This window comes from Sabulicella rubraurantiaca, assembly GCF_017355885.1.
In the GTDB taxonomy this organism is placed as follows: domain Bacteria; phylum Pseudomonadota; class Alphaproteobacteria; order Acetobacterales; family Acetobacteraceae; genus Roseococcus; species Roseococcus rubraurantiacus.
Map to the genome: position 1 here is coordinate 1 of NZ_JAFEUU010000015.1, position 56,648 is coordinate 56,648.

Genomic DNA, 56,648 nt, shown 5'->3' on the forward strand with positions numbered 1-56,648 from the left:
GATGCGGCTTCAGGTCTACTCGCCCGAGGCGGCGTTCAGCCCGCAGTCAGCATGATGGCGGTTTCCCAGGGATCGCGCAGCACCCTGGTCTCACCCTCAGCCTCGACGCCCAGACTCGCTGCCCGCGAGCCCTTCGATGGCAGCGCGCCGTGCCATCGCGGAGCACCAGCTCTATGGCATCGAGGCCGGCCATGCCCTCCGTGCGCGGCCCGGCGTCGCGGCTGTTCCACGTGTTGGCGGCAAGCTGATGGTGGTAGCGGGCATGAAGGCTCCGATCGCTACGTCAAGCCGACGTAACCGAGGTCGCCCACGGTTCTAGCCGGACGGTTCACTTACGGAACTCTACTTAGGAACTCATCGGATGGACGTCGGCGGCCGGTCGACCGATCCATGAGTGAAAGGGCGGCAGCATATAACAGCTTGAAGGGACAGCGCGCATGAGCGAGGCCAGCAATGTCGGCGGCAATCGTCCGAGGATGGTGCGGGTAACCTACGTGTCGGCGGATGGCCAGCGCCGAACGGTCGACATGGGTGAGCAGGAATATCGCGAGCTGGCTCGTCAGCAGCGGTACAGCTCGCCGCTGGAGTCCCTGTTCGGCGGCCGCGGCAGCCTGTTCGACGAATTCTTCGGCGATGATCAACCCGGCGGCCCTCGCCTCGGCCGCCGCGACGAGGACCGCGACCATGGGGCGGGTCAGCCGATCCCGATCCGTTCAGGCCGCAGGCGCGGTGCTGCTGCCGCCGCCGGAGCGGAGCGCCTCAGCGAACACGCGCTCGAGCTGCTGCAGGACGCGGCCCGCACGGCGCACGAATGGGGCCGGCGCGAGGTGGACACCGAGCACCTGCTGCACGCGCTGGCCGGCGGCGATGTGGTTCGCACCGTGCTCGAGCAGGTCAAGGTCTCGGCCGAGGAACTGCGCCAGCAGCTCGAACGCGAGGCGCGGCGTCCAGACGGCGGCGCCGACAAGACGGAACCGTCGAAGGACACCGAGATTGGCGTCTCCCCGCGCGTAAAGGACTCGCTTGGCCGCGCCTTCGCCGCCTCTCGCGACCTCGGCCACTCCTATGTCGGGCCGGAGCACCTGTTGATCGGCCTCGCCGAGGAGGACGAGGGCCTCGCCGGCGCGGTGCTGCACCGCCTCGGCCTCACGCCGCAAGCGTTACGCCAGCAGATCGTCAAGGTGGTCGGCCGCGGTGCCGAGGAAGGACGCGTCGAGCGCCCGACCAACACACCGAACCTCGACAAATACTCGCGCGACCTGACCGCGTTGGCGCGGGACGGCAAGCTCGACCCGGTGATCGGCCGCGCCCGGGAGATCGAGACCACCATCGAGGTGCTGGCCCGGCGCAAGAAGAACAATCCGGTGCTGATCGGCGAGCCGGGCGTCGGCAAGACCGCCATCGTCGAGGGTCTCGCACAGCGCATCGTCGCCGGGGAGGTGCCGGAGGCACTGCGCGGCAAGCGGCTGGTCGAACTTTCTGTCAGTTCGATGGTGGCCGGCTCGAAGTACCGCGGCGAGTTCGAAGAGCGAGTTCAACAGATCATGCAGGAGGTTCGCGCCCAATCCGAGGAGCTGGTCCTGTTCATCGACGAGCTGCACACCATAGTCGGCGCCGGCTCCACGGGCGGCGAGGGTGGGCTCGACGTGGCGAACACCTTCAAGCCGGCGCTCTCGCGCGGCGAGCTGCACCTGATCGGCGCCACCACGCTCAACGAATATCAGAAGCACATCGAGAAGGACGCCGCGCTGGAGCGGCGCTTCCAGCCCGTGCTCGTGCCCGAGCCGACTGTCGAGCAGTCCATCATGATCCTGCGCGGCCTGCGCGACACGCTGGAGGCACACCACAAGGTGACGATCACGGAGGAGGCGATCGTCGCCGCGGCCGAACTCTCCGACCGCTACATCACCGGGCGCTTCCTACCCGACAAGGCAATCGACCTAGTGGACCAGGCCGCGGCACGGGTGAAGATGAGCGCCACCGCGCGGCCGCCCGAGGTGCAGGATCTGGAAGCGGAGATCAGCCAGCTCAAGCGCGAGCAGGACTACGCCACATCCCGTAAGCGCTTCGACCGCGTAAAAGAGCTCCAGGCGGACCACGAGGCGCGCACGAAGGAGATGGAAGAGGCGAATGAGCGCTGGCGGCGCGAGCGCGGCTCCGGCACTGCGGAGGTCCGCGTGGAGCACATCGCGCAGATCATCTCCAAGCTGACCGGTATCCCCGTTACCGAGCTGACCACGGAGGAGCGGGAGCGGCTGACGAAGCTCGAGGAGCGGATCCACCAGCGCTTGGTAGGGCAGGAGGAAGCCGTCAAGGCCGTGGCCGATGCCGTGCGGCTGGCCCGCGCCGGGCTGCGCGAAGGCAAGCGGCCGGTCGCGACCTTCATGTTCCTTGGCCCGACCGGTGTGGGCAAGACTGAGCTCGCCAAGGCGCTCGCCGAGGTGGTCTATGGCGGGGAGGATGCCATGATCCGCGTCGACATGAGCGAGTACATGGAGCGGCACACGGTGGCACGGCTTGTCGGCGCGCCGCCGGGCTATGTCGGCTACGAGGAAGGCGGGCAGCTGACCGAGCGGGTGCGTCGGCGGCCCTACGCCGTGGTGTTGCTTGACGAGATCGAGAAGGCTCACCCGGACGTGCACAACGTACTGCTACAGATCTTCGACGACGGGCGCCTGACCGACGGCAAGGGACGGGTGGTAGATTTCACCAACGCGATCCTGATCGCGACCTCTAACCTCGGATCCGACATCATCCAGCGGCACTTGCGTGAGAGGCAGGGCTCCGCCAGCGCGTCGGAGCAGGCGGGCCTCAAGGACGAGGTCATGGACGTGCTGCGCCACCACTTCCGGCCGGAATTCATCAACCGCATCGACGAGATCATCATCTTCCGTGCGTTGGACAAAGCTCAGATCCGCGACATCGTGCGCCTGCAGCTCGAGCGGGTGAAGCGCATCGCACATGGCCAGGGCGTGACGCTCGAGCTCGACGACCCGCTGGTCGAGCACTTCGCGGACGCCGGCTACCGGCCGGAGTTCGGAGCACGGGAGCTGCGCCGGCTCATCCGCTCCGAACTGGAGACGCGGCTGGCGCGGGCGATGCTGGCCAGCGAGGTGAAGGAGGGCGACACCGTGCGCGTCGGCTGGGACGCTGCCGACGGCAAGTTGGTTCTGACGCCGCAACCGCGGCCCGCTCCTGCTGAAGGCACAGCCGAGACCGCGAGCAAGCCGGAAGGTCAGGCTGGGTCGATGGCCGGGAACCAGCCTGGTGCGCGGCCGGCACGGCGGAAGCCGGCCGCGTAGCGGCGCCGGCCGTCGGGACAGGCCATGCACGGGCCGGCGCAGGGTAGTGCGACGACGGAGGCGCCCGATACGCGGCTGCCGCCAGCCTCGCTGCAACGCGACGGGAAGGCCACGTCCTCTGGTCTGAAGGGGACGCGTGACGCCTGGCAGGTGCTCACCGCATACGAGCGCTTCGAACAGGTGATCGCGCTCGTCCTCACCTTCCTGATAGCGGTGATTGTGGTAATTGCCGTCGTGCATCTGGTGTTCAGGATCCTGTCGCTCATTTTGCAAGGCCTCGTCGATCCGGCCGAGCAGCAGGTGTTTCAGGCTGTCTTCGGGATGGTGATGACGGTGCTGATCGCGCTTGAGTTCAACCATTCGATCCTGGGCGTGCTGCAACGCCGGCACGGCATCGTGCATCTGCGCACGGTGGTGCTGATCGCGCTGCTGGCGCTGGTGCGCAAGTTCATCATCATCGACGCCGCGCACGCGGCTCCCTCGACGTTGCTCGGCCTTGCCGCCTCGGTCCTCTCGCTCGGTGCCGTCTATTGGCTGGTGCGCGATCAGGACCGGCAAGCGGTCGTGACCGAGGACCCCCGTGGCCAGGGCGCGCCTACGCCGTGACAGGCCGCAAGGAACCCGAGGAGGCCCTGCGGGAGAGCGAGGCCCGCCTGCGCCTCGCCCTCGATGCGGCGCAGATGGGCAGCTTCGTCTGGGGGCCCGGAGAGGATTGCGCTCAGCCGGACGCGCGCACGCTCGCGCTCTTCGGGGCTACCCGGCCCGAGGAGTTGAGCCTTCGCGGCGTGCCGGACCTGCTGCACCCCGCGGATCGGGAGCCCCACGCGGCGCTCATCGAGCGGGCGCTCAACCCCGCAGGAGATGGCGCGCTGCGGTCGGAAGTACGGGTCGCCCTCCCGGACGGCACGTGGCGTTGGCTCGCCATCGCGGGACAGACCCGCTTCGACGCAAAGGGGCATGCGGTGAGCATGGCCGGCACGGTGCGGGACATCACCAGCCGCAAGGCGGCGGAGGAGGCTCTGCGCGAGAGCGAAGAGCACCTTCGGCACACCGTTGAACTGAACCCCCAGCTCGCCTGGACCGCCACGCCGGACGGCCTGCTGGACTACTCGCCGGAGCGCTGGCGGGACTGGACCGGGGGGGAGGGCATCGGGGAGGGCTGGAGCAACGCGGTCCACCCCGACGACCTCCCCGGAATGGCTGCATACTGGGCACACTTAGACCTGCGCCACGACGTCCCGGTCATCGGTTCGCAAGAACTGCCGCAGCACAAGGAGAGCAAAGAGCGGGGCCTGGGTGTAGTCCCGTCGTGAGAGGCGGTTGCCATACTGCTAGTGCCGGACCTTTCCTTCTGCCTTGCTCAACTTTGGACGCGACGTATACCGCTACGCGATCCCATCGCCGTTACTCGGCCCGCGCCCCTGACTGCTCAACCAAGTCACGCCATTTTCCCTCCTCTGCGCGCCAGAATGCACCAAAGGCCTCTGGTGAGGTGTCGGTCGTGGGAAGAAAACTCATTGGCCGGAGGCGAGCTGCAAGTTCTTCGTCTGCCATTACCCGAACAAGCGCCGCGTGCAGGATTCTAATCACCCCCGGCGGCGTACTGGCGGGGGCAACGACAGACCACCAGTTCAGCGCGTCGATGCCTGCTCCTGGCATCATCTCGCTCATTCCAGGGATCACTGCGAGTTCCGGAACATAGCTGATGCGGTCCGCGCTGCCGGCAACAAGCGCACGGAAGCGTCCTTCGCGAATGTGCGGAAGGAGAGCCGGGATTGCGTCGAACATCATGTCGATGTTGCCCGCGGCCAAGTCCTGGATCGCCAGCGATCCGCCCCGATAGGGCACGTGGGTGATGTCCACCTGTGCGGCACGCTTCAGCCGCTCGAGGAACAAGTGGCTTATCGTGCCGGTTCCCGAGGAGCCCATGGTCACGCGACCCGGGTTGGCGCGCGCGAAGGCAATCAGGTCATCGAAGCTGCGCCATGGCCGCTGCGCGTTCACCACCAGCAGGATGGTTCCGACGGCGACCCGGGTGACGGGCGCAAGATCGCGGATTGGGTCGACCGGCATCTGCGTGCGGTAGAGCCACTTGTTGGCCACAAGCACGTTGGCAGAAGTAAAGAGGAGGGTATGCCCGTCCTTTTCGGCCTGGGCCACCGCTGCGGCGCCGAGATTGCCACCGGCCCCCGGTCGGTTGTCCACCACCACGGGCTGGCCGAGGATGGGAGAGAGCCGCTCGGCGATCATGCGCGCGATGATGTCGTTCGCCCCACCTGGAGCGATTGGAACGATTAGCCGCACGGGACGCGTCGGGAAGGCCTGCTGCGCGCTGGACTGCTCAGCCAGAGCGACAGCGAGGCTGGTGAGGAGGATGAGGCGGCGGGGCTGCACCATCACAAACTCCCTTCCTTGGTTCGCGCCGATGATCTGGCCCCTGCTGCGGAAGTCAAGGCCATTCGCGCTCCATGGAGCGCAGAGCCAGGGTGGAGCGGCCCCCGGTGGAATTTGTGCGGTGCGAGGCGTCCAGGCGCTGAAACACCAATTGGGGTCCGCACACGACGGTAGAGCACAGAAGCCACCCGCGATAAGAGGCTCTCCTCGTCCTCCGTTAAATTCCAACCGAGATGTATTGAGATCGTCGGGTGCGTGTCCCCGCATCCCATTTCGCCGAACTGGTGAACAAAGAAAGCCCGTCTGCACCCGCAGGCGGGGCTTTTTGCGCTTTAGAGCCCCGCAGCCAGCATCGCCGAAAGAGCCCCCTGAAGCTCGATGCGGTCCGCCTGCACCTCCACGCGCTCAATCAAGGCGCGCAGCGCCTCATTGACCTCTGTGCCGCCCTCGCGAGCCATCGCCTCGCGAAGCGACGCCACATGCTGACGGTAGAGATCCGGCAGCCGGGGACGCAGGGCAGGGGCCTTGACCACTTCACCAGAGCTTTGGAGCTCGGCCTCCAGCCGCGGACGCGCACCGGCACCAGGATACCCGCCCGTTCCGAGTTCGGCAGCGTCCGCAGCGTGCGGCCGAGGCGACGCGCCACCAGGACCGAGAGGCCGAGCGTGGCCTGCGCGAGATCGACCCGACCCAGGCGGTCGTGGTCCAGCGAATCTTCCGGGACTATGCGGCGGGACTCTCGCTCAAGCGCATTGCGCACGCCCTCAACGAGGGGGTGCCGGGTCCGCGCAGCGGTGCTTGGTCGCCCTCGGCGAATCAACGGCGACCGCCGGCAGGGCACCGGCATCCTCAACAACGAGCTCTATGCCGGTCCGCTGGTCTGGAATCGGCAGCGCTGGCTCTCCACCCGGAGCGGTTCCCAGCCCTTGATGATGATCAGTTAACCAGCGCTGCACTGCGGACTTGTCGCTCCGGCAGCATCTGCTCGAGTGGCCAGTCCAACGCCAGTGACTATCGCCCGGCGGAAGCGTTGGATGGCCTTAGACGTCCGTAGATCCGACATTTCACTGGGCCATCCAATGCAGAAAGGTCTTGAGCCCACTTCACCGGCGGCTGTGCAGCAAAGGACGGGATTCGTCCGCGTCCGCGGGGCTCGCGAGCACAATCTTAAGAATATCGACCTTGAGATCCCACGAGATGCTCTGGTTGTTTTCACGGGTGTATCCGGTTCCGGGAAGTCTTCGCTGGCTTTCGGGACCCTATATGCTGAGGCGCAACGGCGATATCTCGAGTCCGTGTCACCCTATGCCAGGCGACTGTTCCACCAGATGCCTGTTCCGGATGTAGACGATGTCGATGGTCTGCCGCCCGCAGTCGCGCTGCAGCAGCAGCGCGGTTCACCGACCGCGCGCTCCTCAGTTGGTAGCGTCACCACCGTGTCCAACCTGCTGCGAATGCTTTACTCCCGGGCCGGCGACTATCCGCGCGGCCAAGCAATCCTCTATGCTGAGTCGTTCTCGCCCAATACGCCCGAGGGGGCCTGTCCCCAGTGCCACGGGCTCGGCCGGGTCTACGAAGTCACCGAGCGATCAATGGTGCCGGACGACACGCTGACCATTCGCGAGCGGGCGATAGCCGCTTGGCCGACCGCTTGGCATGGCCAGAACCTGCGTGACATCGCGATCACGCTTGGCTTCGACGTGGATCGGCCCTGGCGCGACCTGCCCAAGAAGGATCGGGACTGGCTTCTCTTCACCGATGAGCAGCCGACCGTTCCGGTCTATCCCGGATATACGCAGCAGGAGGTTCGCCGCGCGCTCAAACGCAAGGAAGAGCCAGCCTATCAAGGCACATTCACGAGCGCCAAGCGACATGTGCTGCACACATTCGCCAACACGCAGAGTCCACTGATGAAGCGGCGTGTGACCCAATACATGGTGAGCACCGAGTGCCCGCTCTGCCACGGCAAGCGCCTTCGGCCCGAGTCCCTGTCCGTCACTTTTGCGGGACTGGACATCGCCGACATCTCAAGTCTTCCGCTCTCCCGTCTCGCCGATGTCTTCCGGCCCTATGCAGACGGGACGGCCCCAAGGCCGGCAAAGATCGAGGCGGAGCACCCGGAAAAGCTAGTGGTCGCGCAGCGAATCGCGCAGGACCTTGTCGCTCGGCTCAGCGTCATGCTCGATCTCGGGCTCGGGTATCTCGCCGTCGATCGCGGGACCCCAACGCTTTCGCCCGGCGAACTTCAACGGTTGCGACTGGCCACCCAGGTCCGCTCCAATCTCTTCGGCGTCGTCTACGTGCTCGACGAACCGTCGGCTGGGCTCCACCCGACAGATACCGAGGCGCTGCTGCATGCGCTCGGGCAACTGAAGGCTTCCGGGAATTCGCAGTTCGTGGTCGAGCATAATCTCCATGTCATCCGTCATGCCGACTGGATCGTCGATGTCGGCCCTGGCGCAGGAGAGCAGGGCGGCCTGGTGATCTATAGTGGTCCCCCCGACGGGCTCAGTCAGGTTGAGGCCTCGCAGACCCGCCGTTTCCTGTTCGGCGGAAGCCCCCTTCCGCCTCGGGAAGTGCGCCCACCGAAAGGCTGGCTGCGCCTCGGCGGGGTCACACGCAACAACCTCCAAGACCTCAACGTCGCTTTCCCCTTGGGCGTGCTTACGACCGTGACGGGCGTATCCGGCTCAGGCAAGTCGAGCCTGGTCAGCCAGGCACTTGTCGAACTGGTTGCGGAGCATCTGGGTCACGATATCCGTGAGCCCGCAGAAGAGGGCGAGGAACTGGAACAAGCATCAATGGTCGCCAGCGAGGGCCGGATCGTCAGTGGCATCGAAGGGATCAAGCGCCTGGTGAGAGTCGATCAGAAGCCGATTGGGCGCACGCCGCGGTCGAACCTTGCAACCTATACCGGTCTTTTCGATCATATCCGCAAGCTGTTTGCCGCAACCAAGCAGGCCCGCACTCGTCGCTACGATGCAGGACGCTTCTCCTTCAATGTCGCCAAAGGTCGCTGTCCAACCTGCGAGGGTGAAGGCTTCGTGATGGTCGAATTGCTCTTCCTGCCGAGCGTCTACACTCCATGTCCAACTTGCCACGGCGCCCGGTACAATGCCGACACACTCAAGATCAAATACCGAGACAAATCCATCGCTGACGTGCTCGGCATGACAGTCGACGCGGCCTGGGACTTTTTCGCCAACGAGCCGCCTTTACAGCGGTCGCTCACGATCGTGCGCGAGGTAGGTCTTGGCTATCTGCGGCTGGGCCAACCCGCGACAGAATTGTCTGGGGGCGAGGCGCAGCGGATCAAGCTTGCAACCGAGCTTCAACGGATTCAGCGCGGCGAAACGCTCTACGTCCTCGACGAGCCGACGACCGGACTGCACCCCGCGGATGTTGAAAGGCTTGTGGTTCAGCTCCATGGGCTGGTCGAAGCCGGTAACACGGTCATCGTGGTTGAGCATAACATGCGCGTTGCCGCGAAAAGCGACTGGATCATGGATCTCGGTCCCGGAGCCGGCGACGAGGGCGGGCAGGTGGTTGCATCAGGGCCGCCCGGCGAAGTAGCAGAAGCATCAGGCAGCCGTACGGCCCCCTATTTGTCGCGAGCTTTCGTTTGATGCACTTCAAATCATCATGCACCTCGAACAAGGGATGACCCGAAGCGCGGCGTTTTCCCATTCTAACTTTGAGATTTGGCGCGGTCGTGCCTCACCAGGGATGCCCCCATGTTTGCGCGAGCCGGCAGCCTTTGTGCGCTGTCGAAGTCAGCCGCTCAATCTCACGCTGCGCCGGAATTCAGATGCGCACGTCAACCTGACGGCTTCAATCCGGCGGCGATAGCCATTGCCACAAGCTCGAACAGAGTCTTGGCGCCGAGCAGTTCCATCACATGCGCACGATGAATCTCGACCGTGCGCGGACTGATGCCCAAATTCTTGGCAATGCTCTTGTTGGTGCCGCCGCCGAGCAAGCCCTCCAGCACCTCGCGCTCACGGGTAGAGAATTGAGCAATCCGGGCCGACGTGACGTCGGCCGAGCGATCGCGCTCTTCGACAGCCCGAATATCTGCGATTGCTAACGCGATTGCTGAAAAAATCGCCTCTGGCTCGTAAGGTGCCTCTACCCAGTCCACCGCGCCTGCCTTCATGGCCTGCACCGCCGCCCGGACATCACCGCCGGAGGTGCCGATCACGATCACCGGAAGAGCGATGCGCCTGGCTTTGAGTTCCTTTGGGACTGTCAGTCCCCCCGACGCAGACCCAGATGAACGGGTATTGAGAATGACACAGCCGGCCACGAGAAGCGGGGCGACTTCAAGGAAGGAACTTGCCGACTTAAATTCCTTTGCGTCATAACCGGCGGTCCGAAGCGTCCGCGTTAGATCCTGGCGGGCGCTCTCGTCATCGTCGACCACGTAGATGGGCGAGCCAACGAACTCGGTTACGTCCTCGGCGATACCGCCCTGCTGCTGCACCTGCCCATTATCATCGCGGATTGGGAAAGACGTCTCGCGAATCCGCCGGATTATGCCGTCGGCATGCACAATCCTGTATTCATGGGTGATAACCTCCCCTTGCCGCACTCTCTCTTGCCCATGAATGACCCGCTCGCGATCGTCAAGATGGATGGAATTGAGCCAGCTACTTCGATCGCGGGCGGAGGGGGAGAATACTCCAGCTCCCCAGATGCGCTCATAGGCAGCGCTCAGGAGCTCAAACTTATCTGTCTCGAGGTCGAGGACCCAAAGCACGTCAGCCGAGTATTCGGCAAACCGCCGGAGTCGTTCCTCACTCTCTCGCAGGCGCTCCTCGGCTCGCTTCCGCTCGGTGACGTCCAATGCCGCGCCAACAAACCAAGCGGCCCGATCTCCTCGGAAGTATGTCTGACCGTGGGTCGAAACCCAACGCTCCACTCCATCGTCGGCTCCGATCACACGATACTCAAGATGGTAAACCCCGTCCCCCGCAGGGTCGGTACAACGCGCGATAGCGGCGTCGACACGGTCCCGATCCTCGGGATGGATACCAGCCCGGAAATCATTGAAGTCCACGTGGGCGCCCGGCGGTAGGCCCCACATGGCTTTCAAACGACTGTCCCAACTCAATGCATCCGTCGCCGGATTCCACGTATAAGTCGAGAGGCCAACGAGATTGACGGCCGCGGCCAGCTGCGCCTCCCTCTCGCGCAGGGCTAGTTCTGCGCGCTTTTGCTCGTCCACATCTTGGATGACGAGGATGGCAAGGGAAGTGGAGTCGCCTGCGTCCGGGATGGGAATACAGCTCGCGTTCATCCAGCGTTCCCCGCTCCCGGGGGCGCGGTGTACGAAGGCAACGTTCTGAACGGCCTGTCCTTTCAGAGCCCGCGAAACCAGATCCTTTGGTACGGTCAATATGGCGCCGGCTCCATCGTAGCCGGTCCACTCGGACCGCACGTCAAGGTCACGCGACGGCGCCAAGCCTCTCGGCAGGAAGGCATGTAGCGCCGGATTTCCAGCAATGACGTGTCCGTTTGCGTCGAACATGCCAGCGGCAAAAGGCAAATTCTCGATGAGCGTAACAATGCGGCCGCGTTCTGCCGCTAACTCTTGCAGCAGACGCTCTCGTTCTCGCTCGCCAGCGATCCTGGCAGTAGTCTCTTGGACGGTGCACAGCACGCCGCCGACCCCGCCGCTCTCATCGCGAATGGGGCTATACGAGAACGTGAACCAGGTCTGCTCAGGGGAGCCTCTGCGAGTCAGCGTCAAAGGGAAGTCTTCGAAGTAACTTGCTTCCCCCGCCATCGCTCGCGCTGCGATCGGAGCGATCTTGTCCCAGACTTCGGACCACACCTCCCGGAAGGGTCTGCCAAGCGCGTCAGGCTTCGTCCCAAGGATCGGGACGTAGGCATCGTTATAAAAACTGATCTGCTCGGGGCCCCAGACCAGATACGATGGGAACGCGGAATTCAGCATCACGCTGAGAGCGGTCCTCAGCGACTGCGGCCAATCGCTGCTGCGGCCTAGGGGCGACATCGACCAGTCCTGGGCCCGCACACGCGCGCCCATGTCGCCTCCGCCATTCAGGAAGACGGGCGGACCCATCTCAACCTCCTTGTTAGAGGTGAGAGTTAGCTGATCCTACGCGATCAACCGCCTTCTATCTGGGGACGCGGGCTCCCTCTTTGGAGGCCTGATGGCGGTCCACAGAGCTGTGCCCGAACTCGTTGGTGGGACGCCGAAGGCCAGGTGCGAACGACGTTGCCGAGTTGGCAGTCCCGGACAGCCGCAAGATCTCCGCTCCTCGGCGGGCCCCACATGTAGCGTCAGTATCATATCTGTTCCGAAGGTCATTGCGTGTCGCCGGTCAGCGACACGGGGGACGGCCATGTGGCGAGGCCCGAACGGCGGCATTTGCTACCAGCCTGTCGGCGTACGTGCGGATGATAGGTCATGCACAGCAACAGGCGCAGCACGAACTCTGCCGCGCGTCAGAGATGACGAACTTTCAGCGCACCGTCCCAACGGGCATTGAGATATTCGCAGACAAGTCGCCGATGGCAGTGATGCGGCTTATCCTCTGAGCATAGCAAGCATCCGCGCTGAAACATCTCCGGCTTGAAACTGTTCTCGATCCTTCGGCGCTCCATCAGCCGCATGAAGGAGTCTGCGTAGATCGTCCAGTCGCCCTTGTCGCGTTTGAACGCCTTCAGCATGTCGTCTGTGGGTGCGAGCAGCGGCTGATGCTCGTATTGCGCGTCGCAGATCTCCTTCAGGAAATAGGCAAGGTCGCTGGCCTTTGCGAATCCTGCAAGTTGCGAGGTGTTGTGCAGACGAACGTCGATCACCTTCTTGACGCCTGCGGCCTTCAGCCGGTCAAAGAACTTTGACGCCGTGGTCTTGGTAAAGCCGATCGTCGCTAAATCGATATCGGTCATTTCCGCCACTCCCCAGCGGTCAGATTCTGGACATTGTCCCGTCCTTCCGAAAACCGGACATTCGTGTCCCTGGCTCGATACGCAGCAGCGAGCCGCTTCGAAGGCAGCTCGAAAAGGCCAAGGTGGCGCTGGCTCGGCATTTCCATAGGCGCGTCCTCGAGCCGCCGGTCATTGACGGTCTGCCCGTTGTCTAGAATGTGGCGGACCATCGCGTCACGCTCGCAAAGGGCTCGGCCAACCAGAAGACAACGATGGAAGTGAAGCGTCGTATGGCCGGTGACCAGAACCTCGACAGTCGCATCTGCCAACTCCTGGCCTCCTTCACGCTACGACCGCTTGTCCGACATGATCTCCCTCGTTTCGCCTTTACGATGTTACCGACGAGGGTGCCGTCAAGCCAGCACTCTCGCCCGTCGGCAACATCACTTGAGAATGCCGCGTTACGACCCAATGGTTGAAGGAGATGCGCACGAAACGGCTTGAGCAGACATGCCCTTATGGGCGGTTGAGGCGGCCCGGGCTGTCCTGGACCTGCCGCGTCAGCCAGCCGGTGCTTGTATGGGCGCCGAGGTCAGCTTGGCGACTTCCGGAAAATTTGGGCGGAGGCAGCGAGGTGGAACTTGTGACAGGCACCGTCCGGCCTCCGTTACTGTGGGTAGCCAGGACCGAAGGTGCGCTTCAGGTGAGCAAACCGCTTCCCAACCTTCTTCCGCCGCTCCGGTGAGACTGCGTAGTCCTCGATCCTGGCAGTATCCTGCGCCAAGTCGCGCTCGCCCTCGTGGACGAAGCGTAGCAGCTTGCGGGAGGGCCACTTATGGTGGATTTGCCCCGATTATGGACCAACTCCACATGGAGACCCTGCCCGACGCTCAGGTAACATGCCGCTCATGCGGGAAGCGCCGCAGCAGGGCTTATGCCAATCTCGTAATTCAGGCCCGGGAGGCACCACGTGGCCCAGCAGGAGGGGTGTCTGCTGAAATTTCACTCGGGCCACTCGATGAGGGCTGGTTTGCGATAGTCCCGACGGGCTGGCTATTGCCGACAAGCTCGAGGAAAGCCTCTGGCGGCAACGGCCGACTGAAGAGGTAACCCTGGCCGAAAGGACAACCGATGCTGCACAACATCGCCCGTTCGGCTTCGGTCTCAATTCCCTCTGCGACGACGTCTGCGCCCAGCTCCTTTCCGATCTTCACAACCGTCTCGACGATGATGCGCTTCGTCGCACTTTCCTGCATCCCCTGAACGAAGCTGCGATCAATCTTGATCTCTGTGACGGGAAGCGTCTCAAGATAACGCAGGCTGGAGTAGCCTACTCCGAAGTCGTCAATCGAAAGTCCTACCCCTAGATCGCGGAGCGTACGAAGCGTCTGCTGCATTCGCACTGAGGGCTCGGCGATGAGGGTTTCGGTGAGCTCAAGCGTTAACCACTGCGGATTCGTGCCCGTTTCGTCAAGAATCCCAGCGATGAAGCGTGTCATGTCGCGATGAGAAAATTCCGCAGCCGAGACGTTTACGGAGATGCGCAGCGGCCTTGTGCAGTCGCGGTTTAGCCGCGACGCAAATGTGGCGGCCGCACGGACCCCCCCAAGCGCCAATATCAACGATCAACCCCGTGTCTTCAGCCAGTTCGACGAACCGGTCCGGCATCTGCAAGCCGAACAGCGGATGCTCCCAACGGACCAGGGCCTCAGCACCGGCCCAGTTGCCGGTCGCAAGCTCGACTTTGGGCTGGTAGTCGAAAACAAAGTCGCCGTTCGACACTGCCAACTGCAATTCGTTGACGAGCCGGATCCGCTTCTTCGACCGCTCTGCGCTATCGTTGTCGAAGCTCCGAGCCTCGCGCAGCGGAGTTGATCGCGACTCATGAAGCGCCGCACCAGCCCGGCGGAGCAGCATCAGAGGGTCGCTGCCCAGCTCGCCGATCACAAAGCCGATTGCAAAGCGGACACTGACGACGGCGCCCGGCAGCACGTAGCGCGGCGACAGGGCGGCGGCGACTTTCGCAACGGTCGCGTCGGCGTCCTCGTAGCGGGCAATGCGGTACACGATAGCAAAATCATTGCCGCCGACCCGCCCAACGGCCTCGGCAGACAGGCCGCGGAGCCGCTCTGCAACCTGCTTAAGCAGAGCGTCGCCCGAGTCGTGACCGAAGCCGCTGTTGATGTCATGAAAGCGTGCGATGTCGACCTTGATCACGAGCAGCCGAGCCAGCCCGTCGGCACTGAGCTGGGTAATTTGGTCGAGGAGAGCGTCTCGACTCAACACGCCGGTGAGGCGATCGAACCGAACCGCTTCTTCGAGACGCGCCGTCGTCTCTTTCAAGGCGGCCACGTCCTGCATCAACCCGACGTAATGGGTCGGCCCCGTGCCGGATGCAGATACGGGCGCGAGGTGCAGCGCGTTCCAGAAGAGGCGGCCGTCCTTGCGATAGTTTCGGATTCGAACGGAGGCTGCCTCACGTCGCAGGATTGCCTCTCGGAGTTCCTTGATCTGAGGTTGGAGCCGGTCGCTGCCCTGAAGGTAGCGGCAGTTCCTGCCGAGTGCGTCCGCCGGCCCGTAGCCCGTGATCGCCTCAAACGCCTCGTTGATGTAGACGAGCGGTTCGCCCTCCCGCAGTTCGGCGACGAGCACTCTGATGGGCGCAAGGTCAAGGATGCGTTCTGCTAGTCCGCTCGGCAGCGCGGTCGGACCCGCCGCTGCTCCCTCGCTTACGGCCGACGTGACATCACTATGAGCCACCTTGGCTACTCCCCTGCTACACTGAAAGATCGTAGACCGGACACAACTTCAGGTTTTAGCGGGATGAACTTGGACCCGATCGGCTTGGTTGGAACTAACCCTCGGCTCACAGACCCTGGACGCTCCTATGGAAGTTCTCTTTTCGACTGTAGATCTCTCCCCTTGAGATCGGTTCGATTACTGGCACAGCGTCGCTAATAAGACGCTTACTGGCCACAGCTCCCGGCCGGAGTGCAGACCAACATTCCAGGCAGAGTTACGGTTGGGGGCGCTTTCAGATATTGGACTTGTTCTCTTCAAGACCTCTCCGATGCTGGTCGAGCACTCGGAACGTCAGGCCGCTTGCTCCAACGACGACGAGATCTTTGTCTGCCGACAGGTCACAGGGACACTCGCGCTTGAGCAGGATGGGCGCGACGTGATCCTTGGGGCCGGCGATGTGACGCTGCTCGATCCTCGATTGCCTTATGTTGGAAAGTTTGCCGCAGGATCCCAGCTGCTCGTACTCAAGGTGCCGAGGCGTGCCTTGAAGGCTCGTATGGGGAGCATGCGAGGGGCGGTCCTCCATCCTGTCGGATCGTCGGGTGGCGAAGGCGGCCTAGCGTCCGCGTTCCTAGGAATGCTGCCGACTCATGCTGCGGCGCTTGGCCCGGCAGCGGCAGAGGCGGTCATGGTCAATGCGCTCGATCTCGTCGCTTTGGCGTTGGTGAACTCCATGGCCGGCCAACGAGGGGCCAGCTCGCACGCGCAGGCTCTGGTGTTCATGAATGTTCGCGCTGTGATCGAGGCGCGGCTAACCGATCCGAGTCTCGACGCTTCAACCGTTGCCGCTGCTGTCGGGGTCAGCGTGAGATACGCGAACGCCGCGCTGGCGCGAGAGGGAACGTCGATACGGCGGCTGATCCTCGCGCGGCGACTTGCGCGCTGCCGGAAGGCGCTAGCGGACGCGGCGCAGGCGGGCAGAACGGTGACCGAGATCGCTCACGCCTGGGGCTTCTCCGACATGACCCACTTTAGTCGTTCGTTCAAATGCGCCTATGGCGTCACGCCTAGCGATTACCGGCACCGCAGGGGAGAATTTGACTGTATCCAGTGATATTGGGCGCCGATGAAGTCGTTCTGCGCTCCTGATCGGAGCTGCTTGAGCTGCTAGCGCACTGCCCGCCAGTTTCGAGAGCGCTGTGCCCCGGCGGTGCGATGCTGTCGGACGGCAGGGCTAAACTTTCCTGGTTCTTAAGCAGTGAGGGCATACGGCGGCCTACCGATCATCTTCTGCAATTGGAACCCCGTGTCCTTGATCAACACTATGGGGTTTGAGCGAGCTTCCCCTGTTCATCAAAATTGTCTGGGCAAGCTCTGCATCGGCGCGCGGCTCCCAATCCCTGAGGCGAGGTTATGAGACGGTAAGCGGTGGGCGAGCAGTCCACCGCCGCTGAACACACTCGACTAGTGGCCCGGCCTGCGCCAACGCGTCTCCTTTCCCTCTATCCTCCCCGACCAAAGTCTATCGCGTGCCTATCGGCCGCGGCCTCCAGGCAGCCCGAGCGTCCGCACGAAGGGATGGATTCCCGCCTGGAGCAGGCTCCTTGGTGCGGGTCAGGATTCTTACTTAGGGATTTCCACGAGCGAACCCGCCAGTCGGTCGGGGAATTGTGCCTACCACCTGCCACATCCGAGATCGCCGGCAGGTCCCGTAGAAGCGCCGACAAGCTGGCGCATGGACAGGTCAAGGAGGCTGCCATGAAGGCGCTCGTCTGGCACGGCAAAGAAGACATCCGGTGTGACTCGGTCACTGACCCAAAGATCGAGGAGCCGCGCGATGCCATCGTCCGCGTCACCAGCTGTGCGATCTGCGGCTCGGACCTGCATCTCTTCCATAACTTCATCCCCGCGATGCTGCCCGGCGACATTGTCGGCCACGAGATGATGGGCGAAGTGGTCGAGGTCGGCTCAGGCGTCGAGGGCCGCCTGCGGAAAGGCGAGCGCATCGTCGTTCCCTTCACCATCATCTGCGGTGAGTGCGACCAATGTCGGCGTGGCAATTTCTCGGTCTGCGAGAAGACGAACCGCAAGAAGCACCTCGCCGACAAGGCGTTCGGCCATACCACGGCCGGGCTCTTCGGTTACACGCACCTGACCGGCGGCTACCCGGGCGGACAGGCCCAGTATGTCCGTGTGCCCTTTGCCGACGCGACCCACATCAAGGTACCGGACGGTCTCTCAGACGAGCAGGTGCTGTTCCTTGGCGACATCCTTCCCACTGGTTGGCAGGCCGCGGTCCAGTGCGACATCCAACCGGACGACACGGTGGCAGTCTGGGGCTGCGGCCCTGTCGGGCAAATGACGATCCGCAGCGCGATCCTGCTCGGTGCGAAGCAGGTTGTTGCAATCGACCGCCTGCCCGAGCGGCTGGGCATGGCCGAGGCGGCCGGGGCTATCACCATCAACTTCGACGAGGAGAGCGTCGTTGAGCGGCTGAACGAGCTGACCGGCGGCAAGGGGCCGGAGAAGTGCATCGATGCCGTCGGCCTTGAAAGCCACGTGTCACCCTTGCAGCCTGATACGGTCTACGACCGCGCCAAGCAGCTGCTGATGCTGGAGAGCGACCGGCCCCATGTGCTGCGGGAGATGATCTATGTCTGCCGGCCGGCCGGCGTGATCTCGATCCCCGGCGTCTACGGCGGGCTGATCGATAAGTTCCCGATGGGCCTCGCCATGAACAAGGGCCTGACCTTCCGCATGGGCCAGACCCACGTCAATCGCTGGACTGACGACCTGCTGCGCCGCATCGAGGATGGGCAGATCGACCCCTCCTTTGTCATCACGCACACGGCACGGCTTGAGGATGGGCCGGAGATGTACAAGCTGTTCCGCGACAAGCAGGACAACTGTGTCAAGGTCGTGCTGAAGCCCTGAGCCGGAGACGAAACCATGCTCTCTATCTCTAATATTGCCCGCTCCGAGGGAGACCCGAAGGTCCTCCGTTCGGGACCGAGTTCGCGCGGCGGCACGGACGAACTAGCCCGGGCGCTTGGCTGGTTCAGCATCGGCCTCGGCCTCGCCGAGTTGTTGGCGCCACGCCAGATCACCCGCGCGCTGGGTATGGAAGGCAAAGAAATGCTGGTGCGCGGCTACGGTCTGCGCGAGATCGGCCACGGCATCCTGTCGCTGTCGCCAGACAAGAAGGCGGGGCTCTGGAGCCGTGTGGGCGGGGACGCGCTTGACCTCGCCACCCTCGCTTCCGCCTATCGCCCCGACAACCCGAAGCGCGGGAATGTCGGGATCGCCCTCGCCGCGGTCGCTGGCATCACGCTGCTTGATTTAGTCGGAGCGCAAGGCGTGACCAGCCGTCATCGGCGGACGGGGGGCGACCATCGGCGCTACCGCGACCGCAGCGGCTTCCCACAGGGCTTGCAACGGGCACGTGGCGCAGCGCGTCAGGATTTTCGGGTGCCGCCTGACATGCAGGCCGCTCCGACGGCTGCGGCACTTTCCCCGAGCGGCGACCGCGCCGCTTCGACTGCCTGATTCGGATCGAGGGCGGAAGTCTCCGCTGTCCTCATCAATCGGCGGCCGCGCTGCGGCCGCGTACGGCCGCAGTCTCTCTGAACGCTGGCCGGTAGCAAGGTCGCGGAGTCTACTGGTGTCTTCTTCGTAGCTCGTCGGATCGCGACCGATATGTACTGGGACCCCCGGTTCCGCGTCTCTGCATCCACAGACACTTGCAAAACCCCCAACGCCACCACGCTGGGGGTTTTCGCTTGTTCCGCGCTTGCCGCAGCGCGCGGCGGCACCGCCGGGTCGCCCTCGGTCTCGAGCCAGACACCGTCTGGCGCCGCGAGACCGGGGAGGATCTTGATTCCGCGGATCAGGCTGCGCACCACCTGCAGCGCCTCGCCGGCCTCGGGGCTGCCGCCACCCACACCTGCTCCAGCTCCGCGACCTTGCGCCGATAGGCCTGGGCCGGCGCCGGATGGAGCAGGGCAGGGACTTCCGGCTGAGATTTCGCCAGCTCTACGAGGAGCGCCTCGATGGCAGTTCGCTCGTCCTCTAAAGCCTACATTCGGTCCTGCAACTGCGGGGATGGCGCGCCCTCCGCGGTGGCATCGACGAAGCCCTACAATGCCCAGTCGAAGAGAGGGTGTGCGCGGTCGAATGGCATCCGCTGCGGAACGAAGCCTCGCTGATGGCGTTCAGTCGCTGACGCTATGCCAGGCCAAGGACCTCAAGCCGATGGATAACCTCATGGTTCTCGCAGGCGACCCAGCCGCCTGGGCGGCGCTCGGGACGCTGATCGCCATGGAAGTGGTCCTCGGGATCGACAACCTGCTCTTCATCTCAATCCTGACCAACAAGCTGCCCGAACACCAAAGGTCACAGGCGCGCCTCATCGGTATCGGCGCCGCCCTGGGGCTGCGCCTCGTCCTGCTCAGCCTCGTCTTCATCATCGTGCAGCTGACCGAGCCGGTGGTGACCTTGTTCGGACAGGGCTTCTCCTGGCGCGACATCATCCTCATCGCGGGTGGGCTCTTCCTGGTCTGGAAGGCGACCAAGGAAATCCACCACAATGTGGACCCGCACCCGGGTCCCGACATGTTCGGCGACAAGGGCGGTGCCGGCACCATCGGTTATTCCGCAGCGATTGGGCAGATCCTCCTCCTGGACCTGGTTTTCTCTGTGGACAGCATCATCACGGCCGTCGGCATGACAGATTACGTCGAGATCATGGTGATCGCGGTGGTGGTGACGGTGATCGTCATGCTCGTGGCGGCGAACCCGCTCGGCAACTTCATCAGCCAGAACCCGACGGTGGTGATGCTGGCCCTCTCCTTCCTCCTGATGATCGGCATGACGCTGATTGCCGAGGGCTTCGGGGTGAAGGTGCCAAAGGGCTACATCTACGCTGCCATGGCCTTCTCGGCAGCGGTGGAGGCGCTGAACATGCTGTCGCGGCGCGCGAGGATGCGCGGAGTGAAGAGGGGGCACGGGCACCTGTCAAACGGTGAGCGCGGGACGCCATGACGTCCCTCCTTGCCGATCACTGTGCGCGCGGACCGGAGTTAGGAACTCTCTCGCAGGACAGCCACCTGATCAACCATGACACCGGGCGTGGTGCCCTCCTTCGCCGAGTGCTCCTAGTTGCGGAGGGCCGGAGTGAGGCCTGGTTGCGCGCATTCCTGCTGCGCCATCCAGCACTCTGCCTGCCGGCGAAACTGATCCGCCATTCGCCAAGCCGATCCCCATCGCCCGCGAACCGAGCACGCCGGCTGGCCAGATCGATGCGCTGTTCCTGACCCGCGACGGTGGTACCCCATGCGGTCGTGCACCAAGGCCACCGGGGCGCCGTTCGCCAAGGCGCCCACTAGTCGGTCCAGCTGCCGATGTGCGGTCTCGAGCTCCGTGCGCTGCTGCGCCCCCCGGCGCTGGCTGCGGCCGCCAGCCGGTTCCACTCCTCGGTGAAGGCCTCAACAAAGGCGGCGAAGAGATCGCGGTTCACCCAGGACTCACTTCGTCATTGCGATCCGGCCATGGCCCTGGCGATACTGCGGCCATGGTGCGGTTCGGGCCTGCACGAGGGAGGAGTTCACGATGGTGACGCTAAACGTCAACGGGCGAAGCGTGCAGGTGGATGCCGATCCGGACACCCCCCTGCTCTGGGCCATCCGCGACCATGTTGGGCTGACCGGCACGAAGTATGGCTGTGGCATCGCCCAGTGCGGCGCCTGCACCGTCCATATTGACGGGCAGGCCGTCCGCTCCTGTGCCCTCCCGCTCTCCGCGGTGGAGGAAAGCCAGAAGATCGTGACGATCGAGGGGCTTTCGCCCGACGGCAACCATCCGCTCCAGGTCGCCTGGCGTGCGCTGGACGTGCCGCAATGCGGGTTCTGCCAGTCCGGCATGCTGATGGCTGCCGCCGCGCTGCTGACCCAGAAGCCGCGCCCGACCGATGAGGAGATCAACGAGGCCGTCACGAATATCTGCCGCTGCGGCACCTATAGCCGGGTTCGCGCCGGCATCCGCCAAGCCGCCGAAGGCGGCATCTCGGGTTGAGGGAGAGGCACGCCATGACGACGCTGAACGCCTTGCGCCCCTCCCGCCGGGGGCTTCTGAAGGGCGCTGCGGGCGCGGTGCTGCTCGGGTTCCACCTGCCTTCGCGGCAGGCCGCGGCCCAGGGCGCGTCCGCCGCATCCCCGCCCGAGCTGAACGCCTGGGTGGTGGTTCACCCGGATGACCGCGTGGTGCTTCGCATGGCGAAGACCGAGATGGGTCAGGGTGTCCGGACGGGCCTCGCGCAAATGTTCGCGGAGGAGATGCACTGCGACTGGTCGAAGCTCTCGACCGAATACGTCACGCCGGGGCAGAGCCTCGCCCGGAGCCGGGTCTGGGGCAACTTCCTGACCGCAGGCAGCCAGGGCATCCGCTCGAGCCAGGAGATCGTGCGCAAGGGCGGTGCCGCGGCGCGGATGATGCTGATCCAGGCCGCCGCCACGCGCTGGGGCGTGCCCGCCGCCGAGTGCTCGGCAAAGGACAGCGTGATCACCCATGCGGGCAGCGGGCGCACGCTGCGCTACGCCGAGGTCGTGGCGGAGGCCGCGCGCCTCACGCCGCCGGCCGACGTGCTGCTGAAGGATCCGGGGCAGTGGACGGTGATCGGCAGGCCGATCGCGCGCCTGGACACGGCAGACAAGACCACCGGCAAGCAGGTCTATGGCCAGGACCTGCGGATGCCCGGCATGCTCGTCGCGGTGCCGCGGCGCTGCCCCGTCTTCGGTGGCACGGTGAGGTCCTTCGACGCGGCGGCAGTGTCCGGCCGGCCCGGCGTGCGCCACGTCCTGAAGGTGGGCGATTCCGCGGTCGCGGTGGTCGCCGACACCTTCTGGCAGGCCAAGACCGCGCTCGATGCTCTGCCGGTGGAGTGGGACACTGGCGAGAATAGCCGCGTCTCCTCCGAGACGATCTCCGCCATGCTGGATGAGGGGCTGACGGCGCGCGAGGCCTTCATCGGCAACCAGCAGGGCGATGCGCGGGCGGCCATCGCCGGCGCGACCCGTCGGATCGAGGCGACCTACTCCTACCCCTACCAGAACCACGCCCCGATGGAGCCGATGAACGCGACGGTGGTGTGGACTCCTGAGCGCTGCGATGTCTGGTGCCCGACCCAGAACGGCGAGGCCGCGCTGGCCGCCGCCGCGCAGGCGGCCGGCCTGCCGCAGACGGCTTGCGACATCCACCGCGTGGACCTCGGCGGCGGCTTCGGCCGGCGCACGGTGCATGACTGGTTGGCGGATGCGGTCCTGATCGCGCGGCAGGTGCCGGGCACGCCGATCAAGACCATGTGGACGCGCGAGGAGGACATGGTGCAGGGGCGCTACCACCCTGTCACCAAGTGCCGCCTCGTCGCGGGCCTCGATGCGGAGAACCGGATCGTCGGGCTGCACATGCGCATCTCCGGCCAGTCCATCCTGGCCACCGCCTTCCCGGGCGGCCTGCAGAACGGGCGCGACCCCGTGCAGTTCCAGGGGCTGAATCCCAGCGGCGCGGAAAGCGCCATCGGCTATACCTTCCCCAATCTGCTGATTGACCACGCGATGCGGAACCCGCACGTGCCCGCCCACTTCTGGCGGGGCGTGAACCACAACCAGAACGCCATCTACCTCGAATGCTTCCTCGACGAGGTGGCGCATGCGACCAACCAGGACCCACTGGCGCTGCGCCGGTCGCTAATGGCGAACCACCCGAAGCACTTGGCCGTGCTGAACGCAGTCGCGGAGCGGATCGGCTGGGGGACGCCGGCGCCGGCCGGCATCCATCGCGGCATCGCGCAGCAGATGGGCTTCGGCAGCTATGTCGCCGCCGCGGCCGAGGTCTCGGTCGACCGCGGGGAGCTGAAGGTGCATCGCATCGTCGCGGCAACGGATTGTGGCCACGCGGTCAACCCCCGCCAGATCGAGATGCAGGTGGAAGGCTCATTCGTCTACGGCCTCTCCGCCATGCTGTATGGCGCGTGCACGGTGAAGGACGGCGCGATCGAGCAGACGAACTTCGACACCTACAACGTGATGCGCCTGGGCGAGATGCCGAAGGTCGAGACCATCATCCTGCCGTCCGGAGGCTTCTGGGGCGGCGTGGGCGAGCCGACGATCATGGTTGCGGCGCCAGCGGTGCTGAACGCGGTCTTCGCCGCGACCGGCCGCCGCATCCGCGACATGCCACTGGGGGATCAGCTTCGACAACCGGGCTGAAATGCGAGGGGTCGCGCCCGTGCTGGCCCTGACCCTTCTCGCCGGCCTGGCGGTGGGACAGGTGGCGCCCTTTACGGTGACAGGGGACGCCATCGAGGCGCCGCTGGATGGGCTGCTGGGCGACCCGGTGCGGGGCGAGGCGGTGGTTCGGAATCGGGAGAATGCGAATTGCCTGATCTGCCATTCCATCCCCGGCACGGCCGAACGCTTCATGGGGGAGATCGGGCCACCGCTCGCGGGCGTGGGGTCACGCCTGAGCCCGGGGCAGATCCGGCTTCGCGTGGTGGACCCGACATTGTGGAACCCGCAGGCGGTCATGCCGGCTTATCACCGCACGGAAGGACTGGTGCGGGTGGACCCGCGATACCGCGGCCACCCGGTCCTGACAGCCCAGGAGGTGGAGGACGTGGTGGCCTATCTGAGCGCGCTGGAGGCCCCGAGGTGATGACGACGCTGTCCCGTCGTGCGGTGCTGGCGGTTCCCCTCGCGGCCGCCGCTGTCCCCGGCTCGGCGGCGGAGGACTTCGCTGCGGCGACGAGCGCCATCCTCGCCGGCCGCATCCCGGCAGAGGAAGGAATCACCTTGGAGATTCCGCCGCTGTCGGAGAACGGGAACTCGGTGGACCTCTCGGTCCGGGTGAACAGCCCCATGACGGCCGAGAACCACATCACCGCCATTCATATCCTGGCAGAGAAGAATCCTATTCCGCTTGTCGCCACCTTCTCGCTCACGCCGCGAGCCGGGCGGGCTGAGGTCGCCACCCGCATCCGCTTGGCCACCAGCCAGACGATCGTCGCGATCGCCGAGACGAGCCAGGGCGCGGTCCACCGAGCCGCGCGCGAGGTGATCGTCGTGCTCGGCGCTTGCGTGGAGACGGGATAGCCGTGCAGCCGGTTCCTATCACCGCGCGGATCACGCTTCCGCCTTCCGCACAGCGGGGAGAGGTGGTGACAGTGCGCGTCCTGGTTCGCCACCCGATGGAGCGCGCGGTGGACGCACCGGGGCTGACGCCGGTGCCGCGGAAGATCCTCCACACGTTGCGTGTCACCTATTCCGGGGAGGAGGTGTTTCGCATGGCGCTTTCTCCCGGCATCGCCGCGAACCCCTATCTGGAATTCACGACGATTGCCACGGATACGGGCGACCTCGTCTTCACCTGGGAGGAGGATGGAGGGACGATCTACCGGCGCGAGGCGCGCTTGGTCGTAACATGACTCGCGGCTGGCGGAAGCTGCTGCCGCTTCTCGCCCTTCTTCTCGGGGCCGCGGATGTCCGGCCGACGCAGGATTATCTCTCGCCCGAGATCCGCGCAGCGCAGGAGGATCCTTCGCGCCACCCCGGCTGGCTCTGGGTTGAAGAGGGTGAGGCATTGTGGGGCAGGGGGGAGCCGTCCTGCGCCGCCTGCCACGGAAACATTGCTGGCATGGCGGGGGTGGCCGCGCGCTATCCCTTGGTTGCCACGGATGGCGCGCTGCTGGACCTGGAGGGGCGGATCGAGCGATGCCGGACGCAGCACCAGGGGGAGTCCGCCTTTGGCCGGGAAAGCGAGCCACTGCTGGCCCTGGCGGCGGCCATAGCGCTGCAGTCCCGCGGAATGCCTGTCGCCGTGGCGACCGATGGACCGGCCGCCGCCTTCCTGGAGGAGGGGCGTCACTTCTACGAGACGCGGCAAGGGCAGTTGAACCTGTCCTGCGGCCAGTGCCACGACAACAATGCGGGTCGGCGACTACGGGGCGATGTGATCTCCAACGGCCTCGGCACCGGGTACCCGGCCTATCGGCTGGAGTGGAACACGATGGGCTCGCTGCACCGCCGTCTCAGGGCATGCTCGCTCGGGGTGAGGGCGGAACAGTTCCCCTTGGGCTCGCGGGAGTACCTCACGCTTGAACTGTTCCTCGCCAGCCGCGCGAACGGGCTCCCGGTCGAAGCGCCCGGGCTGCGGCGATGATCCGCGCGATCCTGCCTCTTGTTCTCCTCACCACCGCCGCTGCTGCGCAGCCCACGAGCAACGTGGCCGAGGGCTGCGTCGCTTGCCACGGCCCACGCGGCGCGGGATCCGGATCGGTGCCGCCCCTCGCCGGCCGGGACGCGGCGGAGCTTGCCGCCGCCATGGCCGCATTTCGCGCGAATGAGCGGCCAGCGACCATCATGAACCGGATCGCGAGGGGCTACACCGAAGCGGAAATTGCCGCTGCCATCGCCTATTTCTCAGAGCTGCGATGACCGTTCCTGTTCCCCGTCGCGCTCTCCTCAGCGCCAGCGCCAGCGCCAGCGTCGCAGCGCCGGCGCTGGTTCGCGCGCAGGGCGCGGCTCGGTTGCTGGTGATCGGGGGCGGCTTCGGTGGCGCGACAGCTGCATCCTACGCGCGACGCGAATACCCATGGCTCGACGTGACGCTGGTGGAGCAGCAGACGCGGTACATCACCTGCCCCTATTCCAACCGTGTCCTGGCAGGTGATCTTGCCCTCGCTGACATCACCCACGGATACGAAGGCCTGCGCGCCCGTGGCGTGCGGGTGATCCACGATCGCGCCCTCCACCACGACCCCGTGGCGCGCAGCGTGCGCCTCGGCGGCGGAGAAGCCCTCTCCTATGACCGCCTGATCCTCTCCCCCGGCATTACGCTGCGTCACAACGCGATCGAGGGCTATGACGAGGCCGCGGCGGAGCGGATGCCCCACGCCTGGATCGCTGCTGACGGTGCGCAGATCGCGCTCCTGCGGCGGCAGTTGGAAGCCATGCCGGATGGCGGCGTCGTCGGCCTCGTCATTCCGGCGAACCCCTATCGGTGTCCGCCCGGTCCCTATGAGCGGATCAGCTTGATCGCCAGCTATCTCTCCAGGCACAAGCCGCGTTCCAAAATTCTCGCCCTCGACGCGAAGGACACCTTTTCCAAGCAGGCGCTGTTCCAGGACGCTTGGCGAGCCCTCTATCCCGGCATGATCGAATGGATCTCCGCCACGAATGACGGGCGCGTGGTCCGAGTGGACCCCGGGGCCATGGTTCTGGAAACCGAGTTCGGCACCCGCCACCGGGTGGACGTGGCAAACGTCATACCGCCGCAGTCGGCCGCTTCCATCGTGACCGACGCCGGGCTAGCCGGGCGCACGGGCTGGGTGCCCGTCAACCCGCAGACGCTGGAGTCACGTACCGAGCCCGGCGTTCACGTGGTAGGAGACGCGATGTTCCCCGGCCCCATGCCGAAGTCCGGCTTCCTTGCCAACTCCGAGGCCAAGGCCGCGGTGGCTGCGGCCGCTGCCCTGCTGCGCGGAGAGGCGCCGCCAGAGCCGATCTTTGTCAACACCTGCTACTCGCATGTCGGGCCGGACTACGCGATCTCGGTGGCGAACATCTTCCGCGCGGACGCGGAAAGCCGCAGCTTCCAAGAGGTTCCGGGCTCGGGGGGCACCTCCCCCCGCGGCAACATACCGGAGCAGCGGCGGCTGGAGGCCCTGCATGCCGATGGCTGGTACGCCAGCATGACCCGTGACATCTTTGGCTGACAGGGCCCGCACTGGATCTGCACGATGAGCCGCGCTGGCAGGTGGTCCGAAAGCCTGCTCGCAATACCCGCGTCCGGTGACTGAAGGGCGCTATCTCGCTGCCGATTTTGACGTCGTTGCCGGATGCATCATCCGCCTGCCCGATAAACTCCGCGCTGGACCGCTGCATGCCGTTCGTGTCGCCGACATGTCCATTGCGCATCCCGAATTGCTCGCCTCGGAGAAGAGAACTATCGGGTCAGCTGTCTTTCGAAAATTGCACCGGGACACTGATCCCTGCGATCACGGCACTAACCGAACAGGGCAAGACTGTCGTCGGGCACCTGCTCCCGCCGCTCGGCCAAGCCGTAGTCGCGCATCACCGCCGCCACCCTCAGCCGGTAGCCGGCGAAGATCCCGTCGCGGCCCGCGGCTTGCGAGGCGCGGTGCCCGGCATGGCAGCGCCAACCCGCGACCGCCTCCTCGTTCTCCCAGAAGGAGAGGCTCAGCAGCTTCTGTGGGTTGGTCAGGCTGCGGAAACGCTCAACCGAGATAAATCCGGGCATCTTCTCCAGCGCTGGCCTCAGCCGGGCGGCGTGGTCCAGATACTCGTCGAAGCGTCCCTCAGCGGGTTCGACTTCGAAGATGACGGCGATCATGGCGCTTCCTCCCTCCATGCCCTCTGGTTGGTATCACCGTGGCTTCGCGAGCTGCCAGGTCAGGTGCGAGCGTATAGTGGGCCATTCGGGGGTGGTGACGCTGTAGACGCAGCTGTCGCGGAGCGTGCCGTCCTTCATGCATTGGTGATGGCGCCGCACGCCATCAAGCTTGGCGCCGAGGCGCTCGATGGCGCGGCAGCTCGCGTGGTTCATGAAATGCGTGCGGAACTCGACGGCGAGGCAGCCGAGCCGGTCGAAGGTGTGCGCCAGCAGCAGGAGCTTGGCTTCGGTGTTGAGCAGGGTGCGCTGGACGCGAGCGGCATACCAGGTCGAGCCGATCTCCACGCGCGGTCCGGCGGCGTCGATATTCATGTAGGTGGTCATGCCCACGGGCCGCCCGCCCGGGCCGTCAAGGACCGTGAAGGGAAGCATGGAGCGCGCTGCCTGGAGACCCAGGCGGCGGTCGATCTCGGCTTCCATCGCCTCCGGAGAGGGGATGGCCGTATACCACAGCCGCCAGAGTTCGCCGTCTCGCACGGCCTCCGCGAGAGCGTCGCGATGGTCCTGCGACAAGGGGACGAGTTCCACATGCTGCCCCGTGAGGGTGACGGGTTCGAGCGCCATCGATCTTGTTCCCTTCTCAACAAGAGCCCCGGTGTCAGCGGGAGGCGCAGGGGCTAGCCAAGCATGCGCGGACAAGACTTCCAGGGCATAAGCTCAGCCCTCGTTGAACGGGAAAGTCTGCTCCACCGGGACGCGGCGGAAGGGAAGGGTTGTCAGGTCGGCTGGTCCCCAATCCGGCGTATCCACGATGATGATGCGCTCAGCCAGTGTCTCCCACGCCGCGCGGAAGTGCGTCTTGGATCGAAGCACGACGAGGCGGAAATCCATCGGGTCCAGCCCGAAGATGCGGAACGGGTCCTCGTCCACGCCGAAGGCGGGAATGCTGACGAGGCTGACAATGATTCCGCCAACCCGGAGCAGCGCCGTCGTGCCAAGATCGACGTGCTTGCCGCGCGAGTACGCGCCAGAGACCTTGAAGCTCTTCTCGCCCGCGAAGAGCACCTCGCCGTTCAGTTCGACCGGGCCGCCTGCCTGCGGTGAGGACTTGCCGCCGGCACGGACGGTCACGGTGGCTCCGACGCCGGCGGAAGCCGCCTGCGCCGCGGCCTCCGGGTCCCAGAGGAAGGGTACCGCGGCACGCGTGGCGCCGCGCTCGAGAAGGGCGCGAAGGACGTAGGTGCTGTCATTCGCCCGGTCGGCATGCTCAAGCAGCACGACGGGACGGGTGGCGTGGACAGCCAGGTTCATGGCCTCCGTCACACCAGCGTCGAGATCGGTCCAGAGCGTGCGCGGCAGGAGGTCGCGGCGAGCGGCCCAGACGCGGTCCGAAAGCGCACGTGCCGCTGCTTCTGCGGCTGCACGATCGCCATCCGCTACGGCGACGATGGAGAAGCCGCAATTCGGGACGTCGGCGTAGGAGAAGCCCGCAAAGAGCGAGACGTCGAGGACCGGCCCGTCGTCGCGTCCTGCGGCGGCCGCGGCTGCGACGAGGTCAGCCAGGGGGCGGAGCGCCGTCGCGCTGGCGATGCTCGGCACCATGACGCCCGGCTTGACGATGGCAGTGACGGGGCGGATCTCTCCTCGGACCGTGCGGACCATGCATCGCGCGGCGCGCTCTCCCGTCTCGCCCTGGTCGGTATGGGGCGAGAGGCGATAGCCGAAGACGCCATCGGCGACGGCTGAAAGCGAGTCGTCGAGATTTCCGTGATAGTCGAGGGCGAGGATCACGGGCACGGACCGGCCAACGATGGCGCGTACGCGCTCCGTCAACTCGCGGTCGGGATCAAGGCGGGTCGGCGTTGCGAAGGCGCCATGCAGGTGAAGTAGGACGCCATCCACCGGCAGCACCGCCGCGAGGGATGCGACGATGCGGTCGGCGTAGTGGATGAAGGCGGCGTCCTCGGCGCAGCCCGCGGCGCCACCTTCCGCATAGAGCAGGGGGACGATATCGGCGCCCTCGGCTTCCAGCACCGCCAGGAAGCCGCCAAGGGCGGTGTTGCTGCCGCGATAGCGCTCCACCAGGGTTGGGCCCTCGACCTCAGTGGCGCGGAAATCCGCGACGGTCAGGACCTCCGGCAGGAAGGAGGCGGATTCAAGCGAGAGCCCTGCGATGGCGATACGCATCAGTCGGGTGTCGCACCGGAGGCGCGGACGAGAGGTGCCCATTTCACCCGCTCGGCGGCAACAAAAGCCCCGAATTCTTCCGGTGACCCCGCCATCGCGGCGAGGCCCTGCTGGCGGTAGGCCGCGAGGACGGCTGGGTCGCGAAGCGCAGCAGCAACGGCATCATGAAGCTGCGCGATGCGCGGGCGCGGCGTCCCGGCACGGACGAAGAGGCCGTACCAGTTGCGAACGTCATAGCCCGGGATCGTTTCGGCGATGCTCGGGACTTCCGGCATCAGCGGGGAACGCTCGGAGGAACCGATGGCGAGGGCGCGCATCTGCCCCGAGGCGACGAAGGGCGCGACGGAGGGGCCCGTGCTAAGGGCGAAATCCAGGCGGTTGGCCAGGAGGTCGGTGTTGAGCGGCCCGCCGCCACGGTAGGGGATGTGGACGGTGGAAATGCCTGCCATCTGGTCCAGCAGTACGACCCCAAGATGGCTCGGGCCGCCAGCGCCGGTGGAACCGTAGGAGAGTCCGCCGGCGCCCTTGCGGCGAGCATCCGCGATCAGGTCAGCCACGGTCCGGTATGGCGAGTTACCAGGCACGACGAGGACGTTGAGCACGTCGGCGAGCGGGGCGACGGCCGCAAGATCCCGCCCGGGATCGAAGGGCAGGCGGGGGTAGAGGGTCGGATTCACCGCCATCATGCCGAACGTCCCGAGCAGCACGGTATCGCCATCGGCCGGAGCGCGGAGGACGAGCTCGACGCTGATGTTGCCGTTGGCGCCCGGGCGATTATCCACGACGACGTTCTGGCCGAGCGCAGCGGCCATCGGTGGGGTGACGATCCGGGCCACGGCGTCGGTGCCTCCGCCGGGCACGAAGCCAACGACGAAGGAGACCGGACGGCTGGGCTGAGCCTGGACCAGCCGAGGCAGGAGCATGGTGGCCGCGGCGAAGGTACGGCGTGGAATCATCGGGGGCATCCTTGGAGTGCGGGGGCGGTGCGCAGGCCACTCACCGGAAGGGGATGGCGTACATCAGCCCGCCGCGGTTCCAGAGGGCGTTCGGGCCCCGTTGCAGCCTCAGGGCGCTGGCCTGCCCGACATTGCGCTCGAAGACCTCGCCGTAATTGCCGACGGCCTTGATGGCGTTCAGCATCCAGCGGTTATCGAGGCGCAGGCGGGCGCCAAACTCGCCCGTGCTGCCCAGCAGCCGCTGCGCGACGGGGTTCGTTCCGCGCGCCATCTCGTCGGCATTGGCTGCGGTCACGCCGGCTTCCTCGGCCTCGACCAGGCCGTAATGCAGCCAGGCGACGATGTTGGACCACTCGTCATCACCGTTGCGGGTGAAGGGCCCGAGCGGTTCCTTGCTGATCGTCTCGGGGAGGATGACGTAGTCGTTTGCGTTCTGCGCGGCGGTCGACAGCGCGCCTGCAAGCGCCGACGCATCCTGCGTCATCGCGTCGCAGCGGCCGGCGAAGAAGGCCTGGTACATCGTGTCCACCCGCTCGAACACCACGGGCTGGAATCTGATGCGGCGGGCGCGGGCCACGTCGCCGAGTGTCACTTCATGCGTCGTGCCCTGGGCGACGCAGACCGATGCGCCGTCGAGGCCGTTCACGTCGCGCACATTGGCGTCGCGCCGCACGGCGAAGCCCTGGCCGTCATAGAAGTTCACCGGCCCCTGGTTCAGGCCGATCGACGCATCGCGCAGGAAGGTCTGGGTGGAGTTGCGGAACAACACGTCGATCTCGCCCGCCTGCAGCGCCGTGAAGCGGTTCTGCGCCGTCAGCTGGACGAAGCGCACCTTCGTGGCGTCGCCGAAGATTGCTGCTGCAAGAGCACGGCAGTAATCGGCGTCGAGGCCACGGACCTCGCCGCGGCTGTCGGCCGCCGAGAAGCCGGCGAAGCCCGTGGAGACGCCGCAGGCGAGCGTGCCGCGCTGGCGAACGGTGTCGAGGGTCGCCGCACCCGAGGGGGATGCGGCGGCTGAGAGGCCGATCGCGGCAACGGCGGCAAGAAGAAGTCGCTTCATGATGTCTCTCCGAAAGGTCAGGGCGCTAGCGGGGCAGTCCGGCGATGGCCGCGTCCACCGCCTCGCCCAGGCGTTCGACGATCAGGTCCACCTCATGTGGGGCGACAATATAGGGCGGCGCGAGCAGCACGTGGTCGCCCCGGCGGCCATCCGCCGTGCCTCCCGCAGGATAGCAGGCCAGGCCCCGCGCGAAGGCTTCCGCCTTGACCCGCGCATGCAGCTTCAGCGCCGGGTCGAAGGGATCCTTGGTCGTGCGGTCGGCGACCAGCTCGACCGCGCGGAACAGGCCCCGGCCGCGGATGTCGCCGACATGGTGGTGGTTGCCGAAGCGCTCCGTCAGGCGCCGCTCCAGTCGCTGTCCCATCGCGACGACGTTGGCGAGCAGATTCTCCTCGCGGATGGTGCGCTGGACTTCCAGCGCGGCGGCGCAAGCGACCGGATGGGCAAGATAGGTGTGGCCGTGCTGGAAGGCGCCGCTGCCCTGCTCGACCGCATCGACGATCGCGCCGGAGACAAGCACGGCGCCGATCGATTGGTAACCGCCGCCAAGGCCCTTCGCGATCGCCTGGAGGTCGGGTGCGATACCCTCCTGCTCCCAGGCATGGAGGGTGCCGGTGCGACCCATGCCGCTCATCACCTCGTCCAGAATCAGCAGCGCGCCGTGGCGGTCGCAGATCTCGCGCACCGCACGGAAATAGCCGGCGGGCGCCGGCACGCAGCCCGCGGTGGCGCCTACCACCGGCTCTGCCACGAAGGCAGCGACATTATCGGGGCCGAGGCGCTGGAACTCTGCCTCAAGCTCTGCGGCGAGGCGGGCGGTGAAGGCGGCCTCATCCTCATCCTCACGCATCTCGCGATAGGCGAAGGCCGGTGTCACATGGCTGAAGGCATCGGAGAGGAGCGGGGCGTAGGGGGCGCGCCGCCACGCATTGCCGCCGGCGGACAGCGCGCCGAGCGTGTTGCCATGGTAGCTCTGACGCCGCGCGATGAAGCGCGTACGCCTGGGCTGGCCGATCTCGATGAAGTACTGCCGGGCGAGCTTCAGCGCCGCCTCCACCGCCTCCGACCCGCCGGCGACGAAATAGGCCTGCGCCAGACCGCCGGGCTCGTGACCGACCAGCTCCTCGGCCAGCGCCTCGGCGGGCGCATTCGAGAAGAAGGAGGTATGGGCGTAGCAGAGTTGCCCCGCCTGGCGCTGTACCGCCTCCACGACGCGTGGGTGCTGGTGGCCGAGGCAGGAGACGGCGGCGCCGCCCGAGGCGTCCAGCACCTCGCGCCCGCCAGCCTCGACGATCCAGACGCCGTGCCCGCCCACGGCCAGGGGCGGCGTCTCGCGGGAGGAGCGGTGCAGAACGCGCGTGCGGCGCGGCGGGGCCAGGTGAGTCATCGTGGCTTCTCCCGTTCGGGGACGTATTCGGAAAGCGCGGCGAGGCGGGCCTCGGTCTCGCGCAGGCGGACCAAGGCGGGCTCGCCGCCGAGGGCGAAGGTTGCGGCTGCCAACGCCTGGGCGGTGGCCAGCGCACCGGTAAGGCTCGGGAAGAAGCCTGGCCCGGTCGCGGCATCGAACAGCAGCAGATGCGCCGCGCCCTCGGCCATCGGGGCAGTGGGTGCGTCGGCGAGGGCGATCAGGGTGCAGTCGGCGGTGACCGCGGCGCGGGCGGCGAGCACGCTCAGGCGCGAATACGGCGCGAAGCCGAGGAGCACGACGGCATCGCCCGGCGCGAAGGAGCCGAGGTCGAGGTCCTCAGGCCCCGCACCGCCAACCAGCCGCACCTCGGCTGCGCGGAACAGGCGGAGCTGGTAGTGCAGGACCGTTGCGATGCCGCGGCAGGAGCGGAAACCGCCGACCCAGACCCGTGGCGCGCGGTGCAGCGCGCGCGCCGCCGCGGCGACCGGCGCTGGGTCCAGGGCACGGAGAGCGGCCGCATCGGCCGCGAGTAGGCCAGCCGGAAGGTCCTCGGACGAGCCCGGTCGCCGGACGCGTGTCGAGAAGGGCGCGACCTCGGCCGGGCGGCGCGCCTCGATCAAGGCGTCGCGCAGCTCGTCCCAGCCGCGGTAGCCGAGCGCCTGCGCAAGCCGCGTGAAGGCAGCCGGAGTGGCGCCGGCCGCCGCGGCAAGGTCGCGCATCGAGCGCGTCGCGGCGTCGAAGTCGTGCTGCGCGACGAAACGCCCGACTTCCTGCAGGCGCGGCGGAAGGCCGGGCAGGGCGCGTCGGAGCGCGTCGAGGGGCGGCATCTCGGCCATGAGCCGATTGTTCCATGTATCAGATTATGACGCAACACTTGTTTCATTATGCGGGCGCGTCTTGCACTCGCCAAGAAGCAGCGGATGCACGCAAAACTGAGCTGCCTGCGGCCAGCGGAGGCTTCGTCCGGCGCTCTTAAGGCCGAGCTCAAACCAGCCAGAGGCTGCGCTCGGCACTGGGCGCTCGGCGCATCAGGGCCCGGAGGGGATCAAGCCACTTTGGGACGGGCTCTTTCTCGGCGAGCCAGCCCGCATCGTGCGGCTGCTGGCGGAGCAGGCCGACATACCAACCACATCTCAAGACTTCCGCAAGGACTTCTCCAAGCGCGGCCTGCGGCGCCTGCCTAGGGTGCTTCCACGTCCACCGGATCGTCACCTGACGGGCCATCCGCCCGGCGCCCGCGGGACGTGCGGACTGACCGCCAGCCACCACGCGCCGGCCTCGCCGGCCAGAACGAGGAGAAGCACCATGAGCGCCGTCACCACCGCCGAGGCCCCCGTCCCCGCCGCCAAGAAGGAGAAGCCGCCGCTGAACGGCGTGAACACGCCTGCGTTGCTCGCCACCATCGGGGTGGTCGCCAGCCAGCCAGCGCTCGCCAAGTTCCAGTTCCGTGCCCACGGGCAGTGGAAATCCGGCACGCATATGCAAGGCACCATGCTCGGCTTCTCCGGCGCGGGTGGGGAGCACGCGCACAAGTTCGCGACCATGGCGCATAGCGACCATCCTGCCGTCGTCTGCGGCGAGGATGAGGGTCCGACGCCGGTCGAGTGGATCCTGCACGGCCTCGCCGGCTGCCTGACCGCCGGCATCGCCAACATCGCCGCGGTGCGCGGGGTGAAGCTGCATTCGGTCGAGGCCTTCGTCGAGGGCGACATTGATATGCAGGGAATTCTCGGCCTGTCGCCCGATGTACGGAACGGCTTCAACGACATCCGCGTGACCTTCAAGGTCACAGGCGACGCGCCAGCGGAGGCACTGAAGGCACTCGTCGCGCAGTCGCAGGCGCGTTCGGCCGTCTTCGACATGCTGACCAACGGCGTGCCGGTTTCCATCGCAGTGGAGACCTGACCCGACCAGGGCCGGCGGCGCTCCCCCTCGCCGTCGGCCTGTCGCCCAGCGGAGGATGCCATGCGGATCACGGACGCCATCATCATCGGCGCCGGCCAGGCCGGGCTTGCCATGAGCCATTGTCTGGCGGCGCGGGGCATCGGGCATCTGGTGCTTGAGCGCGGCCGGGTCGCAGAACGCTGGCGCTCCGAGCGCTGGGACAGCCTCCGCCTTCTGACCCCGAACTGGATGAGTCGGCTGCCCGGCTGGTCGTACCTGGGCCCCGACCCGGACGGCTTCATGACCATGCCAGAGGTCATCGCCTATCTGGACGGCTATGCCACCCGTGCGCCGGTGGTCCCCGGCGCCGCGGTGTGCGCGCTGCATGGTGCCCCGGGTTGCTTCCGGCTGGAGACGACCGCGGGCATTTTCGCGGCGCGCGCCGTCGTCATCGCGACGGGTCAATGCGACGTGCCACACATCCCCGCCATGGCGGCCGAACTGCCGGCGGAAATCCGGCAGGTCACGCCTTCCAGCTACCGCAATCCGTCCCTGCTACCGGAGGGCGGCGTGCTCGTGGTCGGCGCCTCCGCCTCGGGCATCCAGATCGCGGAGGAGATCCATCGCTCCGGCCGACCCGTCACCCTCGCGGTGGGGAGTCACACGCGGTTGCCGCGGCGCTGGCGTGGGCGCGACATCCTCGACTGGATGGCGCGCGCGGGCGTGCTCGCCGACCCGGTGGACCGGCTGCGCGACCCCGCTGCCGCGCGGGGCCAGCCCTCGCTGCAGCTGGTCGGGCGGCCTGACCACTCAAGCCTTGACCTCGGCACGCTGCGCGCTGCCGGAGTGCGCATCGTCGGGCGGGTGGATGCGATCTCCGGCGGGCGCGTGGCGCTGCGCGACGATCTGCCGCAGACCACAGCTATTGCGCAGCGCACGCTGGACCGGCTGCTCGCCCGCCTCGGCGCCGTCGCTGACGCAGAGGGCGCACCCCAGGAGGAACCGCCCGCGCCGCTCGCATCCTTCGCCCCCAGCCCACCAGTCATCGACCTCGCGGCGGCAGGCATCCGCACCGTCGTCTGGGCCACCGGATTCCGACGTGATTACGTTTGGCTGCGCCTGCCCGTGCTCGATGCCGTGGGCGAGATCCACCACGTCGGCGGCGTCACCCCCTATCCGGGCCTCTACGTTCTCGGCCTGCGCTTTCTGCGCCGGCGCAACTCGAACTTCCTCGACGGTGTCGGCGCAGATGCCGAGGCGCTCGCCCAGGAGGTTTCCGCCCACCTCGAAATCCGTGGCCGCGCCGCGGCCTGAGTCAGGGAGACCTGTCATGCAGCCGACCAAACGCTTCGATGCTGTCATCGTCGGTGCTCGATGCGCGGGCGCCGCCGTCGCCACGCTGATGGCGCGGCAAGGGATGCGCGTGCTCGCCCTCGACCGCGGCGCCTATGGCAGCGACACGCTGTCCACCCATGCGCTGATGCGCGGGGCGGTGCTGTTGCTCTCCCGCTGGGGTGTGCTGCAGCGCTTGGTCGAGGCCGGTACGCCCGCGATCCGCCGTGTCACCTTCCACTACGGGGCGGAGGAGGTCCCGGTCGACCTCCGCCCCGGCGAGGGGGTGGATGCGCTCTATGCGCCCCGCCGTACGCTCCTCGACAGCGCCCTGGTGGACGCCGCCTGGGAGGCGGGCGCGGAGATCCGCCACAATTATACGGTCACTGCCCTGCGGCACGACCAGGGCGGCCGCGTCGCGGGCGTGGTCGCGCTGGACGAGACGGGGCGGGAGCATGCCATCACCGCCGATCTCGTCGTCGGCGCCGACGGCGTCGGCTCCACCGTCGCGCGTCTGGCCGGCGCGGTCGTGCAGGAAGAGGCGCGCCACGCGGCCACCTGCCTCTATGGATATTTTCGCGGGATGCCGGACACGGGCACGCATTGGCACTACGCTCCCGGCGCTGGCGCGGGCTGCATCCCCACCAATGCGGGGCGGCATGTCGTCTTCGTCTCGGTGCCGCAGGCCCGCTTCAAGGCGGAACTGCGGGGGGACAGGCTGGCTGCCCTGCGCCGCATGCTGCGGGAGGACTTCCCCGATCTTGCGGCGACGCTCGGCAATGCGGTGCCCGATGGTGAACTGTTGGCCTTCGCTGGCCGCAAGGGCTTTCTGCGTCAGGCTGCGGGCCCTGGCTGGGCGCTCATCGGCGATGCTGGATACTTCAAGGATCCGATTACCGCGCACGGCATCACCGACGCGCTTCGCGATGCCGCGCTGCTTGCCGACGCCGCCACCGTAGGCACCTCCGCCGCCTTCACCCGGTTCGCCGCTCGTCGCGACGAACTCTCCCTGCCGCTGTTCCGCGTGACCGACGAGATCGCGGGCTATGCCTGGACGCTCGAAGAGGCGAAGGCACTGCACCTCGAACTGAACGGGGCGATGAAGCGCGAGTTCGCCGCCCTGGCCGAGGAGGCGGTGTCGTGAGCGACCCCTGGGCTCGCACCCTCTCCGGCAAGCCGCGTCCCGGCCAGGCAGCCGAGCGGAGACGCCGCACCTCGATGGCGGACGTCGAGGCCTTCACTGCCATGACCGGCGACCGAAATCCGCTGCACTACGACGCGAAACTCGCTTCCGCCTCGCCCTTCGGCGGGCTGATCGTGCAAGGTGGCGTCACGTCCGGCCTGCTCAATGCCGTCGTGGCGGAGGATCTGCCAGGCCCGGGCACGGTGTTCCTCGGGGTGGAATGGCGCTTCGTGAAGGCGGTGAAGGTCGGCGAAGAGATCATCGCGCGCGTCGAGGTGGTCTCCGTGCGCGACGACAAGCCCATCTGCACGCTCACCACCACCGTGCGCAACGCGGCAGGCGAGGACTGCCTGACCGGAACTGCTGTGACATGGACCGCGCCGCTGCGTGGCCCGGCTTGATGTCCGGCGCGATTGGACATGTCTGAAGGAGCGAGGAGGCTGACGATGACCGACTTCACTGATGAGAAGATCGTGCATGCCCGCTGGGCCGGCCCGCAATGGGCCTATACCCTCGACAAGTCGATGACCGAGCGCAAGGTGAAGCGCGCGCCGCTCACCTGGCTCGGCGATCTCGCCGCACTTTACCTCCCTCCTTGAGCCGGCACTGCGGCGGGGGGGGGGCCTTGCCGGAGGGCCCCCCGCCGCCCCCCCGGCCCGGCGCCCGCCACCCGCCGGCCGCGGCCCGGGGGGGGGGGGGCCCCTCGCGGGGGCGCCCCCCCCGCCGCAGCCCGTCCAGGCAGCGCGCCACCAGGGACTGGTCCGCGCAGAAGAACGTATCCGCCTCCGCCTGGGCCAGCGTGTAGCCTGGCTCCTTCGCCAGCAGCCCATCGAGTGCGCGGCGCGCCTCCTCGTCCCGCCCCATCAGCCCGAGTGCCGAGACCAGCATCATATGCGGCCATGCCTTGGCGTTTGGCACGCGCGTCGCGCGCCGCGCGCTCTCCACCGCCTCCGGCAGCTCGTCGAGGCTGATATGCGCGAAGGCACGGGTGGCATAGAAGCTCGACAGGTGGGGATCGCGCGGGCTGAGTTGCGTCGCACGCTCGACATGGGCGATGCCCTCGCGGGCGCGGCCGCTCCAAACCTTGGTGGAGCCGAGGGCGAAATGCGCCTGGGCAAAGCTCGGGTTCAGCGCCACCGCTTCCTCCAGCAACGCGATCGCCTCGTCGTAGTCATGATGGAAGGCGTACACCCGGCCGAGGACGCAGAGATTCATGCAGTCCTGCCCATCAAGCTTAACGGCACTACGGCTCGCCCGGAGCGCCTCCTCAAGCCGCGCGGCTCGCACCTCGCGATCGCCCACCACCGTCTCCTGCAGCAGCACATAGGCGAGGCCGCCATGAGCGCGGGCAAATCCGGGATCAAGCTCGATGGCGCGGCGGAACATTGCCTCCGCCTCCGTGAGGCCCGGTTTCGTGAAGCCCCAGAGGTGGAACAGACCGCGCTGGTAGCAGTCCCACGCCCCGAGGCTCACCGGAGGGCGGCGCACTGCGGCGTCGCGCTCCAGCCGCGCCATCTCGGGTTCGATGGCCGCGGCGATCTGCTCGGCCATGGCGCGTTGGACATCGAGCACATCGGCGAGCGGGAAATCATAGCTCTCGGACCAAAGATGCCGCCCGCTCTCGCAGGAGACGAGGTCGGCGCCGAGCCGCACGCGGTCCCCGTGCTTGTAGACGCTGCCGTGAACCATGTAACGCACGCCGAAGGCGGCGCCGATCTCGCGCGCATCCACCTCCCTGCCGCGAAAGGCAGCGGCCGTGTGGCGGCTCATCACGTCCATCCACCGGTGCCGCGCAAGCAGGCGGATCACGTCTTCCGTCAGTCCATAGCTGAAATAATCGGTGTCGGGCTCGGCGCTGAGATTGGTGAAGGGTAGCACGACCACCGAGGGACGGCTCGATGTCTCGGCCGGCGCGGGCTGTTGCGGCGCTGCGGCGGGCGTTTCGGGCGCGTCCTCGGCCGCAATCTCCGCCACCTCTCCCATGAACCGGAAGCCGCGCTTGTGCATGGTCTTGATCAGCGCCTGGCGCTCGCCGTCGTCGCCAATCGCCTTGCGCGCGGCGTTGATGCGGCTGCTGAGTGCGGCCTCGGACACGATGCGACCGTTCCAGACGACGTCGAGCAACTCGTCCTTGCTCACGACGCGGTCGCGGTTGCGCACCAGGTGCAGCAGGAGGTCGAAGACCTGCGGCTCGACATGCACGCGGTCGCCTGCGCACCGCAGCTCCTGGCGGCGCAGATCCATCTCGTATCCGGCAAAGCCGAGGCGCATCCCCGTCCTCCTCATTCGAGAGGCAGGCGCGGTGGTCGCGGTTCCAGCCACCGCGCGCGGTGAGGCTTGTAACACGTCGGGCCGGAGTATTATCCGCCGCGGCCGGCGGCTCAAGACTTCTGTGGGCCAGGTCACGCGAACCAGGGAAAACCGGAGGAAATCTCCAGGCTTCCATCAGCCCGGCTTCAAGCGCGGGGATGCGCCATCCCGCATAACCGTCCTGCCGCGGCACATCGCCGCGGACCAACAAGGATTGGAGGATGTGCCATGACGACCATCGGTTACCTGATTGACGGGCTTGTTCGGATGCACGAGCGCGCGCGGGGCCGGCGCTTGCTGCTGGAGATGGATGCCCGACTGCTGAAGGACATCGGCCTCAGCCAGGCGGTCGCCGAGGCGGAAGCCGCCAAACCCTGGTGGCGGGGCTGAGGCGCTAACGCCCAGCCGCCGCCCTATCCGGAGACTGCACCCATGCTCACCTCGCCATCGGTGCCCGGCATCGCCGCCGGGCTGGTCGCGGCCGCGATTTGGGGCGGCGCGCTTGCCGTGACGCGCTTCGGCGTCTCCGGCGACACGCCGCTCTCTCCCGCGGACATTGCGATGCTGCGCTTCGCAGGGCCTGCATTGCTGCTGCTTCCGGTGCTGCGCCGCGCCTGGCCGAGGCTGCGACAGGTCCCGCTCCATCTTCTGGCGCTGATGCTGCTCGGTGGCGGGGCACCCTTCGTGATCGTCGCGGGCAGCGGCCTCGGCATCGCGGGGGCGGCCGAGGCGGGCGCTCTGCTGCCGGGCGCGATGCCGATCTGCGTTGCGGTGTTCTCCCGGCTTCTGGGCGAGCGGATCAGCACGGCCGGCCTGGTCGGGCTGGCGATCATCGGCGCCTCGGTCGCGGCGGTCATCCTGCCATCCCTCAGCGTGGGCGCCGATAACCGTGGGGAAGGCTATGCCCTGCTGCTGGCTGCGGCGGCTCTTGCGGCCGGATACACGATCGCGCTGCGGCGGAGCGGGCTTGGCCCCTGGGAAGCGGCGTCCTTCGTCAGCGCGGGCTCCATGCTGGCCCTTGGGCCCCCTTATGCTTTCGTCATGGAGCCGGGCCTGATTGCGGCTTCGTGGGATGTGATCGCTCTGCAGATCGGCTTCCAGGGCATGGCCTCGGGTGTCCTGGCGCCGGTCGCCTTCGCTACGGCGGTCCAGCGGCTCGGCGCCTCCAAGGCTGCCGCCTTCGGAAGCCTGACTCCTGGTGCAGCGTGTATCGGCGGCTTCGCGCTGCTTGGTGAGGTGCCGACCGCCGCGGCAGCCATGTCGATCGTCGCCACCGGGCTCGGGATCGCACTGATGGCGTGCCCACGATGCATGATGCGGCTGCGTGCCTAACAGCGCGCGGCTGCCTTGATGAGAGGCGAGGGCCCTTCAGGGCGACGAGCAGATTGTCAGCGTTCCAAGAGCCCACAGTGTCGCTCAGCGCCCTTCCCCGAATCAGATACTCTCCATCGAGAACGCCGGCGCTCTCCTACTCAGGCTGGTAGTTCACGCTCTGCAACAACTCGGCGGCACGCGAGATCTCGGCTGCAATGAAGCGCCGCGTCTCCGCAATCGACTCCGTCACAGGCTCCAGCACCTGCTGGGTGAGGCGCTGAATGACGGCCGGGTCGCGCATCGTCTCGATCATGAGTTCGTTCACGCGGCTCACGATCTCCCTCGGCGTGCCCTTCGGCGCCCAGACCCCGTACCAGGATTGGAACTCGTATCCAGGCAGCCCTGCCTCCGCCATGGTCGGCACATTCGGTGCCAGCGGCGAGCGCTCGCGCGAGGCGATGCCGAGGATGCGAATGCGCCCGGTCCCTGCGTGGGGCAGCAGGTTGAAGGAAGGATCGATCAGCAAGTGGGCGTTGCCCGCCATCAAATCCTGCAGCGCCGGCTGGGTGCCGCGATAGGCAACCATCTCGAGATTGGCACCGGTGCGGCGGTTCAGTTCGATGGTGGCAAGGTGGCTTGCCGCGCCGATCGAGGTGATGGCAATGGACCAATCCCGGGGCCGGGCCTTGGCGGCCTCGATCACTTCGGTCAGCGTCCGCTGCGGACGGCTTCCGGTGATCGCCATGACGAGCGGAGCCTGTGCCGTCCGCGCGCAGACTTCGAGGTCGGTTTGCGGATCGAAATTCGCGTTGCGCAGGACGAGCGGCATCACCGCCGTGTTGAAGGCAGAGGCGAGCAGCGTGTAGCCGTCCGGCGCCGCACCCAGCACCTCGCGAGTGCCGACCAAGCCCGCGCCACCCGTGCGGTTCTCCACCACGGCGGTCGCACCGAGCTTCTCCTGAAGCCGTGCCGCGGTAAGACGCGCCAGCATGTCGTTCGCGGCCCCGGGCGGCCAGGGGCAGACAACACGGAGTGGGCGCGCGCGCGGCCATTCGGCCTGGGCCAGCGCGGGGGCGGCGAGCAGGGCCGCCGGCAGGGCGGCGAGGGCGTGACGGCGTCTCATCATGGCTTCCTCCTCGGTTCGTTCATCAGGCACTGGCGAGCAGTTCGGCGCGTTCCGCCTCACTCAGCGGCAGCAGCGGCGGGCGCAGGCGGTTCCAGCCGGAATCCCCCAGCTTCTCGGCAAGCAGCGCCTTGAGCGATGGCATCTGTGCGAAGCGTGAGGCCCGGTTGCGCGCGGCCACGATCCGGCCCTGCGCCGCCTCCACCTCCGCCTGCCTCGCCGGGTCGGCGAAGTGCCGAAAGACGAAGGCGAGGTCGGCAGCAACCAGATTGGAGGTGGCGGTGATGCAGCCAGCGCCACCCTCGCGAAGCAACGGCAGCATCAGCGGGTCGGCTCCGGCCAGCACGGCGAGGCCCGGGAACTCCTTCACCAGCGCCTGCATGTGCGCGAAGTCGCCGGCGGAGTCCTTGATGCCGGTGAAGGTGCCGGGAAACCGGTCGCGGAGCCGCGCGATCAGTGCAAAGGGCAGGGGCAGCGCCGACATCTGCGGGATGTGGTAGAGCACGACGCGAAGCCGTTCGTCGCCGATGCGCTCCACCACCTCGGCATAGGAGGCGAAGAGCCCGTCCTCGCTCACGCCCTTGTAGTAGAAGGGCGGCAGCATCACGACCGTCGTGACGCCGCAGGACAGCGCGTGCCGTGTCAAGGCCACCGTTTCCGTCAACGCCGCGACGCCGGTACCGGGCAACAGCCGGTTGGGCGCCACGCCGCCGGCGAGCGCCGCCTCCAGCAGGCCTTTGCGCTCATCGGCCGAGAAGCTGTTCGCCTCGCCCGTGGTGCCGAGCAGAGCGATACCGTCGCAGCCCTCGTCGATAAGGCGCCGGCTATGCGCAGCGAAGCGTGCATGGTCGGGCATCAGCCCGGCATCGAGCGGGGTGAGGGCGGCGCAGAAGACGCCGCGCGGGTGCAAGGCGTCGCTCATTGCGCGCCGCTCCGGATCCATTCCTCCGTGACGCGGACATGCTTGATGGCCTGCCGCCAGTAGGTATAGGCGACCTCCAGCGTGCCGTCGGCGGCCTGGCACAGCGAAGGGTAGGAGAACTCACGGTTCAGCCGGTCCTTCGAGTTGTTGGTCATGCAGTAGCCATCGCCGACCTCCAAGTTGCGTCGATGCGGCCAGGTAAGGCCGCCATCCTCAGACAGGGCCAGCGTCAGTGGCGCGCGTGGTGCGCCCCAGAAGGCAGCGCGGCCCGCGGCCGGCGCGGCGGCCGGCTCCTCCTCGCCGCCGATGTCGTCGTAGAGGGAGAGGCGGCGCCCTGTCGCATCGGCCGCGCTGCTCTCGTTGTAGCAGAGGGCGATGGCGCCGCTGGCCAGGGCGATCGCCATGACGGAGCTGTTGTTGTTGGGCAGCACCGTCGGCTCCGGCGCGCTCCAGCTATGTCCCTCATCCTCCGACACGCTGCGATAGACATGGTCGGCCCAGCGGCTGCGGTAGAAGGCGATGAGCCGGGTACCCTGCCGCACGATCGACATGTGCACGCAACCGGTGCTGCCCGGCACCTCCACCTCGCGCCAACTCTTTCCCTCGTCAGCCGAGATCAGCACCGAGGAGGTGTCGAGGTCGCCGGTCCAGGCGCCGGCGGGTGGCTTGGTGCAGCGCCAGATCGGCAGAAGCCACTCGCCGCGCGTATTCACCACGATAGGTGAGCGGATGAAGGTACCGAAACCCGGCTTCTCCGGAATCAGCGTTTCGATCGGCCCCCAGGAGCGACCGCCATCTTCGGAGATGCGGCGGCGGATCAGCGCCGTGTCCTGGTTGCCGCCGCGCTGCGCCGTCCAGAGCAGCCATAGCGTGCCGGATGGCGTGGTGAAGAGCAGCGGGTTCTGCTCCGACCGGGTGGGGTCGTCCGACAGCCGCTCCGCCTGGGTCCAGCGTGTCTCACCTGCGGGAAGGCGGGAGAAGTGGACAGAGATGTCCGGGATTCCCTCCTGCGTCCCGCCGAACCACACACAGCCCAGGTCGCCGCCGGGCAGGGGGGCGATGAAGCTCGCGTGGTTCTGCACGCAGGGCGTGGGGATGAAGCATTCCCGGCGCGCCGGGTCGCCTGGGACAGGCGACAGTTCGGCGGGCTTCTCGATCACGTCGCTCATCAGAATGCGTCCTCGTACATCTGGAGGATGCGCGCCTCGGGGAGGTCGCGCGGATTGTTGTCGAGCAGGCGGCGAATGGCGTGCGCCTCGCGCGCCATGACGGGGAGGTCGTCGCGCGGCACCCCATGGACGGAGAGCCGCATCTCGATCCCGAGGCGGGTGCAGAAATCCAGGCTGCCCTTCAGCACCGCGCCCTCGTCGGCGGAGGGGGCGGCACCGAGCGCCTCCAGGACCTCCGCCGTCTTCTCCGGCGCGGCGGGCGCATTGAAAGCCAGCGTGTGTGGGAAGATCAGCGCGCAGGCGAGGCCGTGCGGCAGATGGTGGCGCGTGCCGAGCGGGTAGGCGACGGCGTGCCCCGCCGTGGTGTTCACCGGGCCCAACCCGTAGCCGCCGTAGAGCGAGGCCAGCGCCAACCCGGCCCGTGCCTTCCGGTCTCCGCCGTCGCGCAGGGCGCGCGGCAGGTAGCGCCCGACAAGCCGAATGCCATCCTGCACGTAGAGGTCGATGAGCGGGTGCGCCTTGCGGCTGGTGAAGGCCTCGACGCAATGGGCCAGCGCGTCCACCCCCGTCGCGGCGGTGACGTCCGGCGGCACGGAAATCGTCAGGTCAGGGTCTACCACGGCGAGATCCGCCATCATGTGGTGGCTCTGCACCGCGAGCTTCTTCTGCGTCGCCGGATCAGTGACGAGGGCGCGCGTCCCCGCCTCGCTGCCCGTGCCCGAGGTCGTCGGCACCTGGGCGAGAAGGACGCGGCGGGGCCCTGTCACCTTTTCCGGCCCTACCACATCGCGGATGGTCTGCCCGCTTCCCAGTAGCACGGCGACAAGTTTGGCGAGGTCCATCGCGCTGCCGCCGCCGAAGCCTACCACGAGGTTGGGCCGGAAGCTCTCGGCCCGCGCGAGCGCCGCCTGGAGGTTGGGGATGTCCGGCTCGGGCTTCGCCTCTGCGAAGACTTCCACGCTTCCGGGCAGGCCGAGCGCATCCACCCGGGCCGCGCCGCTGCGCCCGGTGACGAGGAGGGTGCGGGCCACGCCGCGCGAGAAAGCCCACTCGCCGACGCGGCCTGCGAGGCCGGCGCCAAACTCCAGGGAGGCGGGGCGGGCGATCTCGATGGGGCGGAGCAGATCGGCGGTCATGCGGGAATCGCTGCGTCGCGGCTCGCCGCCAGTTGCTCCGCGTATTCGATGGCCTCGACGAGGCTGCGCTCGCTCGCGATGCCCTTGCCGGCGATGTCGAAGGCGGTGCCGTGGTCCACGGAGGTGCGGATGACGGGCAGCCCGAGCGTGACGTTCACGCCGGACAGCGCGTCCCATTTCCCCGTTTCCGGATTCACATGGAAGCCGAGGAGCTTCACGGGGATGTGCCCCTGGTCGTGATACATGGCGACCACGGCGTCGAACTGGCCCGCGCGCAGCTTCACGAAGACTGTATCGCCCGGCACGGGTCCCGTGACGCGCATCCCGTCCGCCACGGCGCGCGCGATGGCGGGGGCGACTACCTCGTCATCCTGCCGCCCGAAGAGGCCGCCTTCTCCCGCATGCGGGTTCAGCGCCGCGACTGCGATATGCGGTCGCGCGATGCCGAGGCGCCGCAGTGCGTCATGAGTGAGGTCGAGGACGAGGCGGATGCGCTCGGGCGTCACGCGCTTCGGCACGTCTTCCAGCGCGACATGGGTGGTGACGTGGCTCACGCGCATATTGCCGTGGGCGAGCATCATGACGCTGCCCTTCATGCCGGTGAGCGCGGCGAGCATCTCCGTGTGGCCGGCGTAGTGGTGGCCGGCGGCGTTCAGCGCCTCCTTGTTCAGCGGCGCCGTCACGAGCCCGGCGACGCGGCCGGCCTGCGCGAGGCGCACGGCGCGCTCGATGGCGAGGTAGGCGAAGCGCCCGCCCTCGCGCGAGAGCGCTCCGGGTGCGATTACCTCCCGCTCCTCGCCGGCGGATAGGACCGCAAGGGCGGGCCATTCGCCATCCGCTTCCGCGCGCGGGATGGCGATGCCCGGCGCGAAGGCGGCGCGCGCCTGCTCCAGCGCCGTCGCGTGGCCGATGACCAGGAGGCGCAGCTCCCCCGCGTCAATGCGCGGGGCGAGGGCGCGACAGGCTTTGACGATGATCTCGGGACCGATCCCGGCGGGATCGCCCATGGTGATGGCGAGTTGCGTCACGTGTCCTCGGTTCCGCGCAGCAGGAGATCATTGGCGGCCAGGAGGTCGCGCCACAGCGCGTCACCCCCGAAGGCGCCGGATTTGGAGATGACGGTGAGGCCGTCCCACGCCCCACCCTGGAGGCGCGAACGCGGCACGCCCGGCGCGACCGCCCCGGTGGCCACCAGCCCGTGAGCGCCCAGGGCTTCAGCAATGGCGAGCAGCGTCTCGCCGCCCGCCACGAGCAGCGTTCCCGGGCGAGGCAGGTCGCGCAGGATGGCAGCGAAGCCGCCGGCGATGGCGCGCGACGCCGCGTCGCGGTCGAGACCGGACGGCAGGTCGAGGCTGGTCAACGCCACTCCCTTTGCCTCCAGTGCGTGGCGCAGGCGGGAGGCGTCCTCTCCTTTTCCGAGGCGCAGCCAAGCGTGATCACAGGCCGCAAGCTGGCGGAAGGTCGCGGCTTGGTCCGATCCGAACAGGCCGAGCACGGGTGCCTCGAGCAACAGGTCGGCGCGGACGGTCTGGTCCCCGGCGAGGGCGCGAGCGAGGCCGCCGCTGCCACACCACAGCACCGGCCCCGCAGCCGCGCGGCCTCTGGCGGCGATGCGGGCCATCTCCGCCTCGTCCTCGGCGTCGAACCAAGTAATCCCTTCCGGGAGTGGCTCGTCCGGCGAGCCGGCGCGAAGCTCCAGCCCCGCAGCTGTCCAGTCCGGCATGGTCACCGGCGCCCAATCCCCGCCGGGCGTGCCTGCCCAGACGCGCCCACTACGCGCGATGCGCCGCTGCGCTGGGAAGGCCGGGGCAAGGACGCAGTTCCGCCAAGCCCCTGTGCGCCACAACGCCGCGAGTTCCGCGGCGACGTGGCCGCGCAGGAGGCTGTCGAGCTTCTTGAAGGCGATGTCCGCTCCGGCGAGGGCGGGCGCCATGGAAGCGGCGCGATGTGCGGCGGCCTCGGCCCGTGGCGCCTCCCGCGTGAGGCTCGCGAAGGCCGCGCTACCGCGCCCGGCCTCGCCAATGTCCCAGCGGATGGGGACCGGGCCGCATAGGGCCGACAGCTCCGCAGCGGTGTCCAGCGCACCGGTTAGATCATCAGCGAGGAGGCGCAGCACCGGCCGGCCCTTCGGCTGCGTCGCCAAGACGCCGGGCAGGACAGCGACCCGCGTCACGCGGCCGTCCCGCCGGTGCCGATCGCGCCCTGGGAAAGGCGGATGGCACGGCCCAACTCTTCTGCTACCGCGCAGGCTCGCGGCGCGGCGAAGGCGGCGAACTCGGAAACCGGCAAGCGCCCGCCACGGATCGTCAGGCTGACCCCCGCGACCGGTGCTCCCCCATCGCCGAAGACCGGCGCGGCGACGGTGCAGAGGCCATAAGCGTTCTCGCCCTCCGACAAAGCAAAGCCGCGCTCCCGCACCTCCTCGAGCCGGGTCAGCAACTCCCCCAGATCCGTTAGCGTGCGCTCGGACAGCTTCACGCGCGGCACCGCCTCCAGCCGCGCCACCTGCTCCTCGCGTGGGAGGAAGGCGAGGATCGCCTGACCCAGAGCCGTGGCGTATGCGCCGACGCGCGTTCCCGGCCGCCGGATGACGCCGTGGCGCTCGAAGCTGGGGCCGCCTTCGACACGGGCAAGGTAGGCTACCTCACCGCCCTCCAGCACGCCGAGCGAGCCGGCATCCGCGACCGACGGCACGAGGTCGCGGAGGAGGGGCTGGGCGTGGCGGCTCAGGTCATTGGCAGCCAATGCGGCATGCCCGAGCTCCAGGCATTGCAGCGCGAGGCGGAAGCGCCGCGGGGCGGAGGCGGGCTGCAGGTAGCCGAGCCCGACGAGGGTATGGATCAGGCGGAAGGCCGTGCCGCGGTCGAGGCTGGCGCGGGTGGCGACTTCGGCGACGGTGAGTTCCGGCAAGTCGGGACCGAAGGCGCGCAGCACGGCGAAGGCCTTCGCCACCGATTGCACTTGGTTCTTCGGGTTGTCCCCAACCGCGCCGCCCAACCGCACCTCCACTTCATTTTGATCGGAATGCGAACTCTTGTTCGCTTCACGGTGATTTGGTAGGTCTCGGCTGGGGTGCCTGTCAAGCGCAATCGCACACCCCGGGAGAACGCCACATGACGCCAGCAAGCCCAGACCCTGCCGCCCGGCCTCATGCCGTCGTCACTGGAAGCAGTTCAGGCATCGGGGCGGCGGTGGCGCTGCACCTGCTGCGCGAGGGATGGCGGGTGACGGGGCTGAGCCGCACGCCCCTCCCCGAAGCGCCCGACGGCTATGAGCACCGCGCCGTGGACCTGATGGATCCTGCCGAGACCGACGCGGCGCTGGACGGCCTCACCTCCTTCGCCTTCGTCCACGCGGCCGGGCTGATGCGCGCTGCTGCACTCGGCGCGCTGGAGACGGAGGTCGGCGCTTCCCTGTGGCGCCTGCACGTCGAAGCGACCTTCCAGATGGCCAACCGCTTGGTGCCCGCGATGGCCGAGGGCGGGAGGATCGTGCTGCTCGGCAGCCGTGCTTCGGGCGGTGCCGCCGGACGCAGCCAGTACGCGGCGGGAAAAGCCGCGCTCTTCGCGGCCGCGCGTTCCTGGGCCGCAGAGCTGCTGCCGCGCCGCATCACGGTGAATGTCGTAGCGCCCGCCGCGACCGACACGCCGATGCTGCGCGACCCCGCGAGGACGGCGAACCTCCCGAAGCTGCCGCCGATCGGTCGCTACATCGCGCCGGAGGAAGTGGCGGCCCTCGTCGCCTTTCTGCTTGGTCCCTATGGGGGCGCGATCACCGGCCAGCAGATCCTGGTGTGTGGTGGCGCGTCCCTTTGACGGCCGGCGCTTCGAATGGGCTGCACACTTTGCGGTGGAACCGTCGCGATTCTACGTCGCGACGATGGTCTTCGTCTTGGAGTTTAGGGCGGTGCGAGAGGGTCCGGCTAAGTCTTGCCTCTGAAAGGAAGACTTGGCGTGGAAGAAGGGCCGCCTCACGTCCAAAACGGCCGACGCAAGGCCGCTGACTGGCCGTTACGGGCACTGACGCCTGAGTCGTGCCGGAAACAGCCCGGCCGGCACTCGTGACGTCAGTTAGGCGAATGGATCGATACTCGGGAACGCGACTTGGCCGCTGCCGAACTCCCGGTGCCATCAGTACCAAGGGAAGGCGAGCACCTGGTCGGCGGAGGGCTGGGATTGGAAGGTTCCGAAGCCGCCGATGTCGAACTTCCCGACGACGGCTTCGATCAGCAACTAGTCATGTGCGGTGCTGGTGTGCCACTCGACCCTGAAGCCGAGGAAGGCGAGCCCGCCCCGTGGAGCGGGCTCGCCCATTTGTGTCAGAGGATCGAGGCGTTGGCCAAGCTGACCGAGAACGTGTCCGTGGCGACGTCGTTGTCGCCATCCAGCAGCGTGGCGGTCAGGTTCATCTGCAGCGGCGCCGGGGCGAAGTTCGTCTCGATCGCCCACTGGATCACCGGAACCTTCACGGTGCCGTTGCCCATGGTGAGCTGCACCGCGTCGATGTCCTTGGCGCCGCCGTCGATCTCGAAGAACTTCCCGCCCACCGCCACCTTGGGAACGGTGGGATCGGTGCCCAAGGCGGGCTCAAGCATGGCCGCCGTGACCAGCTGGTTCGCCAAGACGGTCCCGTCGGTGAAGTAGACGGTGTAGTAGAGCTGCTCTCCCGAGCCTGGATCATAGCCCCCGACGGAGTTGTCGATGTAGACGGTCACCGCGGCCGCCACCTCCTCGGGGTTGAACACGAAGCTCTCGTCGGCCGCCTGGATGCCCGCGGTCCCGTTGCCATCAAGATTGTTGTTGTTGATGCCGATGCCGGAGGTCGACACGTTCATCTGCGTGGCGCTGTTGATGAGCGTCGGGATCTGGTTGGTGGCCGAGGCAGGCGGAAGGAAGGCCTGGATCTGGCCCTCGGTCAGGTCCGTGGCGCCGGACCCGATCAGATCGAGGAGGTCGTTCGGCGGAGCGTTGCCGGCCACACCGGACTTCGGGGCGGTCGCGACTGCTCCGAAGAACACCACGTCGTCAGCCCCCGCCTCGCTGCCGCCGAAGAGCAGCGTCTGCACCGCGTCGGGGCCGCCGGCCTTGAGCTGGCCCTGCGAGGTGTCGCGGAGCGTGATCGTGGGGGGCGGCGTCGTCAGGCTGATGTTGTAGGTCTCCGGATTATCCGGGTCGAAGGTCAGGGTGAAGTTGACCGTCTGCGGGTTGCTCACCCCGTCAGTGGGCGTGAAGTCGGCCGTGATCGAGCCGGTGAAGACATAGTTCCCGTTCGCGTCGGTCGTGGTTTTGGTGCCGAGCGAGGTGTTGACCGTGACCGTGTCATTGGTGGCGGGGTTGCCGTCGTTGATCGCATAGCTGTTCAGGGTCAGGCTCAGGGACTTGAACGCATCGGCGCCGGGGGCGTGATCCCAGGTGCCCTGCGCACCTGCGGCGTAGGTCCCGGTCGCATTGTTGACGGTAAGGGCAGGCCCGTCATCCTTGAAGGCGAGGCGCGTGGTGATGTCGAGCGTTGCGTCGGCAAAGTCGGCATCCTTGTCGGTGGCTCTCGCGACCACCTGAACCAGGCCCGTGCCGCTGAGGTTCAGGGTCTCATCCGGATTGGTCGTGGGGTGCACGACGGCCCGCCGCTGATCGAGCGTGACCACGCCCGAGGCGTCGACGCTGACCACAAAGACCTCTGGTCCGCCTGCGCCGGCGCGTCCGACGATGTTGGCTCCCTCCTTGGACAGAACGACGGCCAGGCCGGTGGCGGTGTCGGTGAGGTTCGAAGCACCCCCGGCGGTGGCAAGGGAGTAGGAGACCGGTGTGCTGCCGGCTCCGTCTGCGCCGAAGACGGGGGTGAAGTTGGCGGCGAAGGAGCCGGTGGCGTTGGTGGCCAGCGTGGTTTCATCGACCGTCAGCGTCGGCGCGTTGGCCGCGTTCGCGGTGATCGAAGGCCCGTCATCCTTGAAGGCGAGGCGTTGGGTGATGTCGAGAGGCGCGGTGGCGAAGTCGGTGTCCTTGTCGGTCGCCGTCGCGCTCAGGGTGATGAGGTTCAGGACATTGGCGAGGTTGCGGGTCTCATCCGGATTGGTCGTGGGGTGCACGATGGCCCGCTGTTGGTCGAGCGTCACCACGCCCGAAGCGTCGACGCTGACCACAAAGACCACGGGGCCGCCCGCGCCAGCGCGGCCGACGATGGTGGCGCCTTCCTTGGCCAGGACGACGGCCAGGCCGGTGGCGGTGTCGGTCAGGCCCGAGTTCCCGCCCAGGGTCCCCAGCGCGTAGGTGACCGGCGTGCTGCCGGCTCCGTCGGCGCCGAAGGCGGGCGTGAAATTGGCGGCAAAGGAGCCGGTCGCGTTGGTGGCCAGGATGGTCTCGTCCACGGTCAGCGTCGGCGCGTTGGTCGCACTCGCTGTGATCGAAGGCCCGTCATCCTTGAAGGCCATGCGCGTGGTGATGTCGAGTGTCGCGTCGGCGAAGTCGCCGTCCTTGTCGGTGGCCCGCGCGGTCAGCTGAACCAGGTTCGTGCCGCTGAGGCTCAGCGTCTCATCCGGGTCGGTCGTGGGATGCACGATGGCGCGCTGCTGGTCCAGCGTCACCACGCCCGAAGCGTCGACGCTGACCACAAAGACCACGGGGCCGCCCGCGCCAGCGCGGCCGACGATGTTCGCGCCCTCCTTGGCCAGGACGACGGTCTGGCCGGTGGCTGTGTCCGTGAGGTTCGACGCGCCGCCGGCCGTGGCGAGTGTGTAGGAGACCGATGTACTGCCTGGCCCGTCGGTGCCGAAGGCCGAGGTAAAATTGGCAGCGAAGGACCCGGTCGCGTTGGTGGCCAGCACCGTCTCGTCCACGGTCAGCGTGGGCGCATTGGCCGCACTCGCTGTGATGGAGGGCCCGTCATCATGGATGAAGACGCTGTCGCCCAGGTTCGCGGTGTCGCCGACCACCTGCGTCAGGTCGATGCGGCCGATGTCGAAGGGGGTCGAGCCGGTGTTCGCGCTGACCTGCAGCCGGTTGAAGGTCTCCCCGCTCACCGCGGTGACAAACACCTCCATGTTGGCGCTGAGGCCCACGATGCTGGCCGCATTCCCGGTGATCGTGACCCTGACCCCGTTCTGGAGGGTGCCATCGCTGGCCGCGCCATCCACCCAGGTGCCGAGGGTCGTGTTTCCGGACTTGACCACCACCGTCTGCATGCCGACCGCGGTGTCGTCCTGGAAGGCGCCGCTCGTGGCGTTGTTGCCGCCCTCCGCGCCAATGTAGCCGAAGCCTTCCTCCGGCGTCGTGCCGCCGCCCGCCTCGTAGAGGCCGACCGTCATGCTGGCCGTGCCGCCGCCCTGGGTCTGCGAGACGAAGACGCCGGCGGTGGTCACGTTGAGATAGCCGGAATAGTCGACATCCTTGATGTTGATGCCCGAGGCCTCGCCCGAGGTGCCGGTCGGCAGGGGCACGAGGCCGCTGACGAAGGTCATGACGCCGACATCGCCCGGCGTATACATCTGGTTGTTGATGCCCGTCGTCGCGCCGGTCCCGCCCTGGCTGGTGTTGACGGAGTCGCTCGGATCGGACCCGCCCTTGACGATCTCGCCGTCCTTCGCCCCGCCATTCTCGACGTTCAGGTCACGGCCGGTCATCAGCAGCCCGGCACTTTCGGTGCCGAGCGCGACCCAGAGGAAATTGCCGGAGCGGAGATTGTCGAAGTCGAACGAGACGCTGCCGGTGGCGGTGACGTTGAGGAAGTCGCCGAGATCGACCGTGTCGTCATGCGCCGCAGCCGTGGCGCCGTCGACGAAGTGCTCCATCGGCTTGAAGGTCACGCCCCAGACATCGGCGGCGGTGTGGGTGGCGTTCTCGTCGAGGTAGTAGGCGAAGACGACCTGGCTGCCGTCGAGGCTGGCGGGGTTGGTGATGTCGACGTTGGCCGGCAACTCGGTCGAGCCGATCAGGATGTCGCCGCCCAGGAAGGAGTAGAGATAGATCGGAGCGGCGCTGCCGGCGACCGTCAGGTTCTGCCCGTTATAGGTGGCGATCTGGCCGTTGAAGAGCGAGCCATCGGTTCGGCTGAAGAAGATGTTATTGGCCCCGGTCCCCGTCACGGTGATCATGGAGCCCGCGCCCGGATCCTCGGTTGCTCCCCCGAAGGCCGCGTTGCTCGTTGTCAGCCCCGTCAGGCCCTCCAGAAACTGCTCGAAGGGATCGGGGAGCGCATCGAGGTTGGCGGCGAGCGCGATGTCGTCCTTGTCGGGGGCGCCGCCGGACTGCACGCCCGCAGTCTGATCGAGGCGCAGATCGCCCGTGATGGTGATGTCGAGTGCCATGGCCTACATCTCCTCCACACGCGAGGGTTGTCCCTCGCACGATTCTCCCAGGGCCATCCGGCCTCAGCCGTGGCTCAAGGAAGGCCTTGCAAGGTCGAGCGTTCGTCTCCCGTCGCCTCGACAGCAGGGCGGGACGCCGCCCCAATGCCCAAGGCTGGGAGGCCGTTCGCTCGATCCGGACTGTGTGAATTGCATGAGGGGCTTTGCGCGATCTCATGCAAATAAGCCGCGAATTCTGAATGGAATTTGTGAAGCGTTATAAGGGGATTAGGGTAACCCAAGCCTTTGTTGTGCGATGCTTTGGCGGGATTGTTCCATCGATCGCCCGAATGCTCTTGGCATTTCGGGTTTATCTTGAACCGGATGAGGTCGCTGATCGGGCTGGTTGTGGGTTCGAGGGAAGGGTTACATGGAGATGGGTAAGTTTTTCATTACCGATTCTCGAAAATCGTGACGGAGTCTCAGCGACGTGGATGATCGCTCCGGTGTAGTGGGGCCCGCTGGGGCAGGGTCTGCTGCCATTTTGCCGAACAGGGAGAGGCGCCTGTACAAGGCGTGGACGAGGAAGCGTGCCTCACGTAGCCGGCGGTCGAGCTTTTCCCTCTTGCACAACTTCAGCGAGAAAGTTGCGCCACACGAAAGTGTATGAAAGGCCATGTTTAGGCTGGGGCGTGTGTCTGGGTGTGGGCGAGGCTTGCCGGCTGACCTGAAGGTCAGCGGCGCAGAATGGCATGATCCCTCGATGTGGGCGTCGTCCCTTGACGTGGTGCCATCAGTGCGTTGGCCTCGTGTCTAACAGATTTGCAGGTTCCGTGGGCGCGCCGCGATGCGAGACGGCATGCGCCGTGGCCGCCATTCCTTTTCGAACCCATCTCGCCTAGCGCCGGCTGATCCTCGACTGCTCGCTGTACCGGCAAAGTGTAAAGCGGATCGACGCCGGCATCTCGCAGCGTTCTATGATCGCTGGGGCTCCCGCGCCCTTTTCGTGGGCGAGCGTGGAAAGGCAGCGGCCATGGGCGAAGCAGCCAGCAGCAAGATCCAGGACCACTACGCAAGCGAGGGCATCGCGGCCCGGATCCTCGCCGCCCTCCGGGCCGCTTGGGGCGAGGACATTCCGGTCACGCCCGACGCGCTGGCCCCGCTCGACCACTTCCATGGTCGCGGCCTGAAGGCGACCGAGGAACTGGCCGCGCTCCTGGACCCGCGCGCCGGTGAGCGCCTGCTCGACATCGGGGGCGGCATCGGCGGGCCCGCGCGCTGGATCGCGGCGAGCTTCGGCTGCCGCGTCACTTCGCTCGACCTGACGCCAGAGTGCTGCCGGACCGCGGTGGAGCTGAGTGCAGCCACCGGCCTCTCCGACCGCGTGTTCATCATCGAGGGCATCGCAACGGACCTGCCTTTCGGCGAGGGCGAGTTCGACCGGGCCTACTCCGAGAACGTGGCGATGAACATCGCCGACAAGCCACGCTTCTACGCTGAGGCGCTGCGGGTGCTGCGTCCCGGCGGGGTGTTTGCCTTCTCCAACTACGGGGCAGGGCCAAACGGTGATCCGCATTTCCCGCTTCCCTGGGCGGCGGGACCACTGACGAGCTTCCTGGCGTCGCCGGACGAGACGCGTGAAGAGATCCTGGATGCCGGGTTCGAATTGGTCGTGTTTCGCGACAAGACCGAGGAAGTCCTGCCGGATCTGCGCGAGAACCGCCGGCGACTGGAAGGGCAGGGCCTTCCGCCTCTCGGGCTGCAGACCCTCATGGGCGAGCGGATCGCGGAGTTTCAGATCAACGTTGCCCGGAGCGCGGAAGAGGGCCGTCTGACCATCATCGAGGCCCTGCTCCGCAAGCCAACCTGAGGCAACGCCGCTGTTCCAGAGGTATCGGAGATCTGCTCCGGAATGGCGTGCATGCCGATCTCGTGGCGTGACCGGGACACACCCGGCCTGCTGGTGCCGAAGCAGATTTCCGCGACTTACTGTCTTCGAGCCCTGACCCGCGTGTCTGCGCCTGCCGTGGGCGAGGAACTGCCCCGCATGTAGCGACGCTCAGGACGATAGCGTCCCGTTGCGCCCGACCGGGAAATCAAGGCTTTCCAGAGCCGCGCAAAAAGTCTCACAACCAACCTCTTTGACTGACAAAGCCCAGTGACCCGCGCTCTAAAATGAAGCGCGACCGAGGCGAGCGTGCCCGGGAGGCATCCCCTCGCTCCCAAGGGGCCGGGCCTACTCCGGCCGAAAGATCCATGCAACGTGAGGGCTTTTACTTTCGGTGGAAATCCGCATCGGCCCATCCGAAGCCTCAGGGCCGGGCGCCAGCCGATGGCCACGGACGGAATCCCTTCCGACGAGGCGCAAACCGGTTAGGGTCTGTCAGACAGTTCCGGAGCAAAGATGGCCAGTGCGGCAGCAGGTCTAAGCAGGGTCCGGCGGGCGTTCGACGCGGGGCTTGGATTCGTGCTCGGGACGGCGGTCGGCGTGCCGGTAGGCCTTGCGCTGTATATGGCGGGACGCGAAGCGCTGCTGCCCCCGCGGCTTCTTTCCTCGGACGTAATCCTGTGGACCGTGGTTGTCCTCGTCGCTCTCAGCCTTGGCGTGGTCGGGGCCCGAAGGCGTTGGGGCGCGCCCGGAGGAAG

At 67.1% G+C, this 56,648-nt stretch carries 49 protein-coding genes and 1 pseudogene (1 of these 50 running past the window's edge); 28 read left to right on the forward strand and 22 right to left on the reverse strand.

Annotated elements, in window-relative coordinates:
• The first annotated feature begins 437 nt into the window (after window positions 1-437).
• From JTJ31_RS19780 to JTJ31_RS19790, 3 genes are read left to right on the forward strand one after another with little or no spacing between them, the layout of a single operon-like run.
• Window positions 438-3,302: an ATP-dependent Clp protease ATP-binding subunit gene (locus tag JTJ31_RS19780; RefSeq protein WP_207540472.1), complete on the forward strand. Its 2,865-nt coding sequence runs from the start codon at window positions 438-440 to the stop codon at window positions 3,300-3,302.
• A gap of 24 nt (window positions 3,303-3,326) precedes the next feature.
• The gene (locus JTJ31_RS19785) at window positions 3,327-3,908 is read left to right on the forward strand and encodes a phosphate-starvation-inducible PsiE family protein (protein WP_207540473.1); all 582 of its coding nucleotides are present in this window, start codon (window positions 3,327-3,329) and stop codon (window positions 3,906-3,908) included.
• Complete coding sequence (locus JTJ31_RS19790; protein WP_207540474.1) at window positions 3,905-4,615, forward strand: PAS domain-containing protein; 711 nt, start codon at window positions 3,905-3,907, stop codon at window positions 4,613-4,615. Before JTJ31_RS19785 ends, JTJ31_RS19790 begins: the two co-directional genes overlap by 4 nt.
• Window positions 4,616-4,706: 91 nt before the next feature.
• On the opposite strand, the gene JTJ31_RS19795 is transcribed toward JTJ31_RS19790, so the two are convergent.
• Window positions 4,707-5,552 (reverse strand): Bug family tripartite tricarboxylate transporter substrate binding protein, encoded by an 846-nt coding sequence (locus JTJ31_RS19795; protein ID WP_207540475.1) that lies wholly within the window; start codon window positions 5,550-5,552, stop codon window positions 4,707-4,709.
• Between the two features lie 476 nt (window positions 5,553-6,028).
• A complete protein-coding gene (locus JTJ31_RS19800) occupies window positions 6,029-6,229 on the reverse strand; it encodes a hypothetical protein (protein WP_207540476.1) in 201 nt (66 codons plus the stop codon).
• Window positions 6,230-6,396: 167 nt separating this feature from the next.
• Between JTJ31_RS19800 and JTJ31_RS25250 the strand changes: the two genes are divergently transcribed.
• Window positions 6,397-6,750, forward strand: coding sequence for a recombinase family protein (locus JTJ31_RS25250; protein ID WP_328805780.1), 354 nt, complete (start codon window positions 6,397-6,399; stop codon window positions 6,748-6,750).
• 25 nt (window positions 6,751-6,775) lie between these two features.
• Window positions 6,776-9,322 (forward strand): excinuclease ABC subunit UvrA, encoded by a 2,547-nt coding sequence (uvrA, locus tag JTJ31_RS19810; protein WP_207540533.1) that lies wholly within the window; start codon window positions 6,776-6,778, stop codon window positions 9,320-9,322.
• A gap of 191 nt (window positions 9,323-9,513) precedes the next feature.
• Here uvrA and JTJ31_RS19815 read toward each other — a convergent pair whose 3' ends face one another.
• The 4 genes from JTJ31_RS19815 to JTJ31_RS19830 all read right to left on the reverse strand — a co-directional run bounded on the left by JTJ31_RS19815 (window position 9,514) and on the right by JTJ31_RS19830 (window position 15,248).
• Window positions 9,514-11,784 (reverse strand): PAS domain S-box protein, encoded by a 2,271-nt coding sequence (locus JTJ31_RS19815; RefSeq protein WP_207540477.1) that lies wholly within the window; start codon window positions 11,782-11,784, stop codon window positions 9,514-9,516.
• 386 nt (window positions 11,785-12,170) lie between these two features.
• Window positions 12,171-12,617, reverse strand: coding sequence for a DUF488 domain-containing protein (locus JTJ31_RS19820; RefSeq protein WP_236020461.1), 447 nt, complete (start codon window positions 12,615-12,617; stop codon window positions 12,171-12,173).
• A gap of 929 nt (window positions 12,618-13,546) precedes the next feature.
• Entirely contained in the window at window positions 13,547-14,143 is a 597-nt protein-coding gene (locus tag JTJ31_RS25075; RefSeq protein WP_268957108.1) for an EAL domain-containing protein, read from the reverse strand.
• The gene (locus JTJ31_RS19830) at window positions 14,067-15,248 is read right to left on the reverse strand and encodes a diguanylate cyclase domain-containing protein (protein WP_207540478.1); all 1,182 of its coding nucleotides are present in this window, start codon (window positions 15,246-15,248) and stop codon (window positions 14,067-14,069) included. The genes JTJ31_RS25075 and JTJ31_RS19830 overlap by 77 nt, the downstream gene beginning before the upstream one ends.
• Before the next feature lie 301 nt (window positions 15,249-15,549).
• Between JTJ31_RS19830 and JTJ31_RS24745 the strand changes: the two are divergent.
• From JTJ31_RS24745 to JTJ31_RS19890, 13 genes and pseudogenes are all read left to right on the forward strand, one after another.
• Window positions 15,550-16,050 (forward strand): annotated as a pseudogene (locus JTJ31_RS24745) (AraC-like ligand-binding domain-containing protein); the annotation flags it as partial.
• Between the two features lie 69 nt (window positions 16,051-16,119).
• Window positions 16,120-16,452, forward strand: a complete 333-nt coding sequence (locus JTJ31_RS24750) for a helix-turn-helix domain-containing protein (RefSeq protein ID WP_236020468.1) — start codon at window positions 16,120-16,122, stop codon at window positions 16,450-16,452.
• Window positions 16,453-17,096: 644 nt separating this feature from the next.
• Window positions 17,097-18,272 carry a zinc-dependent alcohol dehydrogenase gene (locus tag JTJ31_RS19840; RefSeq protein WP_207540480.1) on the forward strand — a complete coding sequence of 392 codons (1,176 nt, stop codon included), beginning with the start codon at window positions 17,097-17,099 and terminating at the stop codon, window positions 18,270-18,272.
• Between the two features lie 15 nt (window positions 18,273-18,287).
• A complete protein-coding gene (locus JTJ31_RS19845) occupies window positions 18,288-18,884 on the forward strand; it encodes a hypothetical protein (RefSeq protein WP_207540481.1) in 597 nt (198 codons plus the stop codon).
• Window positions 18,885-19,601: 717 nt separating this feature from the next.
• A complete protein-coding gene (locus tag JTJ31_RS19850; protein ID WP_236020462.1) occupies window positions 19,602-20,378 on the forward strand; it encodes a TerC family protein in 777 nt (258 codons plus the stop codon).
• A 567-nt stretch (window positions 20,379-20,945) separates the two neighbouring features.
• Complete coding sequence (locus JTJ31_RS19855) at window positions 20,946-21,407, forward strand: (2Fe-2S)-binding protein (protein WP_207540483.1); 462 nt, start codon at window positions 20,946-20,948, stop codon at window positions 21,405-21,407.
• Window positions 21,408-21,421: 14 nt separating this feature from the next.
• The gene (locus tag JTJ31_RS19860) at window positions 21,422-23,599 is read left to right on the forward strand and encodes a xanthine dehydrogenase family protein molybdopterin-binding subunit (RefSeq protein WP_207540484.1); all 2,178 of its coding nucleotides are present in this window, start codon (window positions 21,422-21,424) and stop codon (window positions 23,597-23,599) included.
• Between the two features lie 19 nt (window positions 23,600-23,618).
• Complete coding sequence (soxX, locus tag JTJ31_RS19865; RefSeq protein ID WP_207540485.1) at window positions 23,619-24,044, forward strand: sulfur oxidation c-type cytochrome SoxX; 426 nt, start codon at window positions 23,619-23,621, stop codon at window positions 24,042-24,044.
• Window positions 24,044-24,481: a thiosulfate oxidation carrier protein SoxY gene (locus tag JTJ31_RS19870; protein ID WP_207540486.1), complete on the forward strand. Its 438-nt coding sequence runs from the start codon at window positions 24,044-24,046 to the stop codon at window positions 24,479-24,481. Before soxX ends, JTJ31_RS19870 begins: the two co-directional genes overlap by 1 nt.
• A 2-nt stretch (window positions 24,482-24,483) precedes the next feature.
• Window positions 24,484-24,813 carry a thiosulfate oxidation carrier complex protein SoxZ gene (locus JTJ31_RS19875; RefSeq protein WP_328805781.1) on the forward strand — a complete coding sequence of 110 codons (330 nt, stop codon included), beginning with the start codon at window positions 24,484-24,486 and terminating at the stop codon, window positions 24,811-24,813.
• A complete protein-coding gene (gene soxA / locus JTJ31_RS19880; protein WP_207540487.1) occupies window positions 24,810-25,547 on the forward strand; it encodes a sulfur oxidation c-type cytochrome SoxA in 738 nt (245 codons plus the stop codon). Before JTJ31_RS19875 ends, soxA begins: the two co-directional genes overlap by 4 nt.
• A complete protein-coding gene (locus JTJ31_RS19885) occupies window positions 25,544-25,822 on the forward strand; it encodes a c-type cytochrome (protein WP_207540488.1) in 279 nt (92 codons plus the stop codon). The genes soxA and JTJ31_RS19885 overlap by 4 nt, the downstream gene beginning before the upstream one ends.
• Window positions 25,819-27,102, forward strand: coding sequence for an NAD(P)/FAD-dependent oxidoreductase (locus tag JTJ31_RS19890; RefSeq protein ID WP_207540489.1), 1,284 nt, complete (start codon window positions 25,819-25,821; stop codon window positions 27,100-27,102). The genes JTJ31_RS19885 and JTJ31_RS19890 overlap by 4 nt, the downstream gene beginning before the upstream one ends.
• 290 nt (window positions 27,103-27,392) lie before the next feature.
• Here JTJ31_RS19890 and JTJ31_RS19895 read toward each other — a convergent pair whose 3' ends face one another.
• The 7 genes from JTJ31_RS19895 to JTJ31_RS19925 all read right to left on the reverse strand — a co-directional run bounded on the left by JTJ31_RS19895 (window position 27,393) and on the right by JTJ31_RS19925 (window position 34,187).
• A complete protein-coding gene (locus tag JTJ31_RS19895) occupies window positions 27,393-27,740 on the reverse strand; it encodes an antibiotic biosynthesis monooxygenase family protein (RefSeq protein ID WP_207540490.1) in 348 nt (115 codons plus the stop codon).
• A 33-nt stretch (window positions 27,741-27,773) separates the two neighbouring features.
• Window positions 27,774-28,364, reverse strand: coding sequence for a GNAT family N-acetyltransferase (locus JTJ31_RS19900; protein ID WP_207540491.1), 591 nt, complete (start codon window positions 28,362-28,364; stop codon window positions 27,774-27,776).
• A gap of 93 nt (window positions 28,365-28,457) precedes the next feature.
• On the reverse strand, window positions 28,458-29,927 hold the full coding sequence (locus tag JTJ31_RS19905; RefSeq protein WP_207540492.1) for a M81 family metallopeptidase: 1,470 nt from the start codon (window positions 29,925-29,927) through the stop codon (window positions 28,458-28,460).
• Window positions 29,927-30,883 (reverse strand): Bug family tripartite tricarboxylate transporter substrate binding protein, encoded by a 957-nt coding sequence (locus tag JTJ31_RS19910; protein WP_207540493.1) that lies wholly within the window; start codon window positions 30,881-30,883, stop codon window positions 29,927-29,929. The genes JTJ31_RS19905 and JTJ31_RS19910 overlap by 1 nt, the downstream gene beginning before the upstream one ends.
• Window positions 30,884-30,923: 40 nt before the next feature.
• Window positions 30,924-31,943, reverse strand: coding sequence for an amino acid ABC transporter substrate-binding protein (locus JTJ31_RS19915; protein WP_207540494.1), 1,020 nt, complete (start codon window positions 31,941-31,943; stop codon window positions 30,924-30,926).
• Window positions 31,944-31,968: 25 nt separating this feature from the next.
• Window positions 31,969-33,330 (reverse strand): aspartate aminotransferase family protein, encoded by a 1,362-nt coding sequence (locus JTJ31_RS19920; protein ID WP_207540495.1) that lies wholly within the window; start codon window positions 33,328-33,330, stop codon window positions 31,969-31,971.
• Window positions 33,327-34,187, reverse strand: a complete 861-nt coding sequence (locus JTJ31_RS19925) for a MurR/RpiR family transcriptional regulator (RefSeq protein WP_207540496.1) — start codon at window positions 34,185-34,187, stop codon at window positions 33,327-33,329. The genes JTJ31_RS19920 and JTJ31_RS19925 overlap by 4 nt, the downstream gene beginning before the upstream one ends.
• A gap of 469 nt (window positions 34,188-34,656) precedes the next feature.
• On the opposite strand from JTJ31_RS19925, the gene JTJ31_RS19930 reads away from it, so the two are divergent.
• Genes JTJ31_RS19930 through JTJ31_RS19950 form a run of 5 tightly spaced genes read left to right on the forward strand, consistent with a single transcriptional unit; the run spans window position 34,657 to window position 38,349 of the window.
• The gene (locus tag JTJ31_RS19930; RefSeq protein ID WP_207540497.1) at window positions 34,657-35,256 is read left to right on the forward strand and encodes an OsmC family protein; all 600 of its coding nucleotides are present in this window, start codon (window positions 34,657-34,659) and stop codon (window positions 35,254-35,256) included.
• A gap of 60 nt (window positions 35,257-35,316) precedes the next feature.
• Window positions 35,317-36,549 carry an NAD(P)-binding domain-containing protein gene (locus JTJ31_RS19935; protein WP_207540498.1) on the forward strand — a complete coding sequence of 411 codons (1,233 nt, stop codon included), beginning with the start codon at window positions 35,317-35,319 and terminating at the stop codon, window positions 36,547-36,549.
• 16 nt (window positions 36,550-36,565) lie between these two features.
• Window positions 36,566-37,711 (forward strand): NAD(P)/FAD-dependent oxidoreductase, encoded by a 1,146-nt coding sequence (locus tag JTJ31_RS19940; RefSeq protein ID WP_207540499.1) that lies wholly within the window; start codon window positions 36,566-36,568, stop codon window positions 37,709-37,711.
• Window positions 37,708-38,151, forward strand: a complete 444-nt coding sequence (locus JTJ31_RS25080) for a MaoC family dehydratase (protein WP_328805782.1) — start codon at window positions 37,708-37,710, stop codon at window positions 38,149-38,151. The genes JTJ31_RS19940 and JTJ31_RS25080 overlap by 4 nt, the downstream gene beginning before the upstream one ends.
• 45 nt (window positions 38,152-38,196) lie before the next feature.
• Window positions 38,197-38,349 carry a hypothetical protein gene (locus JTJ31_RS19950; protein ID WP_207540500.1) on the forward strand — a complete coding sequence of 51 codons (153 nt, stop codon included), beginning with the start codon at window positions 38,197-38,199 and terminating at the stop codon, window positions 38,347-38,349.
• Here the strand turns inward: JTJ31_RS19950 and JTJ31_RS19955 are convergent.
• On the reverse strand, window positions 38,306-40,021 hold the full coding sequence (locus tag JTJ31_RS19955) for a winged helix-turn-helix domain-containing tetratricopeptide repeat protein (protein WP_207540501.1): 1,716 nt from the start codon (window positions 40,019-40,021) through the stop codon (window positions 38,306-38,308). The two genes, JTJ31_RS19950 and JTJ31_RS19955, sit on opposite strands and share 44 nt — an antisense overlap.
• Window positions 40,022-40,288: 267 nt before the next feature.
• Here JTJ31_RS19955 and JTJ31_RS19960 point away from each other — a divergent pair, with 267 nt between their 5' ends.
• Together JTJ31_RS19960 and JTJ31_RS19965 are read left to right on the forward strand one after the other, a co-directional pair.
• Window positions 40,289-40,450 (forward strand): DUF1127 domain-containing protein, encoded by a 162-nt coding sequence (locus JTJ31_RS19960; RefSeq protein ID WP_207540502.1) that lies wholly within the window; start codon window positions 40,289-40,291, stop codon window positions 40,448-40,450.
• A gap of 42 nt (window positions 40,451-40,492) precedes the next feature.
• Entirely contained in the window at window positions 40,493-41,392 is a 900-nt protein-coding gene (locus tag JTJ31_RS19965; RefSeq protein ID WP_207540503.1) for an EamA family transporter, read from the forward strand.
• 136 nt (window positions 41,393-41,528) lie between these two features.
• Here JTJ31_RS19965 and JTJ31_RS19970 read toward each other — a convergent pair whose 3' ends face one another.
• From JTJ31_RS19970 to JTJ31_RS20000, 7 genes are read right to left on the reverse strand one after another with little or no spacing between them, the layout of a single operon-like run.
• A complete protein-coding gene (locus JTJ31_RS19970) occupies window positions 41,529-42,500 on the reverse strand; it encodes a tripartite tricarboxylate transporter substrate binding protein (RefSeq protein ID WP_207540504.1) in 972 nt (323 codons plus the stop codon).
• A gap of 22 nt (window positions 42,501-42,522) precedes the next feature.
• Window positions 42,523-43,419: a dihydrodipicolinate synthase family protein gene (locus JTJ31_RS19975; protein ID WP_236020463.1), complete on the reverse strand. Its 897-nt coding sequence runs from the start codon at window positions 43,417-43,419 to the stop codon at window positions 42,523-42,525.
• Window positions 43,416-44,588 carry a sialidase family protein gene (locus JTJ31_RS19980; protein ID WP_207540506.1) on the reverse strand — a complete coding sequence of 391 codons (1,173 nt, stop codon included), beginning with the start codon at window positions 44,586-44,588 and terminating at the stop codon, window positions 43,416-43,418. The genes JTJ31_RS19975 and JTJ31_RS19980 overlap by 4 nt, the downstream gene beginning before the upstream one ends.
• A complete protein-coding gene (locus JTJ31_RS19985) occupies window positions 44,588-45,724 on the reverse strand; it encodes an iron-containing alcohol dehydrogenase (RefSeq protein ID WP_207540507.1) in 1,137 nt (378 codons plus the stop codon). The genes JTJ31_RS19980 and JTJ31_RS19985 overlap by 1 nt, the downstream gene beginning before the upstream one ends.
• Window positions 45,721-46,752 (reverse strand): 4-hydroxythreonine-4-phosphate dehydrogenase PdxA, encoded by a 1,032-nt coding sequence (pdxA, locus tag JTJ31_RS19990; protein ID WP_328805783.1) that lies wholly within the window; start codon window positions 46,750-46,752, stop codon window positions 45,721-45,723. The genes JTJ31_RS19985 and pdxA overlap by 4 nt, the downstream gene beginning before the upstream one ends.
• Window positions 46,749-47,897: a four-carbon acid sugar kinase family protein gene (locus JTJ31_RS19995; RefSeq protein ID WP_207540508.1), complete on the reverse strand. Its 1,149-nt coding sequence runs from the start codon at window positions 47,895-47,897 to the stop codon at window positions 46,749-46,751. Before JTJ31_RS19995 ends, pdxA begins: the two co-directional genes overlap by 4 nt.
• On the reverse strand, window positions 47,894-48,727 hold the full coding sequence (locus JTJ31_RS20000; protein WP_408015433.1) for an IclR family transcriptional regulator: 834 nt from the start codon (window positions 48,725-48,727) through the stop codon (window positions 47,894-47,896). The genes JTJ31_RS19995 and JTJ31_RS20000 overlap by 4 nt, the downstream gene beginning before the upstream one ends.
• A 110-nt stretch (window positions 48,728-48,837) precedes the next feature.
• Here JTJ31_RS20000 and JTJ31_RS20005 point away from each other — a divergent pair, with 110 nt between their 5' ends.
• A complete protein-coding gene (locus JTJ31_RS20005; protein WP_207540510.1) occupies window positions 48,838-49,539 on the forward strand; it encodes an SDR family NAD(P)-dependent oxidoreductase in 702 nt (233 codons plus the stop codon).
• Window positions 49,540-50,042: 503 nt separating this feature from the next.
• On the opposite strand, the gene JTJ31_RS20010 is transcribed toward JTJ31_RS20005, so the two are convergent.
• Window positions 50,043-54,023: a DUF5801 repeats-in-toxin domain-containing protein gene (locus JTJ31_RS20010; RefSeq protein WP_207540511.1), complete on the reverse strand. Its 3,981-nt coding sequence runs from the start codon at window positions 54,021-54,023 to the stop codon at window positions 50,043-50,045.
• A 1,012-nt stretch (window positions 54,024-55,035) separates the two neighbouring features.
• Here JTJ31_RS20010 and JTJ31_RS20015 point away from each other — a divergent pair.
• Together JTJ31_RS20015 and JTJ31_RS20020 are read left to right on the forward strand one after the other, a co-directional pair.
• Window positions 55,036-55,872 (forward strand): SAM-dependent methyltransferase, encoded by an 837-nt coding sequence (locus JTJ31_RS20015; protein WP_207540512.1) that lies wholly within the window; start codon window positions 55,036-55,038, stop codon window positions 55,870-55,872.
• A gap of 534 nt (window positions 55,873-56,406) precedes the next feature.
• Window positions 56,407-56,648, forward strand: the 5' portion of a protein-coding gene (locus tag JTJ31_RS20020) for a hypothetical protein (RefSeq protein ID WP_207540513.1). 208 nt of this gene lie beyond the right edge of the window; 242 of the gene's 450 nt are visible here — the first part of the coding sequence; the start codon lies at window positions 56,407-56,409; its stop codon lies off the right edge, out of view.

Excerpts from the sequence above, each read along its gene's own strand:
- JTJ31_RS19985 (WP_207540507.1), bottom strand. The coding sequence starts at position 45,724 with ATGACCGCCGATCTGCTCCGCCCCATCGAGATCGCCCGCCCCGCCTCC.
- JTJ31_RS19980 (WP_207540506.1), bottom strand. The coding sequence starts at position 44,588 with ATGAGCGACGTGATCGAGAAGCCCGCCGAACTGTCGCCTGTCCCAGGC.
- JTJ31_RS19910 (WP_207540493.1), bottom strand. The coding sequence starts at position 30,883 with ATGATTCCACGCCGTACCTTCGCCGCGGCCACCATGCTCCTGCCTCGG.
- JTJ31_RS19780 (WP_207540472.1), top strand. The coding sequence starts at position 438 with ATGAGCGAGGCCAGCAATGTCGGCGGCAATCGTCCGAGGATGGTGCGG.
- JTJ31_RS20015 (WP_207540512.1), top strand. The coding sequence starts at position 55,036 with ATGGGCGAAGCAGCCAGCAGCAAGATCCAGGACCACTACGCAAGCGAG.
- JTJ31_RS19970 (WP_207540504.1), bottom strand. The coding sequence starts at position 42,500 with ATGATGAGACGCCGTCACGCCCTCGCCGCCCTGCCGGCGGCCCTGCTC.
- JTJ31_RS19860 (WP_207540484.1), top strand. The coding sequence starts at position 21,422 with ATGACGACGCTGAACGCCTTGCGCCCCTCCCGCCGGGGGCTTCTGAAG.
- JTJ31_RS19905 (WP_207540492.1), bottom strand. The coding sequence starts at position 29,927 with ATGCGTATCGCCATCGCAGGGCTCTCGCTTGAATCCGCCTCCTTCCTG.
- JTJ31_RS19940 (WP_207540499.1), top strand. The coding sequence starts at position 36,566 with ATGCAGCCGACCAAACGCTTCGATGCTGTCATCGTCGGTGCTCGATGC.
- JTJ31_RS19840 (WP_207540480.1), top strand. The coding sequence starts at position 17,097 with ATGAAGGCGCTCGTCTGGCACGGCAAAGAAGACATCCGGTGTGACTCG.
- JTJ31_RS19895 (WP_207540490.1), bottom strand. The coding sequence starts at position 27,740 with ATGATCGCCGTCATCTTCGAAGTCGAACCCGCTGAGGGACGCTTCGAC.
- JTJ31_RS19890 (WP_207540489.1), top strand. The coding sequence starts at position 25,819 with ATGACCGTTCCTGTTCCCCGTCGCGCTCTCCTCAGCGCCAGCGCCAGC.
- JTJ31_RS19920 (WP_207540495.1), bottom strand. The coding sequence starts at position 33,330 with ATGACTCACCTGGCCCCGCCGCGCCGCACGCGCGTTCTGCACCGCTCC.
- JTJ31_RS19885 (WP_207540488.1), top strand. The coding sequence starts at position 25,544 with ATGATCCGCGCGATCCTGCCTCTTGTTCTCCTCACCACCGCCGCTGCT.
- JTJ31_RS19855 (WP_207540483.1), top strand. The coding sequence starts at position 20,946 with ATGGTGACGCTAAACGTCAACGGGCGAAGCGTGCAGGTGGATGCCGAT.
- JTJ31_RS19955 (WP_207540501.1), bottom strand. The coding sequence starts at position 40,021 with ATGCGCCTCGGCTTTGCCGGATACGAGATGGATCTGCGCCGCCAGGAG.
- JTJ31_RS19815 (WP_207540477.1), bottom strand. The coding sequence starts at position 11,784 with ATGGGTCCGCCCGTCTTCCTGAATGGCGGAGGCGACATGGGCGCGCGT.
- JTJ31_RS19850 (WP_236020462.1), top strand. The coding sequence starts at position 19,602 with ATGGTTCTCGCAGGCGACCCAGCCGCCTGGGCGGCGCTCGGGACGCTG.
- JTJ31_RS19935 (WP_207540498.1), top strand. The coding sequence starts at position 35,317 with ATGCGGATCACGGACGCCATCATCATCGGCGCCGGCCAGGCCGGGCTT.
- JTJ31_RS19925 (WP_207540496.1), bottom strand. The coding sequence starts at position 34,187 with ATGGCCGAGATGCCGCCCCTCGACGCGCTCCGACGCGCCCTGCCCGGC.
- JTJ31_RS24750 (WP_236020468.1), top strand. The coding sequence starts at position 16,120 with ATGAATGTTCGCGCTGTGATCGAGGCGCGGCTAACCGATCCGAGTCTC.
- JTJ31_RS19870 (WP_207540486.1), top strand. The coding sequence starts at position 24,044 with ATGACGACGCTGTCCCGTCGTGCGGTGCTGGCGGTTCCCCTCGCGGCC.
- JTJ31_RS19960 (WP_207540502.1), top strand. The coding sequence starts at position 40,289 with ATGACGACCATCGGTTACCTGATTGACGGGCTTGTTCGGATGCACGAG.
- JTJ31_RS19820 (WP_236020461.1), bottom strand. The coding sequence starts at position 12,617 with ATGACCGATATCGATTTAGCGACGATCGGCTTTACCAAGACCACGGCG.
- JTJ31_RS19845 (WP_207540481.1), top strand. The coding sequence starts at position 18,288 with ATGCTCTCTATCTCTAATATTGCCCGCTCCGAGGGAGACCCGAAGGTC.
- JTJ31_RS20005 (WP_207540510.1), top strand. The coding sequence starts at position 48,838 with ATGACGCCAGCAAGCCCAGACCCTGCCGCCCGGCCTCATGCCGTCGTC.
- JTJ31_RS19795 (WP_207540475.1), bottom strand. The coding sequence starts at position 5,552 with ATGATCGCCGAGCGGCTCTCTCCCATCCTCGGCCAGCCCGTGGTGGTG.
- JTJ31_RS19950 (WP_207540500.1), top strand. The coding sequence starts at position 38,197 with ATGACCGACTTCACTGATGAGAAGATCGTGCATGCCCGCTGGGCCGGC.
- soxA (WP_207540487.1), top strand. The coding sequence starts at position 24,810 with ATGACTCGCGGCTGGCGGAAGCTGCTGCCGCTTCTCGCCCTTCTTCTC.
- JTJ31_RS19785 (WP_207540473.1), top strand. The coding sequence starts at position 3,327 with ATGCACGGGCCGGCGCAGGGTAGTGCGACGACGGAGGCGCCCGATACG.
- JTJ31_RS19975 (WP_236020463.1), bottom strand. The coding sequence starts at position 43,419 with ATGAGCGACGCCTTGCACCCGCGCGGCGTCTTCTGCGCCGCCCTCACC.
- JTJ31_RS19900 (WP_207540491.1), bottom strand. The coding sequence starts at position 28,364 with ATGGCGCTCGAACCCGTCACCCTCACGGGGCAGCATGTGGAACTCGTC.
- JTJ31_RS19965 (WP_207540503.1), top strand. The coding sequence starts at position 40,493 with ATGCTCACCTCGCCATCGGTGCCCGGCATCGCCGCCGGGCTGGTCGCG.
- JTJ31_RS19930 (WP_207540497.1), top strand. The coding sequence starts at position 34,657 with ATGAGCGCCGTCACCACCGCCGAGGCCCCCGTCCCCGCCGCCAAGAAG.
- uvrA (WP_207540533.1), top strand. The coding sequence starts at position 6,776 with ATGCAGAAAGGTCTTGAGCCCACTTCACCGGCGGCTGTGCAGCAAAGG.
- JTJ31_RS20010 (WP_207540511.1), bottom strand. The coding sequence starts at position 54,023 with ATGGCACTCGACATCACCATCACGGGCGATCTGCGCCTCGATCAGACT.
- JTJ31_RS19915 (WP_207540494.1), bottom strand. The coding sequence starts at position 31,943 with ATGAAGCGACTTCTTCTTGCCGCCGTTGCCGCGATCGGCCTCTCAGCC.